The sequence below is a fragment of the Paenibacillus sp. FSL F4-0122 genome, assembly GCF_038002845.1.
GTDB lineage: Bacteria > Bacillota > Bacilli > Paenibacillales > Paenibacillaceae > Paenibacillus_AQ > Paenibacillus_AQ odorifer.
Genome location: NZ_JBBODI010000001.1, coordinates 3,056,104 through 3,113,774, shown reverse-complemented (window position 1 = coordinate 3,113,774; position 57,671 = coordinate 3,056,104). Strand labels below are relative to the sequence as shown.

The following is a 57,671-nucleotide window of genomic DNA, read 5'->3' as shown; positions in this document are numbered from 1 at the left end:
TGATCAAGCTGATCCTAAAGTTCGGCCACAAATCGCCTGAAGCCGCTAAAGTTACAAAAGATTCCGCAATCGTATACGGCGTAGGGAACAGCATCTCCGAGATCATTCCATAATGCCCGAGCGTCTGCCACAGAATCAGCACACTGCCCGGCAGCAAAAGACCAAGTCCTAGTGTTGCCACCTTTCCGGGTCTTCCGGAAGTTCTTATGGCTACAGCCCGATTTGTCATACTTTGAACCCACCTTTTTTCAGCTTTACAATCACTTTAAATAAACAGAAAGAGACCCTCGAATAGTAATGCCTTCGAAAGTCTCCATGGGTATGGTCGACCTATTTTATATTCCGGCTCCGTCTGTAAGCTCTAGCTCATCTACCTTTTCAAAATAATTCAACACCTTCAAACGCAGCTCTTGAAAGGAGGTCGTTGTTTTTTTCCGTGGATACGGTAAATCTATCGGTACAATTTTACGTATTTTCCCGGGACGCGGCTCTAGAATCACTACTCGATTACCCAAGAACACAGCCTCATCAATATCATGCGTCACAAAAATCATGGTTGTTTGGTTAGCCCGCCAAATGTCCAGCAATACCGTCTGCATATGGGCCCGAGTGAATGCATCCAGTGCACCAAACGGTTCGTCCAGCAGCAGTATTTTTGGATTGCGCAGAAGTGCACGAGCTATTGCTACCCGCTGGGCCATCCCTCCCGACAACTCGCGGGGATAAGATTTCTCAAATCCATTTAGCTTCACCAGATCAATCAATTCATCGACCTTCCGCCTGACTTCCTTGTTCCCTAGCGGTAAATCAGAGGCAATATTCTTCTCAACGGTAAGCCAGGGAAAGAGGCGATGCTCCTGAAAAATAAAACCCTTATCGATCCCAGGACCCCCAATCTCCGCCCCTTCCAGGGTGACGCTGCCAGTGTACCCGCTATCCAGACCGGCTACGATGCGTAATAGTGTACTTTTTCCACAGCCGCTGGGGCCGATGACTGTAATAAATTCGCCCTCCTGTACATGGAGATCTACATTATGGAGCGCTTGAACATGACCACCGGCAGACTCAAAACGTTTATTTAGGTTCGAAATAGACAGCAACGCTTCTCCCACCTTGACCCCTCCTTTAATCTGTATGGACAAAAAAACAGAGGCATTGCGTTTTTACATTCGCAATATACCTCTGTAGGAACAGTCGGCAATCATTATTCAAAGTAAATCAATTGGAATTATAATATTTAAAATATCATCGATTTTATAAGCTGTCAACAAAAAACAAGCCCTTTTATGGAACAGAAGTGGAGTTATTTCTAGTTCATAAGTTAGAAAAGCAATGAATTAAATCACTTTTAGTAGGATGAAAGTATTAAAAAACCTAACTTTTGCGTCGATATAATGAAGTAAGCTTATGACAAATTGGTTCTAAGGAAGGGGCTTTTGCTTGAAAAGCATATCATTAAAATGGGGAGCAACACTTGTTGCCCTTAACACCTTGTTCGGTGGTACCCTCTACGCATCTGCAGCTGAAATCACTCCACCGTTCTCTGATTTAACCGAAATACAACAGACGAAAAGTGCCGCAATCCTCGAGGCTGCTCGTCTAGGCTTGCTTAAAGGCGATCCCAACGGACAATTCAGACCCACTGCGACAATGACTCGCCAAGAGCTGGCAGCCATTTTAGCGAAGACCTTAAAGCTAGATTCCTCAGTAAACTCCGCTTCTTCCTTTAGAGACGTATCTGATTCCAGTTGGAGTGTGTCCGCTATTGAGGCTGTTAAAAAGGCAGGATTTATGGAGGGTGATCTTACAGGTAATTTTAATCCATCCAGACCTGTAACTAGAGAAGAGCTTGCAGTTATATTTGTACGTGCCATCCGCGGAACTGGAGCGCAAGGCGGACAAGCCAACAAGGTTAAGGACGAATCCACAATTAGCAATTGGGCAAAAGAGTATACCGATGTCGCATTACGCCTTAAACTTATAGACTCTCCCGAAGATATGTTCAGCCCCAAAGGTACTGTTCAGCGGCAGGATATGGCTTCTTTTCTGCTCAATATTTTTAAAGAAGAACAACAAACTGCAACGATCGACAGTATAGATGGGGATTTCGTAACGATCAATGGCACGCCTTACCTCATTGAAGGTAAACTCAAAGAATTAATGGGTAATAACAACCATGATGCTTTAAGAGGAGCTGTCCTTAAGTTCAATTCTTTGAATCGTCATGTGGACGGTTTGCAGGAGCTTGAAATTGTACAAAAAGGGGTTCAACTAAATACCTCCGGCTTACCCTCCGATTCTTTGCTCAATATTTCTGGAAATGATGTTATTATTAAAGGCAATGTTACCGGTGATTTGAAGATTAAAAATGGCGTTTCGAGTATAACTTTTCAGGGCCAAATTGGGCAGATCATTGTGGATTCTATAACTCCAGTTACTATTCATGGCAGCGGTTCCCTGCAAACCTTAAAAATAGTTGAAGGCGGCGCTAAGATCACCATCGATCCCTCCTTGTCTATTCAAAATCTGCAGTTGCCTGGCAACAGTCTGCCTTCACATTTCATAACAAATTACACAGCCATTCAAGATAATATCCAAACGGTTCAAAATACATCTGGAGCCGTTGCTCCTGCGTATACTTCGTCCACGTCTGCTAACCGCCGCCGTGAGCGATCCGACTCCTGAGCCTACTCCAGTAGCGACTCCTAGTCCTACTCCGGTAGCCACTCTGAGCCCTACTCCGGTGACGACTCCGAGCCCTACTCCGGTAGCCACTCCTAGTCCTACTCCGGCGCCTACTCCGAGCCCTACTCCGGCAGTGACTCCTGAGCCTACTCCAGTCGCGACTCCGAGCCCTACTCCGGTCGCGACTCCTGAGCCTACTCCGATAGCGACTCCTAGTCCTACTCCGGTGGCGACTCCTGAGCCTACTCCGGTCGCGACTCCTAGTCCTACTCCGGTAGTGACTCCTAGTCCTACTCCGGTGCTGACTCCTGAGCCTACTCCGGTACCGACTCCTGAGCCTACTCCGGCGCCGACTCCGAGCCCTACCCCGGTAGCGACTCCTAGTCCTACTCCGAAGCTGACTCCTGAGCCTACTCCCGTAGCGACTCCTAGTCCTACTCCGGTAGCGACTCCGAGCCCTACTCCGGTGACGACTCCTGAGCCTACTCCGATAGCGACTCCTAGTCCTACTCCGGTGGCGACTCCTGAGCCTACTCCCGTCGCGACTCCGAGCCCTACTCCGGTGGCGACTCCTAGTCCTACTCCGGTGCTGACTCCTGAGCCTACTCCGGCGCCTACTCCGGTGAACCATGCACCAGTCGCGCAAAATAATATTGATCCAATATCTGCTCTGATCACAAACGGTGTCCAAAACGTCGACATCAGTAATGTGTTCATTGATCCGGACGGCGACCCGCTTACATTCGCAGCTGCATCCTCTGACGCTAGCGTTGCCACTGTATCTGTAAATGGGAATCATCTCAACCTTGTGCCGGTCAATTCAGGTACGGCCATGATTACAATAACAGCAATGGACGGCCAAGGTGGCGTTAACACTTCTACTTTTGTATTCACTGTAACGTCTAATCAGCCACCAATTGCGATATCTGGAATCACTACTCAACTCTTAACACCAGGTATCACGGCACCACGTATATTTGATCTGGCCCAGCTTTTTCAAGATCCAGACAATGACATGCTTACTTATTCAGCTTCTATAGATAACGTAAATGCTGGTACACTTAGCCTTAATGGCAACACTCTGACGGTAACTCCGGCAGCTAATAGTTCAGCTAGTGGTTTAGTGACCCTCACAGCAATGGATAATAAAGGAGGTTCAACCACCTCAACTTTCACCTTGATTACAGCCAAGCTTGTAAACAACGGCTTTGTGCCAATAACCACCAAGCAAGGTGTGTCCAATATTTCCTTCGATATTTCCAAGCTGATTCCTAATCAGAGTCAATTTAAAGTGTATACAGAAAGCAGCACAGGTTCATTGAGCGGACCTGCAACTCTGAATGGAGCTATATGGAATGGTCCTACAAGTCCAGGAACGGTATGGATAGTAGGTTCTGATGGCAAAGCGGTTGTATTATCTATAAGTGTGGCTTCACAGGGTACCTCCGAGCTATTCTTCTCAGAGTATCTGGACGGCGGTGACGGCAGAATCGCAGTTGAGCTGTACTATAAAGGAAATGGTAATCCCGCAGGAAAAGCAGAAGGTTACACCCTTGAAGTCCACCAATTTATGAAAGCCACTCAAACCAAACAGGTTTATTCCCGGCCATTATTTCCTGTATCTGTAGCAATGCCTTATATGTTTATAGATTCTACTTTTGGGGACGCATTTGATTTAATGAATATCTCCTATTACAATGATGAGCTGAGTCTATATAATCCAAAAACATATAATATTACAGCATTAGTACTGAAGAAAAACGGCCAAATCGTAGATGTTCTCGGTGACCCTACCTCTAATCAGCAATTCCTCTCCACAGGTGGAACTATTGTCCGTAAATCTGGTATATACACTGGATCACAGCAGTATTCACTTGAGGGCGAGTGGAATCAATATCCCAAAGGAAGTTACCAGTATTTTGGAAGTCATACTCCTTAAGCAGCCCTTTCTAATGTAAAAAACAAGCAGGCAGTGAGCCTCCAGATATTGGAGAATCACTGCCTGCTTGATTATCTGCATTGCGTAGCGTTAAGTCGACTTTGGGTACACCTCGGAATAACTCCTCCGGATCCCCCCGTATATTTTATATCGCCGAATCTAGATCAAATCTTTGATTTAGTTGCATTCTGTACACTTATTTCGTATAAAAAAGGGGGTGTCCTGAATATAACTGTATTCTATACAATTAAAATCCAGAAAAATCACCTTTAGCTGAGGAAATCATGAAAATAAGTGTACTGAATACAGCTATTTTTGGGGGACAATTTATTCGATGAGTTATAACTGTACAAAATACACTTATATGCTCCCACCGTCACTTCAACATATGTTCACCGCTTCAACATCTGCATTTTGCCTCCACTTGTTACTTATACTACTTCCTCTACTTCCTCTACTTCCACTACTCCTTCTACTTCCTCCACAACTTCTACCTGCCGTTTCAAAATATCACTTCAAGCATATCGCTCCCCCGGCTCTTAATAACGCTGCTTACATCAGATATCTTAAATATAAATACACGCTGGAGATCACAATGGACAACAGCATCAAAGGAAAACCGACCTTCAAATACTTCATGAACGTAATCGGGTACCCCTCTTTACCTGCCAAACCCGCTACGATCAAATTAGCACTCGCACCAATCAATGTGCCATTGCCACCCAGACAAGCCCCTAAGGCCAAACTCCACCATAACGGCTCCAAATTGCTGATCCCCATATTGCCCATCTCCTGAATCAGAGGGATCATAGTTGCTACAAAAGGAATGTTATCCAGAAATGCTGAGGTAATGGCGCTGACCCATAAAATCATCATTGAGCTCATCAGCACATCACCATTCGTTATTTCAATCGCTTTTGCTGCCAGCTCTGCAATCACACCTGTCTCTACAAGCCCTGACACCAACACGAACAGTCCGATAAAAAAGAAGACCGTAATCCACTCCACGCTGTGAAAAGCTTTTTCCAGCATATGTTCCCCTCCGGTCAGCAGCAGCAGTAAAAATGCACCGGCCAGTGCAACTGTAGCGGACTCCAAATGTAACGCCTGATGTAAAAAGAACCCGGCAATCGTAATTGCCAATACGATCAGACATTTTCGCAGCAGCTTATGATCCGTAATCATAACCTTCTCATCCATATCCATGATGCTCTGCTGCAATTCAGGTGTAGTTTTAATTTGTTTACCGAACATCAATAACAGCAGCGGGATATACGCCAAAACAATGATGATAATCACAGGTGTCAGATTGCTAATAAAAGCCATGAAGGTCAGCTCCTTAACAGCACTGCCAATCATGATATTAGGCGGGTCTCCGATCAAGGTTGCCGTTCCGCCTACATTAGATGCGATAATTTGTGACATTAAAAAAGGCAGCGGATGTATGCGCAGTTGTCTTGTAATACTGAAGGTGACTGGCACCATAAGCAGCACTGTCGTCACATTATCCAAAAAGGCTGAAGCCACTGCGGTAATCACAAACAAAGCAATCAGTATTCTTTTCGGCTTCCCCTTCGCCAACTTAGCGGATTTCACAGCTGCGTATTTAAAGAGCCCCGTCTCTGCGGTAATCCCTACAATCATCATCATCCCTACAAGCAGTCCTATAGTATTAAAATCGATGTGCTGCAGTGCCGTCTCCTGATTCACAATGCCCATCGCTATCATGACGATAGCTCCTAACATCGCCAGAATGGTACGGTGAATCTTTTCGGAAATAATAAGTCCATAAATCAGCAGAAAAATGCCTATCGCCCAAACCGCTTGCTGTTCCATAATATCCCTCGGTCCTTCTATGTAATTTCGTTAACTTACAGTCTACTCATCATATAACCTTATTATCATAAAATAGATTTGTATTTTTCGCACGGGGATTGTGGAATCATTCCACTAAAAAACGACTCTGCCGGATGTTTATCGGAGAGCCGTTGTAGATTCGATTATTTCATTTTTAGAGCCTGAGGCTCCTTGAAAGCAGTTAACGTCCCTTTAATCTGCACAATTATCATACCGTTTAGATCAATAGCAACCAATTTCCCATCGGTCTGGGCTACATACATGTCATGTCCCAGGCACCAAACTCCTCCTCATATAAGTAACTGCCTCATTTGGATAGATTCTTAAAATCAAATATAATAACATCAGACGAGCAGGATATAACCCTTATGGATTATTATTCCATTTTGTCAAAAACAACAGAAGAAATCAAAACATTTACTCACAAACTTACATTTTGTAAGTCATTGTGTTATAATAATCACATTCCTCCATACACGGACAGGCTTTAGCAAATATATGAATAACAAGGGGTTTGTGAGCATGAGTAACGAAGCAACCGCAGCACCAGCATCCGATTTTGAATTTGGTATCTATACCTTAGGAGACATCGTAGCGGATTGTCATACAGGGAAGAAGATCAGTCCAAAACAACGTCTCGACGAAGTTGTAGCTGCAGCTAAGCTGGCAGATGAGGCGGGACTTGATGTATTTGGTGTAGGTGAGCATCATCGTCTTGATTTTGTAATTTCTTCGGTGCCAGTCGTACTGGCTGCCATTTCTCAGGTTACTAACAGAATTAAACTAACGAGCGCAACAACCGTATTAAGCACCATTGATCCTGTGCGGGTGTTCGAGGATTTCGCCACACTTGATTTGCTGTCGAATGGACGTGCAGAGATTATTGCGGGGCGTGGTGCGTTTGTGGAGTCTTTTCCGCTCTTCGGGTATGAGCTTGAAGATTATCACCGTCTATTCTCCGAGAATATCAATTTACTCTTGGAGCTTAACAAACATGAAGTTATGAACTGGGAGGGCTCCTTCCGTTCATCGCTGAAGGATTCGGAGATTGCTCCACGTCCATTACAGGAGAATCTTCCACTCTGGATTGGTGTAGGCGGTTCTCCAGAAAGCGCGGAGAAGGCCGGGATGCTCGGGACCGGAATGGCTATCGCCATCCTAAGCGGCAGTCCAGAGCCTTTTCAAGAGCTTGCCGCAACCTATCGGCGTGCCGGAATTCAAGCAGGACATGCACCTGAGGATCTAAAGATTGCGATCACTAGCCACGGCTACATTGCTGAAACCTCACAGCAGGCGTTGGATGAATATTACCCTTACTACTATAGTTACCGTAACTCTATCAGTCCAAAACCGGGTCAAGAGTACAAGGTGTCTCGTGATGACTTTGGGCAATATGTATCTGCTGATAACACGATGGCTGTGGGCAGCCCGCAGCAAATTATCGAAAAAATTCTCTATCAGCATGAGCTGTTCGGTCATAGCCGCTTTATGACTCAGCTCGATATCGGCGGCCTTCCTTACGCTAAGGTAGCCAAAGCCATTGAGCTTTTGGCAACAGAGGTTGCACCTGTCGTACGGCGTGAGATCGCCAAGAAGAACAACCGTTAGAATGGAATACCAAAAAGGGGCCCTCAAGCCAATGGCTGAGGCCCCCTTTTTATAAAAAAATCACGCAAAGGATGGTTTATTATTATCTACTTTTCCGCTGATAAGCTTCTTATACTCGTCGTCTCCGCCGTCCAAAGAAGGTGCAGTATAAATCTGAGCTGAAGCTGGCTGCTGAGCAGAATGACTCGAGCCTGCTTTTCTTTTGGTGCTTTTGTCATCGCCGCCTGCACTCCTGCTCCCACCACTCGCAGATCGGAGAACAGCATCGGATAAGCTGTTAATACCTTTTATTCTCTTCATGCTGAATCCTCTCCTACTAAATGATTGATGGTACGGAATAAATCCTGATTATTCCCAACTACCGCCTTAAGATCATCTGCAGATAATCCATCACTTCCTGAGAAATGAACGGAAAGAACATACTTCTTACCTAGAGGATAGCATAGGATATATACCTCTGCAACTTCCGTGCGTTGAAAAAAAGTCCATTTACTCGATAAAAATGCATCTACCACACTAGGCTGCTTCTCATTCCCTTTCGTTACAGACAAGGGATAGGAGTGACCCCGTCCGACATTCCCCCCCACCTGAACTAGTTGTTCCTTCGCTTGTGCCTGCCAGATGGCTGCACCGATTACACGACAATGCTTCGGAGGTAAAAAGGAATTGCGTATCGCCTCACTAAGTGCGTGATACTTCTCTCCATTCTCGGAGATGGTCACATTACTATTATATTGCCAAAAAAAATGAAGGATACTTTCCTTGCGCCTTAAATCCATCTTTAGCTGCTCTAAATCTTTAAGCGGGTCACGGAATCTTCCACGCTCTTGAATACTATCAATAATCTTACCACAGCTCACATCCACAGCAGCCGTAGGATTATCGTGATGCACTTCATACTCTAACGATGTAATTCCTGCTAAATCAGATAGCAGATGATATTCTTCTACATTTTCTCCAGGGATCAGATCATCACGCGCAGTTACCTGATCAGGTACTAGACAAAAAACACGGCTGCGCCGCAATCTAGCCCAAAACAAACCCATTTCAAACCCCGTATTATCGCGGGTCACATAATAATATTTACCACGGATTTTGGCGACATCATCTGGCGAGAACACAAATACGGCAAAATCGCTCTCATCCAAATTTCTCTCCAACGCCTCCATGGTGTATTCATTCGCACGAAAAGCGTTGGCATACCAAGGATGCACTTCAGCATCCCTCTTCAGCTGCTCATGAATCGCTCTTGCATAACGTATAGACTCCCTGGAAGATCCAATGAATAGCTTTGGTTTAGTCACGGCAATGCTCCTTCATCCTCTTTCCCGATATGTAATAATTATACAAGTCTTTTGACCACCAGAAAAGAGGCCTTATTCTCAAAAAATATTATTCTAAACCTCGTAAATTGGGTAAGGAATTACGACTACTCTCAAAAAGCGAGGATACTATGAACAAAATGATAGGTGTCACCCTGCTCACAGCTTGCCTTTTGGGTATAGCAGCGCCACAGTCTGCTGAATCAAAGACAGCAGCGGGAAGTTATACCGCACAGGTATATGCGAGTTCTTTAAATGTACGCGATGAACCGGCTAAGAATGCAACTGTTGTAGGATCAATTAAGAATGGGGCTCGGGTTACTGTGACTGATGAGCAGCACGGATGGTTAAAGGTTAAGGCGGGGAGCACCTCTGGCTGGGTAGCGGGTTATTACCTAAAAAAGGTGAACAGCAACTCCCTGCAATCCAGCGCTTCTGGAACGTCTATTGCTACTAAAACCAATACTGCCTCGTCAACATCAGCCAATGCTTCTAGTAGAACTTCAAAGGCTACAGTCACGGCTGATTCTCTACGCATCCGAAGTGGCCCAGGAACACAATATAAGGTGCTCGGTTCTTTAAAAGCCAAGGATACAGTCACTCTCCTTCTTCATCAGAACGGCTGGGCTCGAATTCGCACAGCCAGCGGTGAAACTGGTTGGGTGGCAGAGCAATATATCCGAAGCGGAAGCACACCAAGCAGTACAAGCAGCATAAGCACCGTCCAGCATAAAGGCGGACTACGAGGAAAGCTAATCGTCATCGATCCTGGTCATGGCGGCAGTGATCCGGGCATGCTCGGCACTACATATAACACCATGGAAAAGGATTTGAATCTGCACACTGCACTTTATGTCCGGGATGCTCTTGTTGCTAAAGGAGCACGGGTAGAGATGACTCGCACCCGAGACGATCAAAAGCCCACGTTAGCACGTCGTGTTCAGATGAGCCAAGCCCTACGTGCTGATGCTTTTGTAAGCGTTCATTATAATTCTTCACCTAAAAATGTGTCCGGAACGTTGACCTTCTTTTATTCAGAAGCGGATGATTTGAAGCTCGCGCGGGCGATTGAAACCCGGCTGGGGCAAGGCATCGGTCTGAAGAGCAACGGGTTGTCCTTTGGCGATTATCACATCCTAAGGGAGAATCGGATTCCAGCTACCTTGGTCGAGCTTGGATTCCTTACCAATCCTATAGACGAGTCCATTGTCCGCAAGACCTCCTATCAGAAAAAAGCGGCTAAAGCCATCGCCGAAGGCGTAGCAGATTATTTTAAATAACTGGCTGGAACAACCCTCCAAAAAAAAAGCCCGACCCATGTATCTCTCAGGTATGATCTGAGGAGATTTGTGGGTCGGGCTCTTTTGACTGCTTCCTTATACGAGCATTTGATAGACCAAGAACAAGTTCAACGATACAACCAGACCGGAGATAATCCAGCCCAGAGTGGCTGTCATTTTGCGGTTCACTAACCCGCCCATAATCTGGCGGTTGCTTGTAAACACAACCAGTGGAATCAACGCGAACGCAATCCCAAAGGACAAAATCACTTGACTTATTACGAGTGCCTTCGTTGGATTCACACCAAAACCAATGATCGCTAGTGGGGGAATGATGGTAATCGCACGGCGCAAGTACAGGTTAATTCTTTTGTTGATGAAGCCTTGCATAACCACATCGCCAGCCATAGTCCCTACGGAGGAACTCGACAGTCCCGCAATGAGTAGTCCCAGCCCAAACGAGATCGCCGTTACTGGCCCAGCTAAGTGACCAAATTGCTGAAACGCGACATCCAGATCCTCAACCACGAGACCATTTTTGAAAAACAATGCCGCAGAGACAATAACCATAGCCATATTTACTGCACCTGCGATAATCATCGCAATTATAATATCTATAAATTCCAGTTTGAAAATCTGTTTTTTCTCCGATTCATTTACTCCGACAATACGATTCTGTGTAAGTGATGAATGCAGGTAAATCGCATGTGGCATCACTGTTGCACCTAGTATTCCTGCGGCCAACAGGATGCTGTCCACCCCTTCAAACTTCGGTGTAAACATGCCTACAGCAACAGCTCCCATATCTGGTTTAGCTACAATAACTTGAAAAGCGAAGGCTAATACGACTATAAGAATCATTGCGGCAATCCCTGCCTCAAGGGAGCGGTATCCCCGGCGTTGCAGCTCTAAGATAGCAAATGAACCCACCGCAGTAATCAGTGCTGCTGGCAGCATGGGAATATCAAATAAGAGATATAATCCTAATGCCGCCCCGATAAACTCTGCCAGATCCGTAGCTATAATCACCAGTTCACTTTGAATCCATAAGAAGATAGATACACTCTTCGGAAAACGATCATGAGCGATCTCAGGCAAGTTCTTGCCTGTCGCAATCCCCAGCTTGGCGGATAACGCTTGGATTAATACAGCCATTAGATTCGAGGCTACGATCACCCACAATAAAAGATATCCATATTTGGAGCCTGCCGTAATATTGGTGGCAAAATTACCCGGATCCAGATAAGCAACTGCAGCGATAAAAGCTGGGCCTAGGAAAGGAAGTAATCGTTTAATCCCTTTGATCTCCCCGTTAAGTACGGCTTGTGCTGAAACAGAGTTCTTATGTTGTTTTATATGTGGTTGTTCTACTAAAGTTTGTTCGAGCATTTCAATTCCTCCTCTTGCCCTGAAAAAGTTGTCTATATACACGAAAGTTTCCCCTGTGCAACTTATATTTAAAGTATATGCTTATTTCTGAAAAATGTAAATATGTTTCATATGGAATTTTCATTTGCTTATAATACTTATGACCAATAACAAAAAAAAGCTAGACGATGATCAGAAATTACCCGATCTTCGCCTAGCTTAAGCTGCTTATGAATTTTTCTTCCATGTGTCCTTCAGCGGTACTATCCGATTCAGCACCAGCTTATCTGCCGTGGTGTACTTCGTATCCACACAGAAAAATCCATGCCGGATCAATTGAAATTTATCTTCTGGCGTTGCGTTGCCCATCGATGGCTCCAGCAAACAATCCTTCAGGATCGTCAAGGAATCCGGATTAAGATACGCGTCCCAGCGCTCACCGTCTTCTTTAGGACCGTCGTTATCTTTCAGCAGCCGCTCATATAGATGAACATCAGCTTTGATAGCATGATCTGCCGATACCCAGTGAATGGTTGCCTTAACCTTCCGTTCATTAAACCCGCTTCCGCTCTTCGTTCTCGGATCATAGGTGCAGCGAAGCTCTAGGATTTCTCCGGTAACTTCGTCCTTGATTACTTCGTTGCATTTAATGAAATAAGCACCCTTTAGCCTTACCTCGTTCCCCATAGTCAGCCTGTGATAACCTTTTGGCGGCTCCTCCATGAAATCTTCTTGTTCAATATAAAGGGTCCGTGAAAAAGGAACCTCTCTTTCCCCAAGTGACTTATCTTCACTGTTATTCTCAATCGTCAGCCCTTCATTATGATCCTCAGGATAATTAGTAATGACCACTTTTAAAGGCTTAAGAACAGCCATCACACTTGGAACCTTTGCCTTCAAATCTTGTCTAAGCGCATGCTCTAACATGGCAATATCCACAATGGTGCTATTTCTGACAAATCCAATTTCCTTCACAAAATTCCGGATACTCTCCGGTGTAAAACCTCTTCTGCGTAAACCGCGAAGCGTAGGAAGTCTTGGGTCATCCCAACCGTCCACATAATGGCCTGTAACCAGTTGTCTGATATACCGTTTACTCGTCACAACTCCGGTGATGTTTACCCGTCCAAACTCTCTTTGCTTGGGAGCCTCTGGGGTATCCAGCTCATTCAGTACCCACTCATAGAGCGGCCGATGATCCTTGAATTCAATCGAGCATAAGGAATACGTAATCCCTTCGATAGCATCTTGTATAGGATGGGCAAAATCATACATCGGATAGATACACCATTCGTTACCCGTTCTATAATGCTCCGCATGAATGATTCTGTAAATCACCGGATCACGTAAGTTGATATTAGGTGAGCTCATATCTATTTTAGCCCGCAACACTCTGGCTCCCGTCGGATAAACTCCATCTTTCATCTCCGTAAATAACCGCAAATTCTCTTCAACAGAACGCTCCCGGAATGGGCTGTTTTTTCCCGGCTCCGTAAGCGTCCCTCTATAGGCTGTCACCTCTTCAGGTGATAAATCACAGACATAAGCCTTTCCTTTTCGGATTAACGTAACTGCGCTATTGTATATTTTCTCAGAATAATCTGATCCATAAAAAATATGGTCCGGTGGATAGCCCATCCATTGAATATCATCGATGATGGCATTTACATACTCCAAATCCTCTTTTAAAGGATTGGTGTCATCAAAGCGCAAATGGAACTTCCCGCCATACTTTTTCGCAGTCGTATAGTTCGTGTGAATAGCATACGCACTGCCAATATGCAGATACCCGTTAGGCTCAGGTGGAAATCTCGTGCAAATATCTCTACTGTAAGTCCCTGCTCCCAGCTCTTCTTGAATCAATCTGTCGATGTAGCTCTCTGCTAATACTTCCGGTTCCTCGTTCATTGGTGTTACCTCCTGTTTATAAGTGATATCCGCCTGCTTAATCTGCAAAATAAAAAGAACCTCACCTCCAAGACTTATGGTCTTGGGGACGAAATTCTCGCGGTACCACCCCAGGTTCATTAATATGTCACCATATTAATCTCATCAAGTACGGCAAAACATCTTACGCAGTGCTTATACTCTAGCTCTATAACAGGAGCTCCCGTCATACCATCCCCTTAGTCCGGTTCCGATATGCCGCTCAGAGGCTTGTTTCGATAAAATCCCCCTTACCCTGTTCTCATCATCCAGGGCTCTCTGTGAAGGAATGATTTCATGTACTCTTCTCGTCATCGCGTTTGATTATTTTGTATAGGATACCAAAAAGATAACCCTATGTAAATGTGCTTATTCCTCGCTCAGCGCCGTGAGAAGCTCCAATACTACTTCATTGTCAGGCTCTGCAGCCAAAGCTCTACGCGCGTATTCCAATGCAGCAGCTTCAGCTCCTAGCTCGTAGTTACAAATTGCCATGCTATAAAGCACTGATGCTAATGGTTCTTCCGTATTGGCATGCATAGAGCGTTCTAAGTGAACCAATGCTTCCGCGAATTTATCCATTTCATACAGCAGTAACCCCGCATCTAGCGACAGGTCATAACTCTGTTCCATCGGATAATAGCCAGTCCACATCAACTGTATTCCTCGCTGTAAATCCAGCATTTCTTCATCACTGGCACTGGGCAGTAGCTCCGAAATCTGTTCAGCACTATGGATAAACCATTCAGCATCATACCCACCCAAACGCCAAAAGGCCAAAATTTGCTGCAGCCCCATCGTATCTAATTGCTGATCCATCCATTCCTTCATACTAAAGAAATCATCGGGACCAAAACGTTCTATAAACCGCTTGTAACCCAGCCGAGTATTTGTATAGCTCAACGGAGTTGGAAGCATAAGAATACAGCCGATGTTCAGGTTTTTATAGTGATGACTGGTGAATATTGAATGCGCCCCTTTTTGTTTCAGCACATGTTCTATCGCATGATAATTCGCAGTCAAAGAGAAGCTTCCGTGATGAATCAGCAATGGAGGTTCTGCAAATTCCCAGTTCTCTAAGCGATGGTCGCCCTTATCCGCTGTAAGCAGCACGAATCCCTCTGTAGAGAGCCGCGCAAGCCGCTCCAGACAAGTGAGCCCCACCACCGGAAAGAGTATATGTGAATCCTCCAGCTTCTGCTGATAAAGCGCTATAACGTCATGATAGGGATAAGTCTCCTCTTCATAACTAGCCGCACGCCGATAATGGTACTGCGGGATGATTTTGCCGAGCGCATCGGAGGGGTTATCCGGATCAACTTCCGCCGAATACTGGATCGAAACCTCACATTCATATATTTTTCCTTCATCCACATAAATTAATTCTTGCGGAATGCTGTCAAAAAAATAATTTGCCACAATCACCAATGGCTGCTGTAAATCACCCGGCCGAATGCTGAGCTTAGCGTGTACTAAATGTAGTTCTACATCCTGCACAGCATCAAAACGTGCGAAGTCCAAAATACCCTGCTTCACGTAAGGAAGTAGGCTCGGGTGCTGCTGCCAGCTGGATATATTTTTGGAAGGCAAATCGCTCATCACATAACGAAAAGGAGGTAGAGGAATATCTGCGTAGTCTACGATTTCACACAACTTTTTAAGCACATGGAACGCTAACCGGCCTGCTCCCGCTCCAAGTTCTAGAATCGTAACGGTCTCTGAGAGATGCCCTTGTCCAGCCCGGTCTTGCAGGAATCCAAAAATCATCTCTGCGTATGCTGTCGCAATCATAGGGTTACTCGTGATGTACTGCGGGACCTGATCATTATTCCAAGCCTTTAATCCCTGCTCTTCATAATATGTTCGTTGCAATTCCCAAATCGGTGCTTCGCTGAAGCGATATTGCTGCTCTTTGTTACCTGTCATCTGTTTCTTTACCCGCTCTCTGTCTAGCTTGTTTGAATAATCTATAGTAATTGCCTTATTGCGCTCTCAATGTGCGTGACCTGAAAATGACGTATTCAGCCTCTGTTGGAATGGAAACGGAAAATGATAATAATGCCGCCTTGGAGGTTGAAGAATCAGGTCCTTTCAACGTTTGATAAAAAGAATTCCCTTTACTGTCCACACTCACCAGCTCTAATTCTGCGTTTCCTTTAGGGATGATGAATCCGGAGGTATTTTGCACGCCTAAGGTTAATCTATATTCTTTCCCGGATTGAGCCTGCGTTAGCATAGTAGGATATAAAGGATACGGATGTGCTGTCGTTTCGAGTGGATAAGGAGCAAGGGCAAGATCTGCCTCAGGCTTCACCCATTCCTCCCCTTTTCTGGCTCCAATGCCAAGGGTTAATTTATTCACATTATTAAATTGCACTTCCCAGCGAAAAGACTTAAGCCCTTCTAAAATAGGGGAAGCCGGAACAAACAGAGTGCCATCCTTTACCTCTGGAGCAACGCCTAATGATTCTACGGTCTCCCCATTAAAATCTGCCTCTAGCTGCCCTGCTTTAATATTTCCTACAGATCGGTCCAACAGTGAAACAGTAACACTCTTGCTCAGAGCGTCATAGAGCAAATCTGCGCCAATCGCATTGGAGAAGGCTCGAATCGGCACCATTAATTTACCTGCTTTGAAATAAGGGGCGAGTTTACCTGGAAAAAGCACGTAATATCCCCCGTATGACAGTGGCATTACCTGTGTCCCTAACTGGACAGCTGCTGACACCGATGTAGGTGTAACCGCAGATCCCGCGGCGAACATAATCACTAAAAGACCTATTACATAAGCTTTTATTTTCCCTAATCGTTGTAAGGACTCCTTGATGTGAATCATCACAAACCCCTCTCCAGTTCATCTAGAACCTTAGCCTCTATTAGTAATAATCAATGATGACCCTACACATGTCAACTTGTACCACTTCTGCTATCCATCATAAAAGACAGCATTCCGCATATATTTTCATTGAACTCTTAAGGAACAAGAAAGGAGAACATCTTATGACTTCTGCTGGACAGGATTCGGCAAAAAAAACAAACATCCCCCAGCCCATCCGAAGCGATGGCACAGGGGGATTAGATAAAGGCCCCCGCGATGTTATGCGGGATCTTGAGAATCCGGATATGTTCGTTCCTCCGGTGACTGATGCGGGCCTGGTTCCCAATTTGAAATTTTCTTTCTCCGATGCGCATATGCAGCTTAATCATGGTGGCTGGTCCAGAGAAGTAACCGTCAGAGAACTCCCTATCGCAACTACACTGGCAGGTGTGAATATGAGCCTGACCCCCGGTGGAGTACGAGAGCTTCACTGGCATCAGCAATCGGAATGGTCTTATATGCTGTTAGGCCGCGCTCGGATTACTGCTGTGGACCAGAATGGGCGGAACTTTATAGCAGATGTAGGACCTGGTGATCTATGGTATTTTCCGCCGGGTATTCCTCACTCTATACAAGGTCTTGAAGAAGGCTGTGAATTTCTCCTTGTCTTCGACGACGGAAGCTTCTCTGATCTGAATACCTTGTCTATTTCCGATTGGTTCGCCCATACGCCCAAAGAGGTACTTTCAGCTAACTTTGGAATACCTGCCGAGGCCTTTGACTCCATCCCCACTGAACAAGTCTATATTTATCAGGATCAAGTTCCCGGCTCATTACAAAGCCAAAAGGTGCAATCGCCATACGGAGAAATTCCACAGAGCTTCAAACATTCGCTATTGGCACAGCCTCCATTGAAGACTCCTGGCGGGAGCGTCAGAATCGTTGACTCCAGCAACTTTCCGATCTCCAAGACCGTGGCTGCTGCACTGGTAGAGATTGAACCTGGAGGAATGAGAGAACTCCACTGGCACCCCAACAACGATGAGTGGCAATATTATCTTACCGGAAAAGGACGGATGACTGTGTTTGCCGGAAACGGTGCGGCACGTACCTTTAATTACAGGGCTGGCGATGTTGGGTATGTTCCTTTTGCATTTGGACATTATATTCAGAACACAGGAGAAGAATCGTTGTGGTTCCTCGAAATGTTCAAAAGTGACCGTTTTGCCGACGTCTCTCTGAACCAATGGATGGCTCTCACTCCCCATGAATTGGTTCAAAGTAATTTGAACGTTGGGCCCGAAGTGACCGATGCCTTACGGAAAGTGAAATGGCCAGTGGTGAAATACCCTAAGTTAAAAGAATAGGTTACTTCCTCCCTTTGCTTATTCACCAGTCTCCGCAAAATGTTTGATTCTATCTCCAATCTGGTCACGCACACGCTGGAACACTGCCCACTTCTCTTCATCCGTCCCTTGCGCTTTTGCCGGATCATCGAAGCCCCAGTGTTCCCGTTTGACCTTCGGAGGGGTCATTGGACATTTATCCGCAGCATCTCCACATAAGGTAATGACCAGATCCGCGTTGTTCAGCAGATTAGCATCAATAATATCCGAGGTCTGGCCCGTGATATCTATGCCTACTTCGCTCATGGCTTGTACAGCTTTTGGATTTAGACCGTGAGCTTCAATACCTGCACTGTACACGCTCCATTCTTTTCCTAGATATTGCTTAGCCCAGCCTTCAGCCATCTGACTTCTGCAGGAATTCCCTGTACATAAAAAATAAATTGTTTTCTTGTTCATCTTGATCTTCCCCTATTCAAATTAGTTAATTAACAACCACATATAAAGACCTAAAAGCGTAATAAATAACGTTGGAATGGTTAAAATAATACCTGTCTTAAAATACGTTCCCCAAGAAATCTTCACGCCTTTAGCCGAAAGTACATGCAGCCACAGCAGTGTGGCGAGTGAGCCAATCGGAGTGATCTTCGGTCCTAAGTCCGAACCTATAACATTCGCATATATTAAAGCCTCTCTAATGATTCCAGTGGTATGCGTTGCATCAATGGCAAGCGCGTCAATCAGAACGGTAGGCAGATTATTCATCAGCGATGAGATCAATGCCGCTATGAAGCCCATACCCATCGTTGCGGCAAATAAGCCCTGATCAGCAATAGACCCAATCATCTTAGCAAGTAAATCCGTCAGCCCAACATTTCGAAGTCCATATACTACGACATACATTCCAATGGAAAAGAACACAATCGCCCAAGGCGCTCCTGTAATCACTTCTTTCACCTTGACGTAAGGGCTTCTTCTCGCGAGAAGCAGGAACAAAATAGCTATAATCCCCGCAACCACAGATACCGGAATACCCAAAAATTCGCTGACAAAATACCCTACCAAAAGAACAACCAATACAATCCATGACAGCTGGAACATTTTTTTGTCTTTAATCGCCTCATGCGGATCTTTTAGCTGTGAATCGTTAAAGTGCTTGGGAATACTTTTGCGAAAAAAGAAATAGAGCACCACGATGCTCGCCACAAGTGAAAACAGCGTAGGTATAATCATCTTGCCTGCATACTCCATAAACGTAATCCCGAAAAAATCCGCCGATACGATATTGACCAGATTGCTGACCACGAGCGGCAGTGAGGTGGTATCGGCAATAAAACCGCTGGCGATAATAAACGGAAATACTTTTTTCTCATCAAAATGCAGCGCCCTTACCATCGCAAGCACAATAGGCGTAAGAATCAGAGCCGCTCCATCATTCGCAAAAAATGCAGACACTAACGCGCCAAGAACAATGACATACACAAACATTCGTCTGCCATTCCCGCGGGCAGCCCGTGCCATATGTAAAGCAGCCCATTCAAAAAATCCGATTCGATCCAGAATTAAAGAAATCAGAATAATAGCCACAAACGCTAAAGTAGCATTCCACACGATCTGCGTTACATCCAGAACATCATTAAAGCTGACTACCCCAGCTAGCAAAGCTATGATCGCGCCACCGCAGGCTGACCATCCAATCGATAAATTCCGGGGCTGCCAGATTACAAGGATTAAAGTTACTAAAAATATAAGGATAGCTACAATAGCCAAAGTGCCATCCCCCTTTTACTGCCAATCCACATCTTTTTCAACACTCCTATATAAGCATGTGACTTCAATCCAACATCATTATATAACTATATGGTTATATTTAAATCAAAAAAATCCTTACCTGAAATTTAGTCGCAGCATGGCTCTTTAGCCTCTTTATTCAGTTCAGCCAATATCGATTTGGTACTAGGCATCTGTTGAAGAACAGCCTTAAGATGTGGTTTATCCTCGACATTTAACGAATAATGTACCCACTGTCCCCGCTTGCTTTCCCTAACGATTCCTCTACTTTTCAATTTCCGTAAATGCTGGCTAATCGCCGGCTGGGAAATGTCAAAGATATCAACGAATTCACACACGCACCATTCCCGCTCTTTCAGAAGAGAAAGCATTGCCAATCGGGTCTTATCTCCGAATAGCTTCAAGTCTTCAGCAATTTCCGTTATTGTCTGCATTCCTTCTCTCCTCCTTTCGAAAGTATATAAGCTAATACTTATATTCTAGTGAACTTACCAGTGGGAAGCAAGAGTTAATTTTTAGCGGGCTACCGTCCACTCATGCTCCAACATACTGAACATCAAAGAATCCCGCCACCCATCTTTAATAAGTAAAGCATCCCTTAATCTTCCTTCATAGGTCATACCTATCTTGGTGAGCACCTTGGATGATCCACTATTCCTAGGGTCACAGGTCGCGTATATTCGATGTAGTTGCAGTTCTTCAAAACCGAACTTTAACATCCGTTTGGCCGCTGCTGTAGCGACTCCCTGTCCCCAGGCATCAGGATGGACAATATAGCCGATTTCACCGCTTCTGTCCGTATGGCTTCTAATGTTTAATTCAATCATGCCGATCAAATGTTCAGTTCCTACTGCAACTATGGCTTGCGCGAACCGAGTTCTGGGAACTTTTTGAGAGTCTTCTAGTGCTTGGTTCACAAATGAATGAGTTTGATCAGCAGTATTTGGACCCCAAGCTTGAAAACGACACACCCGCTCCTGTGAACAATACGCATGGACATCATTCCAGTCCGTAAACTTCAATTCGCGTAAATAGATAGGACTTCGCTCTAGCATCATCATCCCCCTCAAAGTTTGCCTTAAGCTTCAGCTCATTAACTATTCATAGGGTTGAGAGATAGGGATCGAGACGATAAACTGGGTTCCTACCCCAACCCTGCTCTCCACTTCTATTTTACAATCATGCATTTTTAGAATTTTTAAAACAATGGATAATCCAAGTCCATTCCCTTTATGAACGCTGCTCCGCGCTTTATCCACCATATAAAAACGATCAAAAATGCGTGGCAATGCTTCCTCTGGTATGCCTTGACCAGAATCTTTAATAGAAACCTTCACAAACGCTATAGAACGCTCGATTTCGACATGAATGATACCCTCTTGGCTTGTATATTTTATAGCATTATTGATTAGGTTTTGCCAGACTTGATCAAATAAATCTTTATCCACCGTAATTTCGCAGGGCAATAAATCTAATTCTATCTGAATGTTTTTCTGTGCCCATTGTGGCTCCGCCAGAACGATCGCTCTTCTTAACTGTTCATCCAGCTGAAAAGTGGTGAGATTAACCGGATGATGTTCTGAATCCAGCGAGGCTAATCTAAGCAGATTGTCACTTAGGCGGGATAAGCGCAGCGTTTCCTGATAAATAATATCCAGATGCTCTTTTTGCTCTTCTACTGGAACGACACCATCTTGCAGCGCTCTAGTAAACCCTCTAATCGACGTAAGTGGAGACTGCATTTCATGAGAGACATTGCTGACAAAATCATCACGAACTGAATCTATCTTTTGCAGCTCACTAGCCATATGATTAAAGCTTTCCATCAGTTCCCCGAACTCATCTTGATTTTTATGCGTCAATCGTACAGATAAATCGCCTGATGCCATTTTCTTAGCAGCTTCCGTCAGACGTTTGATAGGCTTCACAATGAAACCGGACATCAAGAGAATCAGTAAACTTCCAATGACTAAAACCGTTAGAAGTGTAAAAAATACGTTACGTCTGAATGTGATCAAGCTCGACGAAAAATCAATTTTAATGATTAGCGCAGCTTTATCTTTATCTACGATGGGAATGCCAACAATAGCAACACCAGACTTATCACTAAGCATCACCGCGTCTGAGGAATCTGGCTTAAATAGAGCGGAAACCTTCTCCTTATCCACTGTAAAATCAGCATCACTCCACTCATTCACTCTCACTTTCGCAATATCGACACCATATTTATTGAGTAGTTTAGTAAATGCCTGTGCTTTTTCCGGATCATCGATTAGGTTAAGCACTTTTGCTACGTCTCCAGCTACTCTAATGAAGATATGGTTTGGGGGCACATTATTTTCGGAAAACCGTACATTTAGCAAAAAAGAGATCATTAAGCTGACGATCACAATCCCAATGAACGTAATGACAATACGCAGACGCAGACTTTTTTTCAACATTTAGGCCAACTCCAGACGGTATCCAAGTCCTCTTACCGTAGAAATAATTAGCTCGGGAATCGATTCAAGTCTTTCTCTCAGACGTTTGATATGCACATCTACCGTACGCTCGTCGCCTTCATAATCGACACCCCAAATATTTTCTATGAGCTGAGAACGCGTGAATATTTGCCCTGGCGAACCCGCCAGAGCAAATAACAACTCACATTCCTTTTTCTTCAACTCCACCGTTCTCTGAGCCGCAACAACGGTCAAATTCCCCAGATCAATCATTACTGCGCCTAATTGAATCACACTCGAGGAGGTTAAATGATATCTTTTTAATAGTGATTTTACCCGCAGGACCAATTCTATGGGATCAAACGGTTTGACTAAATAATCATCTGATCCGGCATTAAATCCTCTGACTTTGTCCTTAGATTCTCCTCTAGCTGTAACCATCAGAATTGGAATATCGATATAAGATCGGATATCTTCGGTCAATTCAATACCATCTACATTCGGCATCATTACATCTACAATCGCCAAATCGATCTTTGTATGCGCTAGAATGTCTAATGCCTCTTGACCGTCTGCTGCTTCCACTACGGAAAATTGGTTTTTTTCAAGATATAATCGTATTAATCTACGGATATGAGAATCATCATCCGCCACTAGAATCGTGTTCATCTCTCAATTATCCTCTCCGCTAACCTATTTATTCATATCGTAGAGATTCCATTGGATCCAGTTTGGCAGCCTTAGAGGATGGCATCAAACCGGCGATAATACTAATCAGGGTACTCACAACGATCCCAAATAACACATAATAACCGGATAGATTAATAAGTTTCACTCCAAAAGCATTGTCCAAGAAAATATTTAACACATAACTAATGACAATGGCAAAGAGTACTGCAAAGATACCGCTGAATACACCTAATAAAGCTGATTCAGAAAAGAATATACGCTTAATATCTTTTTTCCTTGCGCCAATTGCCCGAAGAATCCCGATTTCCTTAGTCCGTTCCACTACACTGATATATAGCACAACCAATATCATGATCCCTGATACGAGAAGTGAAATCCCGGCAATACCAGAGAGAACTATAGTAGCCATATTCACATAAGTTGTGATTCGCTCCATGATTTTTGCCGATTGAGAACCTGAGAACCCAGCATCAACAGCGGCTGCATTAATATCATTCACATATTTCATATCGGTTGCAAAAGCATTAACTTGAATTGAACCTATTGTAATCCCCTTGTCAGCATACATTTGCTCCAAAGTCTGCGCTGGAAGATAACCCGTGGGTTGCATTTGCGCTCTTGGATCAGTGCTTTCATAAATACCAGAGATAGTGACTTCTTGTTCCAATGTGACCGGTTTATGCTTAGCATCCATTTCATTAATATATAGATGAATCGACTTCCCTACCAAAGACTCTGGACTGTCGTTTCCGCTTAATTTACTTGCCGTTTTCACGGGTAATAATATCTCTTTGTCCTCTGGAAAAGCCCCTGCGGTAATCGTCTCTTTATCAAAAGCATCCGTTAAGGTAGTTAATTGTGTAAGACTAATCGTCTGATCTGCATAAACCATAGTAGATTTGCCCGAAATGGAAGTGATGGTTTCTACATAATCAACATTTGGAATATTTCGAATGGTTTCAATATCGGCAGCCGTAAACGTTTCGCCCGGCAACATCATTGCCTCTGGACCTTGCATGCCTTTAGCTTCTTCACTGGGTTTAGTTATATCCACGAGTAAAGGATCCATACTTGAATTAATTTCGTCATTCATATAGTTCGTAATTCCATTCCCTAAGGAAAGCATCAACAGTACGCTTAAAATACCAATAGACCCACCCAAAGCTACCAATACATTACGTTTGGCGTTGAGCTTCATATTCTGCAGAGCCATTTTAAAAGATGCAAATAAACTGAGATTTCGGGATGACCCCTCTCCTCCATCGTAACTAATCAAGGAGCGGTCCTTTAACTGAATATCATCTTTAATCCGTCCTTCTTCAACCTTTACGATACGGGTACCAGAGTCGGCTACTTTCTGTGAGTGGGTCACGGTAATGACCAATATCCCTCTTTTGGCTATGCTGTCCAATAAGGCTAAAATTTGATCGCCGGTATCCTTGTCCAAGGCCCCTGTAGGTTCATCTGCCAAAATAATATCAGGATTATTCGCTAGCGCGCGGGCAATGGACACTCTTTGCTTCTGTCCACCGGACAGCTGATTGGGACGTTTTTTCAGGTGCTCTTTCAAGCCTACCTCAGTCAAAATATCTATAGCACGTTTATTGCGGTCCTTCTCACTGGTATCCGTCATCTGCATCGCCACTGTAACATTCTCCAAAACTGACAGATGCGGGATCAGATTGAAATTTTGAAAAACGAAGCCAATATTGTTCTTGCGATAATCATCCATTTCCTTTTCGGTCATCGTGCTTAAATTCTTTCCGCGGACAAGGACCTCGCCCTCATAATCGGAGTCCATTCCCCCAATGATGTTCATCAGTGTGGACTTTCCGCAGCCAGACTCACCTAGAATAGAGACGAATTCACCTGTCTCAAAGCTTAGATTCACATCATGGAGTACTGGCACCTTTTCTTTACCGTACAAAGTATATGATTTCTTTACATGTTTAACTTCTAATATTTTCATTTGTTTCTCTTCCTCTCCTGGTCATGCTCTATATCTCTTTTGATGTTTCATATCCTAACAAATTTGTGTGAACTGATAATGAACTGGATAGCCACATGGAAGAGTCAGAGCTACAGCAGATATTTAGGTTAAGCAATATAAAAAGGCGAATTCACACTCAAAATGAGTGGAACTCGCCTTTTCTATTCGGCTTATTTTCAAAAGAAATTAGTGCATGAGGTAATAAGCTAATCCTCCAACTTGTTTTCCGGCGTAATAAACGATGTCTATAATCACCACTGTTAATACAAATTTCGAGAGCAGCGGATATTTCTTAAATAAAGGCTTTATAGTTTTCTCTATGTACTCCATTCGCGCGCCTCCTTTCTTAAGCTAGTGCTCTTTTTCGGATCAGCCTAATCTGGCCTCTATGATTGATTTCATCCTCAAAAACGTGAAACCACATAAAATAGTAGTTCGCAGGTTTGTTATGCCAGAATTCCTCTTCAGTATATAACCAATTATCATCGACGGTTGCGAATAATTCATAAGTCTTTTGTCTAACTTCATTTAGGCGATCTAAATAATAGCTTAGGTCATTCCCCTTAATATTGGCTCGTCCTTCGTCGCCTAAATTTAATGCTGGTCCCCATCTTGTTAGCTCTTCTTCAGACAAATCTCTTTGCTCAAACGTTGCCACTTGATATGCATATTCTACAGCAGCGTAGTGCAATAATAACGCTCCAATAGAGTTACTCTGAGCATCCAATAAATAATCCAGTTGCTCCACAGTTAGACCCTTAACGGCTTCTAATGTTGCATATCTTGCATAGTTCATCATGGATAAAAGTCGGCTGATTTGCGGCGAGTAACCTGGGATATCTGTAATCAAAAATAGTTGGTTCATGTCAATCATATGGATGTTCCTCCTTGATTTTTTCAGAATAATACATCTAAATACCAGAATGGTTCAGAATTATGAATTACAGGTAATGACGATCAAGATGTCAAAGTGAGGTGCTTAACACCATGAATAAAACTAACAAAACTATGTATTGGGTTGTATGGGCCATTGCTCTAATAGGGATTAATTGTTATGCCCTTCCACTAGCGATGTGGTCCACATTTGCTGGAACAGAGGAAGCTAAATGGCTGTGGATAGCGATTGCCGTTGTTATTTATGTTCTATTAAATGTAGGGATCATTCAGATGTATGTTGCGATCAAGCAAGGAAAATACCGATTTTTTCAGATCGGATTGATCGTCGCCGTTATTCAATTTATTGCAATGATGATCTTAGGTGGCCAATTTGAAGGAGACATATTTCTTCTACTGGGAACCCTCGCTGTCTCCATCACTCTTATGATTGTTCAACTTAGAAAGTCTCCATCCTAACAAGACCTAGTCGTTTACCCTCAACAATAGCCTCGGATCTGGAATGTACACTAAGCTTCTCAAAGATTCTCGTCAGGTTATACTCCACAGTCCTTTGTGACATTAAAAGCTTGCTGGCTATGTCTTTATTGCTTTTTCCACTAGCTACTTCTTGGAGTATTTCCTGTTCTCTTTGATTAATGGACACTTCTTCAAGCAGCCGATTATCCCGGTGATTAGAAATCTTGATATCATTTCTTCGTAGCTGTTTAAGTAAAGACACCGGAATGACCGCCTCATTCCTCAGTGCACAACGAATGGTATTTAACAACTGTTCTCGGGAAGCTGTCTTAGAGATAAATCCTGTGACCCCTGACTCCATCAAAAGATTATAATGAGCACTGATCTCATATCCGGTATAAATCACCACTTTAGATTCAGGATCACGTTGAACGGCTCTTTTGGCGAATTCAAGTCCGCTGATCGTAGGCATGTTGAGATCGCATAAGATCACATCAAATTCTTGTTGCTCCAGCCTATCCAAAGCTTCCATCGCTGACAAAACAAAAGTAACCTCCATATCCGCGTCCTGCTCAATCATAGTTTTGGTTCCTTCTCCGACTGAAGGATGATCATCAACCAACAAGATACGTATCATCGTCATCGCCTCCTCTGTGCTTTTCTTCTACAAAAGCCATTGTCGGTAAATAAATAATAACCTCCAGTCCCTTCCCTTTCTCCGAGTTAAAAGTGCATTGCCCCTCTAAGCTCGCAACACGTTCTTTGATGCCGGACAGGCCCATATGCTGAAAAGATTCCCTGATATCAACTATATTCATGCCAATCCCATCATCCTTATATCGGAAATAGAGATGCTCTTGCTGGTCCAGCTCAATTTCAATCTGATTCGCCTTGGCATGTTTCCCGGCATTCCGCAGGAGCTCCTGTACTATTCGATACAACGCAATCACCAGATCATCACTTAGCTCACCAATCGGACTGGATGTAAAGGTGATCATGTAGTTAGACTGCAGCTGGGCATACTCAAACAATAGTTCCAGTGCCTTCACAATTCCGGTCTCTCTTAGCAGCGGCGGACGCAGTTCATTGCAGGTCTCCCTAATCTGATATATCACATCCAGAAGTCCCTCTTTAATCTGAAGCAGCTCTGGCAAAATATCCGCGTCAATATCATGATCGGAGATCAGTGTTTCCAGCCTGCGAAGCCAAATGAGCTGATCCTGAAGAGCAGAATCATGTAAATCCGCCGCCAGCTTTCTGCGTTCTTTCTCTGATAAGTTAAAGATCAGGCGTAGAACCCATGGTGCTGCATGCAGCTCTTTTTTCATCTCTGCTTCAAGGTCTTCAATCAAGCCTTCAATAAGATATAAATTCTCATAGACAATACTCGCATAATTTGCGAGGGTATTTAACCAGTTAAGCTCATCCGAATTAAGCTTTGTATGGTTCTTCTTATGATCAATCCAGAGGAGATGAAATTTTTTTTGGTGACGTCCGATTACGAGTAAGATCCCCTGTTTGAGTTGAACTACTTCTCCTACCTTAAAAACTGGAGATTTCGATACAAATTCTATGTTGATCTCTTGGCCCGAATTGTCGACTATTTGTTCGAGGTTACTCATATCCTCATCTCTCTCAAAAAAAGCAGACCGACTAACCGGTAAAATCTCATTGATTTCCTTGTAAATTGCAGCCTCCAAATCAGACCGCTTCATCACCTTGGAGATTTGCTTCGAGAATCGCTCCAGACTACCTTGATAATGATAAAGCTCACGGAACAGTTTAGGCCGGAAATAATAATCTATTTTCTCCTTAAAGAATAAAAAAATTGTAATAGATAAATATACAACCAAAAACATCTGAATCCATTTGATCCAATCATACTCTTGCCTGCTCTGAATGATCGCAAGTACGGCTACAATCATTAGCGCCGGAAAAAAAGCAATTAATAAATAATATTTAAACCGATTAAAAGCGAAATCAATATCAAATAGTTGCCTAGCCGTCAGCAGATAAAAATAAGTAACTGGCATCAAAAACAAAAAGATCGTAGTAATTTCGTAAGGAATCAAGTTGACCCCAACAGCAATGGGTGCAGCTGAGAAGAGAACAAAAGGTGTAAACGCAAGGATTTGTCCGGTAAGCATAATTTTAAACATCGATTTAAGCGCTGTGCTTCGATAAGTAATGTATAAATGTAGCAGCTTAAATATGCTGTAAAAAATCCCGAAAACAAAGAACCCAATAATAATTAACCTTATAAAGGAATACAAGGATCTATCCCATGAGTAAACCATTAGACTGGAGGTGGAAAATAGGCTTAATAAAATAACCAGGCCGTAGTATATTTTGATTACAGTAGTAGATAAAACTAACACACCAAATCGTTTCAGATATACTTGGAGAAAGTGAATAAAAACCAGTGGAATTAAAGGCAACACGCAACCCATCGCGATTCTACCTATAAGATCAGATCTACTTGAAGCATATCCCGCAAAGTAAGTTATTCCGACTAATAAAAAGAATGAAATCAGCAGCTCTGCTGAGCGCTCCCCGCTTCTCCTGCGGTATAATAGAAGGCTTAACACTGCCAAAAAAACAAATGTCGCTCCAGGGACTACAAGCTGGGTAAACGTATGATATATGGAGGATTTATTCTCAATATCATAATGCAAAGCAAGTGGAGCACCCCCCTTGGAGTTACGAAGAAGGTCAACGGATTGAACCTGAGTTAAGCTTCCATATCTAACAGCTTCGTCCACTTTGTCAATCGGTTTCCCATTAACCCGTAATAAGATATCCCCTTCCCTTAAATTCTGTTTATACCCTTCGCTAAAAACGTCTGCCTCAGCAATATAATATTGCCCTCGTTCATTCTGCTCCAGACCAACGCCAAGCAAGATATTAGAGTGAATGACCCCCACAAAATGAATAATAAGAAAAGCAAAAATGCAAAGTAACCCTGATATGAATAACTGGCGGAGTTTTACTGTCATTTCAAATCCCCCGAACGAACAAAATTATACATATCTCTATTCTTAGTTGGTATTCCCCTACCATTTTATATGAATCACACAGGAAATTATATACTTTTATGCATGATATTCCTTCCCTTCTAAATGTCCGCATTGAATTATAGCTCTATTCTGGCTTTTTGCTGTTTCACTCTGTGGTTTCGATTCAGAATCCATATAGCTGCGCACCCATATAAAATCATTGGAACCCAACCGCTCTCCCCGGCCACATACTCCAACATAGGTGAAGAACTGACAGTAATATTGTGCAAAACACTATCTACAGCATTATTAGTTCCGTGTAAAAGCACTGCCGGCCAAATACTACCGGAGGACAGACGCAGTTCATTTATAATGATGCCCGCAAACATAACAGATAAGGTAAAGAGCACCACCACGAGCCAGCGGCTTCCAGAGGAATGATAAGCACGCGGCCCAAGAATCCCCGGATAATGCCATATAGCCCAGATTAAGCCCATTGTTACACTAGAACTTACTCTTCCCATCCATTGAAAACGCGGGAGCAGCCAGCCCCTCCAACCGATCTCTTCCCCCAAAGCAGATAACGAACCAAGGACAATGTAAACGAGCAAATATATAACAATCTCGATCCATGAATCTGGAGGAATTAAGCTTGAAGTCCATTCCATCCAATAGACAGCATAACCCGCTCCCAGTGAACCTAAGGGAATAACTAAAGCCAATATGTATTCTTTGCCTCCCCTAAATTTGAAGCCCAACCTTCTCCATCCCTCAGCACTGTATCCATCTCTCACAATCAGAAACATCATGATACATACTGCGAAAAAAGGAGTAAACCCATACAGACCCTGTGCCGATTCCGGAAGCAGTAACATCCCTAACGCCATTGCCCATACGATAATAATAAATAGTAGAGATTGTTTCTTGTCTGAGAGCAATATTATCACCTGCCTTTTTTAGATATAAGGAACTACATTTTCCTATTTAATCCAATTGTATATAAACTGGCAGGACGTTTCACCGAAAACAACGTTCGCTAAAACCACAATTCTTTTGCGGTACTGCTTATCTGTATGCCGCAAAGTCTTCAGAAAGGTTGTCCCAAAAATAGGGAAATGGTGTGCGATGTGCAGCGTAAGTGTAAACTAATTAGGGAAATACTCCCTGAAAATAGCCGATATTCGCTCTAAAAGGACAAAATCAGGGAATTCCTCCCTAATAATCAGGGAGATTTCTTTATTAGTTACTGAATCGGCCAAAATTTAGGGAAGTTTTCCCTAATTATATGTCTTATGAACAGAAATCTCTGAATTTCAGGGAGAAATTCCCTAATTGCTGTATAAGTGCTTCGCTTATTGCATCATTTGGAGCATCACTAGGTACGCCCCTTGATTCAATTGGTTATCAAATAAAGGATGCTCCGCCGTACGCCGAATGATGAAACCGCAAAGTGTATTTGGATAACCGAAGAACAAACGAAGATTGCGGGGATCTCGGGGATTCCAGTGATTTCTGCTTTGCGGCACAAAAAAGTGACGTTAGAGATCGGGTGGCTTTCACTTGCCCATAATCTACTGAAGCAAGCTGCAGTTGACCAAAAATGCAGAACAGCGATTCTCCAATATTAGGAGAATCGCTGTTCTGTTTGGCTTTTATGGTTTTGGGCATGAACGTTTTGGGGGCAGCCTTTTTCTACCTAAATATTCTCTTAATAGGTCCACCAGTTGCCAGACATAACGATCATCGAAAACAGCTTGATGCTGTCTTCATAGTAATCTTCTGCAGCACTGCTTGCTGTGTGGCTCCAGAGAGAATTCAACCAGCTTTGGTAAGTTGATGAGGTCATCGCACTGACCCCAAATGGAGCATAGAAGGCACCGCTGTTGTAACTTCCAAATACGGTTCCGTTTAGCTTGTACCCATCTTTTATACTACCAGGTGTACTGCTTACTTTAGTCTTAATCCAGCTATTCATCTTATTAAGCTGCGTAAGCGCCCTGCTGTCTCCAGTAATCAAATAATCTGTTGCGATCCGCCATGGGGTACGACAAGAATTGTAATTGTAATTCCCGTCATTGGCATCTTCAAGGAAATTCGCCGCAGCAGGTTTATACACACCCCCAGAGTAAACTACGAAATCAGGCAAGAGTCCAGTGCTAGAGCTATAACCCGTATAAAGGCTATTTATAATCGTGTACGTTTTATCGATAACATTCGTCCAGCGGGTATCTCCTGTAGCCTGTTGGAATGCTTTTAAATGATTTAGCATGAAATCCGAAGGTCTAGTTGCTGTATTATACGAGCCACTATTCGCCCAGTCACCTAGACGGATCGTCCACTGTGTCTGGTTAATCTCATTGTCCATAATCGCATTGATGATATCTTTTGCAGCTTGTAAATAATTGATCGTACCACTACTTCCCCACTGCTTGTCCGCAAGCAGCAATGAGAAAGCTATATCCATATCTCCATCTGTAGCCGAATCCTCTCCTTCAATGTTTTGAAAGCTGCTATTTTGCTTCCAGGACATCAAATAAGGGTTAATTGTACTTGGATGAGCCTTGTAATAATTATATAAGCCGTCAAAATAAGTCTGAGCATTACTGTCATAACCAGCCATCAAAACTGTGAACAACATCCCGTAACCATGTGCTTCAGATACCGTTTCTCCATCTGAATTATACTTAACGTAATATTTGCCAGTGCCAGCTGGTTTGAGATAGGCCGTTTTCCACGCATCCCATTTGGTCTTCACTGAATTATCCATACTGGTCTGGGTTACATTGTTCGGCTTGATAGATCCACTCGTGTAGGTGGTGTGTTGCGGAAAAGGTTTGTTCACTGCTGCAAACGCGGAACCGGCAGGAAGAATACTAATTATCAAACATACGACAATAAGGCTTCTCCAACTCAACCTAAGCTTTGCATTCTTCTTCATCATTCATTGCCTCCTCTTCAATTGTGGTAATTTGAAAGAAAACAGCAAGCTAATTCGTATTCGTCATCATTGTAATACAGAATATGGAATTAATATATAATAAATCCCATTAATAGATCATTAGTACTATATATCTGAGACTTAGATTTGTTCTCACTCCTCAACTAAAAAAGGATGATCCCACAACCAACTTCATTCATGGCTGTGCAAACATCCTTTAGATAAAAATTCATTCGCTATTCTCGTAATTTATTTAATTTAAGTCGATACGCAATGTATGGAAGACCCGGAAAGACCAACATACAAAGTGTGACCACTACTAACACTAGGCTGATATTCCTCACCATCTCAGGTAACCATCCATTAACGCCCAAGATCGCTAGGAAGATAAAAACAATCAAAGCTATAAGCAATGGCAAGGCTGCTTTGCTCATCGTTTTCTTTTCACGTTCATATTTGTCAATGAGGGTCCCAGTGTCTGAGTAGATAGGCGCCGTACCTGCAGCTGCCCGAAAGATATGAAACCCATTTCCGGCAGAACAGACATAGGTCCATCCGGCATCTTCAAAAATCAAATAATACTCCTCATCCACATTCGTGTGATAATCTACACTGTACTCAAAAGTCTGGGGATCTCCCTTTCTTAACTTATAACCAAATGGTGCAAAGCTTTCCAGGAGCCAGCCCCTTTTGGCATACTTACTCAATTTCTGCATATCACCTTTTTCAGTAAAAGCTAAGCCCCCGCTGGTCACATATTTTGTATTCTTCATGCCTATTCCCCACCTTTTATTTGAGAATTTGTTCTGCATGTCTAATCATTTCTTTTCGGCGCTCTACTTCTTTTCTTAGCAATCCAATCCCTTTTTCTGTTGCAATATACGTTTTTCGTTTGTCATCCTCTTCTTCTTTATACAGCTCAATAAATTCAGCCGCTAACAGCTTCTTAATGGTTGTATACATGGAAGCAGGCCCAATTGAAAATTGATTGTTCGTCATCGTTTCGATCGATTTCATAATTAGATATCCGTGTTTGGCTTCGACTAAAGATAAGAGAATATAAAATGCAGTGTCTGTGAGCTCTCCCATTTCCAATGAGTCCGTTCTTGACACTTAATCACCTCCTCATATGTATCATTAAAAGATATATCATTAAATGAACTATATCTTTTAATGATACACTTGTCAACTGCTGGCATAAAATTCAAACTACCTTCTCATACTAGGTGAAGAATATGGAGGTGAATGTCATGCCCAAAAATAGTGCCAATCCCAAAGAAGCTCCAGGTAAACATCAACCAAGTAAGAAAAACAATGCGGAGAATAACAACAATTTCAATGAAGCCGCTCAGATGGTGAACATCGATAAGGCTGCTGATTATGTGCCCAGCTTAAACGGTGTCTCCAAAACTGATGTCTAAGCTAGACCGCTAATAACTTCTTATATTTCAAACAAAAAAACACTCCTCAGAATTTTCTGAAGGAGTGTTTCAATCCGTGGCAGCTTCATTTCAAGCTCTCTAACTCAGCAGTCACTTTTTCAATTAAGTTCACGAAGGAAGCCAGCTCTTGAGAGCTTTTGACTTGATCCTTGGAATACATTGAGTTATGTTCCGATTCTTTTTTCACCTTGGAAAGGGTGGCATTGATATTGTCTAGTTTCTGGTCAATGGTTACCAATGAATCCTTTGAGCGGCGGGCTAGCTTACGAACCTCATTAGCCACAACTTCAAACCCTCTTCCAAACTCCCCAGCTCTGGCGGCTTCGATAGCCGCATTTAAGCCTAAAAGATGCGTATGATCAGCCACTTCTCTAATCATCGTACCCACTTGATGAATAGACTCCACCTCTTTGTCTAAATATAATACCGTTTGATGCGTTTTCTCTTGATAATCAGCATTTTTACTAGCTAAACTTTCTATCGATTCACTGCTATCCTTTAATTGAACCATCAAAGATACCAGCTCCTGAACGGCTGAACTCACTCCTGTAAGCAGGTGATTTTGCTTCTCCAGCAAGTTTTCAATTTTTGCTTTTTCATCCACTTCATAGGCTTCAAGAACGAGCTGTGAATCGAGATTAAACATCTTGGTTAAGGCATGAATAACAGGCTTCCACTCGTTTGGTAATATCCGTTCAAAATAAGCAGTAGCCAGATCCAGATATAATATGTACGTCCCCAAATACCAATTCGTTGTTAATCCAATACGAGAATGGATTTTCCCGATAAGCAAACGTCTTTCAATAAATGCTTCATCGATCACACCAGAGGCCATGGATAAAAAATACCACTGCTGTGTTTCTTTTAATCGATCCAGTGTACTGTGCTGCTCAATGATGTGGAGCAATTCTGGCTCCATCGTCATCTGTTTATACAGTTCCTCAACCAATGAGCTAACGATTAATTTGAATTCTTTCTCCTTGCTTTTTAATAATTCTAAATCAGCTTCAGTAATCCCTATGTAGCTAACTTGCTGGAGTCGTTCTGGACTAAGATTGATCATAACGTTGTTAACATCCCCCTCATTCTGTTTATTTTTCTCAGCCATCCCCTATGGCATCTATATCTCTTGATTATAAAGGTATTATTTCAATAAATTTTAACACTATATTTACCTATATTGCTTAATAATTTTACAAAACCTCACTAGTTGCCCTTAGATTTGGCTTCCTATTCATGAATAAAGGACTGCCGCGGCAGCCCTTTCAGTTTCAAGCTTTAATTTATGCCGCCATTTCACGGCAAACTCTTGCACAAGCAAAACAAGCTTCTGCACATTGCTGGCAATGTTCATGATCATGCTTTTGGCATTCGTTGCCGCAGGCTTCACAAGCTTCTGCACAAGCCAGACAAATTTCTTTTGCATATTTACTGTTCATCGACATCGCATGAGCTGCGAACTCGCATATATCAGCACATTCACGATCCAGGCGAATGCACTCCTTCATCATCCCCACATGATCCTCATCCAAACAAGCTGAGTAACAGTGATTACAAGCTACCATACATTTCAAACACTCTTCAATACACACTTTGTAGTTTTGATGTGCCATAACACATACTCCTCTCGAAATCATAAATTAGGATAGTCCCCTACTCTATATATACCCAATTTGAGCAAATAAAAAAGGATTCCAAGGAATCCTTCCGATTGATCAATTATCTAATTAATTTATTGATGGTAACTAATAGCTCATCCAGTACCTCGTTCTCACCATCCTGGATACGTTCCACTACACAACTTTTCATATGCTGCTCCAGCAAAAGCTTGCCCACGCCGTTCAATGCAGATTGGACCGAGGAGATTTGATGCAGCACATCATCACAATAGGTGTCTTTTTCAATTAACCCTTTTAGCCCTCTAACTTGACCTTCAATTCTATTGAGCCGGCTAATCAAATTCTTTTTAGTTTTATCTGAGTGATGACTTTTCCGCTCATCCGTACTGCATGATTCATGCTCGTGAGTCAGATTATCCATGCACCGATCACCCCTTTCCTCGTATTTTTATTATACTATAGCCCCCCTATTCTATTCAAAAAATAAATCATTGATTAGATTTTCAATTCTTCATGAACTATAGCTGAAGTTTCAACCTGAATGGTTGTATGTTGAATTTTGAAATGATCGGCAATTAACCGAATCGCTTGCTGCAAAATGCGTTGGTCATCTGCTTCCTCTTCAATTAAGATATGACAGCTGAGTGAATCTAATCCCGAAGTTATGGTCCAGATATGCAGGTCATGGACATTTTTAACCCCCTCAATGCTTTCGAGGATTTCCTTTACTTCAGCTGGATTAATTGTAATCGGGGTGCCTTCCATAAGGACGTGAACGGTATGTTTGATAATTCCCCATGCCCCTCTAAGAATCAATAGAGCAACCAGTACGCTTATGATTGGATCAGCAACATACCAGCCAAAAATCATCATGATTAAACCGGCAATAATTGCCCCTACTGAACCTAAAGCATCACCAAGCACATGGAGATAAGCACTACGGAGATTAATGTTATTTTTCACATCCCCTTTTCTCATAAGCGACCATGCACTAGCCACATTGGCTAAAAGACCAATACTTGCGATCAGCATCATAGATCCGCTGGCAACTGTCGGCGGCTCAAAAAACCGCCCATAAGCTTCTACAATGATAAATCCAGCAACTACAAATAAAGTAACTCCGTTTAAGAGTGCCGCCAAAATTTCAAATCGATGAAAACCATACGTTTTGTTCGGAGAAGCAGGTTTAGTTGCAAACCAGACCGCTACTAGGCTTAATGCTAGAGAGCTTGCATCGTTTAGCATATGCCCACTGTCCGATAACAGGGCTAAGCTGTTAGTAATCAACCCACCAAAAAACTCCAAAAACATAATTCCAACCGTAATGATCAACGCAATCAAAAGCCCTTTTTTATTTCCACTAGGATCAAAATGTTGATGCCCATGAGAGCCATGGGAGTGACTGTGTCCTTCATGAGCGTGGTCGTGGTTACTGTGATCGTGATTGGACTGTTGCCCGTGTACATTCTCGACCTGATGATTGCGTTTGTTCTTCTTGTTCATCATGCTTAACCTCCTATTACCTTCAGCTAGATAGTATTCGTAGCCCTGCGCAGTTACATTCAAAAGCTCCAGTTAATAATAACATATGAGCATGTGTTCATATGTTATTATTAACTGGATTTTTCTTCTTGTCAATAAAAAAGCAACAAATGATTGTCTCTGACCTAATAAAATAAAGAGGACCCTCCGCAGCTCTTCCTGCATGAAGGATCCTCTCGAATCAGAACCGTGTATTAAATCAAATCTGATTGTTGCAGCAATCTTTGGATGATAGCCGCAACTTCTGCTCTCGTAATGAAGGCTTGTGGGGCAAGTACATTTCCGCTTCTGCCCGTGATGATTCCTGCTTGCAGGCTGTCTGCGATGCCACTCTTCGCCCAGTCTGATGCTTCATTCGCATCCGTGTAAATGCTCAGCAGCTCGCTTGCTTCTTTGGCCGGAAGATTTGTCTTCAAATCGGTAATCACCATAGCTTTAGCAATAATACTCATCGCCTGTTCCCGAGTAATCTTGTCTGTTGGATGGAACGTTCCATCTTCAAAACCGTTGATTAGCTTATAGGAGTAAGCTGTCTGCACAGCATCATTATACCAATCTGAGACCTTTACATCCGTAAAGGATGTTGTCCCGCTTTCCAACTTCAATCCCAATCCACGTACGATAATCGCCGCAAATTCTGCACGTGTAATCTCCAGATTAGGGTTAAACAAATCGTCGCCGACTCCATTAATAACCTTACGGGAAGCCATCTCATTGACAATGTCCTTAGCCCAGTGGGTGGCGACATCCTTGAAGTTCTGTGGATTTTGAACTACAAAATACGTACTGTTCGTTAAACTGTGTATTTTCGCAAAGTGTTTGCCATCAATGGCAACAATCTGTGTGGGTACATGGCGGAACGTCCCCCCCGCTTCAAGCACTAGCCCAGTCGTGATCTTCTTAAGGTCTACACCATCCGCTAGAGGAATAGTTCTTTCCACATAGGTATTAAACTTAGTGAGTTCAACAGTTTTCCCAGCGTAAGTAACCTTCACCGTGAAATCTAATGGCTGAGCTACCAACGTTAGCTTTTCATTGGCTGCCAACATTTCTATTCTTTTCAGTGCATCCGCAGTCGGAACAGAAATTGAAATTTGCACCTTCACATCTTGTAGAGCAATGTCTGTGCCAAACTGTTTTGAAATTGCACTGATATCAATCTGTGCTGCTGATATTGTATAAGTACCTTTTGGAGTACGAATGATTAACAGCGCCTGCTTCTGCTCCATATCTTTGATGATTTGGCCATTAAGCTCGCCAATAATCACATCTGAAGTCGCAGTCACAGGGATAGTTATAATTGCATTCTGGTCTTCCTTTTCGATACGTTGCTCTATTTTTGCCTGATCTACAACAATCGTGGTAACCGTCTGCCCGTTATGCTCAGATATCGTTGCTGTTCCGGCATTTTCAACCTTACCGTTCACCAATACCTCAACCATGCTGCTAGATGGTGTAGCTGCAGCTGTAGCAGTGGATCCTACTGTTGCAGTTGGTGCAGTTGTTGAAGGTGGTGCAGTCGGTGTTGATGTCGGTGTTGATGTCGGTGATTCTGTTGGCGTTGGCGTTGGCGTTGGCGTTGGCGGTGTAGGTGTAACCTCAACCTCCGTTGATGACTTCGGTGTCACGGAGTTCGAAACTTCAGAAGCTACACTACTACCAGCGCTATTAATCGCTTTAACTGTAAACGAATAAGTGGTTCCATTCGCTAGACCTGTTACCGTTATTGGACTTGTTGCCCCAACTGTTACGATATTACCCGGAGAAGCAGTAACCTCATAATTCGTAATTGGAGTTCCCCCGTTCGAATCAGGAACTGCAAATGTCACAGTCGCCTCGCCATCTCCCGCCACCGCTATTAAGTCCGTAGGTGCAGATGGTGATGTTCTTGGTTTCGTGCTGACTTCGTTAGAAGCTGCACTCTCCCCGCCCGGATTAGATGCCTTAACTACGAAATAATAAGATTGGCCATTAGTTAACCCTGTCACATCATAGTTGTAGACAGATTCGCTTACTGTAGCCACTTGTGTCTCATAGATTCCGGAAGTGATACCTTGATATATAGTGTATCCAATCGCACCCTTCACCGGATCCCATGTTAAGCCGATGAGGCCATTACTTGCCACAGGTGAATGAAGTATTGGCGCGCCCGGCGCTGGAACCTGCGGCGTTCTAGTTACTTCATTGGAAGCCGCACTGATACCATCAGGATTAACAGCTTTAACAATAAAATAATAAGCAGTTCCATTAATTAATCCTACAGCATCGTAACTGTTCTCAGAGCCACTTATAGTAGCTACCTCAGCTCCATAAACACCTGAAGCTGTAGACTGATATACAGCGTAACTATCGGTACCATATACGGGACTCCAAGTAATACGAATATGTCCGTTTCCTGCTGTTACAGACTCAATACTTGGCGCAGCAAGTTCAGGCCAGGTAAGGTCAATAACTGCACTAGTGATCTCTGTAAGTCCTGTCGCATCAAATGCCAGTTGCGCTCCTGTGATTCCAGCTGCATTCGTAGCTCCCAGATCCGTAAAAGAAATGAAGCCCGCTACTGCCGTCAACGTCGTATTCCCCGTCAACGTCCAGCTTCCAGTGTCCTTCTTCGACACAGTAACTACCGTACTGTTGTCGCCAATATTCACATTCCCAAACTGATCCAGCAGCGTTATCACTGGCTGCTGCGCGAAGCTACCGCCATTGGCTTGCGGGGCACTTACGCCCGTGGTCAGCTTCATTATCGCTGTGCTACCTGCGACAGGTGTAACGTTCAGCGCTGTTGCTGCTGGCGTGGCTACGCCTGCTTGGCTGAACACAACCGCTTGCGCGCCAGCTTTGTTCAGCTTCAGGTTCACCTGTGCTACACCCTCAACGAAATCAACGTTGATCTTGCTCGGTGAAGCTGCCAAAGCGGTGCTTCCTAAGCTTCCGTACGTTCCGTCCGGCGCAACACCATAACCCGTTACCGTCACTTCTTTCGTTCCGGTGAACGTTGTATCTGTATTACCCAGCGAATTTTTCACGGTCAGCGTAATGCCATTATCTACACCTACGACAGGCGTCAAGGTCGCTGCTGAGGCGGTGATGCTTTGTGCTCCCTGTGGCTGTGGAAGATTCAACGCTACACTAGTGACCTGTGGAAGTCCTGTCGCGTCAAATGCCAGTTGCGCTCCGGTGATTCCAGCTGCATTCGTAGCTCCCAGATCCGTAAAGGAAATGAGGCCCGCTACTGCTGTCAACGTCGTATTCCCCGTCAACGTCCAGCTTCCAGTGTCCTTCTTCGACACAGTAACTACCGTACTGTTGTCGCCAATATTCACATTCCCAAACTGATCCAGCAGCGTTATCACTGGCTGCTGCGCGAAGCTGCCGCCGTTAGCCTGCGGCGCACTTACGCCCGTAGTGAGCTTCATTGTCGCTGTGCTACCTGCGACAGGTGTAATGTTCAGCCCTGTTGCTGCTGGCGTGGCTACGCCTACTTGGCTGAACACAACCGCTTGCGCGCCAGCTTTGTTCAGCTTCAGGTTCACCTGTGCTACACCCACAACGAAATCAACGTTGATCTTGCTCGGTGAAGCTGCCAAAGCGGTGCTTCCTAAGCTTCCGTACGTTCCGTCCGGCGCAACATCATAACCCGTTACCGTCACTTCTTTTGTTCCGGTAAACAGAGTGTCCGTGTCGCCCAGCGAGTTCTTCACGGTCAGCGTAATGCCATTATCTACACCTACAACTGGTGTCAAAGTCGCCGCTGAGGCAGTGATGCTTTGTGCTCCCTGTGGCTGTGGAAGATTCAACGCTACACTAGTGACCTGTGGAAGTCCTGTCGCATCAAATGCCAGTTGCGCTCCGGTGATTCCAGCTGCATTCGTAGCTCCCAGATCCGTAAAGGAAATGACACCCGCTACTGCCGTCAACGTCACATTCCCCGTCAACATCCAGGTTCCAGTGTCCTTCTTGGACACAGTAACAACCGTACTGTTGTCGCCAATATTCACATTCCCAAACTGATCCAGCAGCGTTATCACTGGCTGCTGCGCGAAGCTGCCGCCATTGACCTGCGGGGCACTTACGCCCGTAGTCAGCTTCATTGTCGCTGTGCTACCTGCGACAGGTGCAATGTTCAGCACTGTTGCTGCTGGCGTGGCTACGCCTGCTTGGCTGAACACAACAGCCTGCGCTCCCGCTTTATTCAGCTTCAGGTTCACCTGTGCTACACCCTCAACGAAATCAACGTTGATCTTGCTCGGTGAAGCTGCCAAAGCGGTGCTTCCTAAGCTTCCGTACGTTCCGTCCGGCGCAACATCATAACCCGTTACCGTCACTTCTTTTGTTCCGGTAAACAGAGTGTCCGTGTCGCCCAGCGAGTTCTTCACGGTCAGCGTAATGCCATTATCTACACCTACAACTGGTGTCAAAGTCGCCGCTGAGGCAGTGATGCTTTGTGCTCCCTGTGGCTGTGGAAGATTCAACGCTACACTAGTGACCTGTGGAAGTCCTGTCGCATCAAATGCCAGTTGCGCTCCGGTAACTCCAGCTGCATTCGTAGCTCCCAGATCCGTAAAGGAAATGAGACCCGCTACTGCTGTCAACGTCGTATTCCCCGTCAACGTCCAGGTTCCAGTGTCCTTCTTCGACACAGTAACAACCGTACTGTTGTCGCCAATGTTTACATTCCCAAACTGATCCAGCAAAGTAATTACTGGCTGCTGAGCGAAGCTGCCGCCATTGGCTTGCGGAGCACTTACGCCTGTGGTCAGCTTCATTGTCGCCGTGCTACCTGCGACAGGTGTAATGTTCAGCGCTGTTGCCGCTGGCGTGGCTACGCCTGCTTGGCTGAACACAACCGCTTGCGCGCCAGCTTTGTTCAGCTTCAGGTTCACCTGTGCTACACCCTCAACGAAATCAACGTTGATCTTGCTCGGTGAAGCTGCCAAAGCGGTGCTTCCTAAGCTTCCGTACGTTCCGTCCGGCGCAACATCATAACCCGCTACCGTCACTTCTTTTGTTCCGGTAAACGTTGTATCCATATTGCCCAGCGAGTTCTTCACAGTCAGCGTAATGCCATTATCTACACCTACGACAGGTGTCAACGTCGCCGCTGAAGCGGTGATGCTATATGCAAGAGTAGGTCCTAGGTTCAGGGTCATTTTAGTGAAATAATCCCCCACGACCTTAAAATTAGTACCATCGTAAATAATACCATTAAGATTAGAGGTAAGATCAGATATTTCCTGAGTCCACGTGGATCCGTCTGCCGAGGAGAATAACTCCCCCTTCAATCCAACAGCCAGAAAACTTCCATTACCAAAGCTGATATTATTTAGTGCGCTAGCTGATATTGTAACCTTCGTAAAAGTTACCAAATCTTCTGTGGTTAGAATTACTGCCTGCTGGCTAAGTGTATCTTCTCCAACCAGAATATAAGCTCTGCCATCATAGGCAATTCCCTTTAAAGAAGTATTGGGGAACCCAATCTCTAGGGGCACATTCCACTGTATTCCATCCGATGATTTTGCGATAACAACGCTCTCTTGCTCATAAGTAGTACTATTGTATTTCATCCCAAGAGCTACAAATTGATTATTCAAGTAAGCTACTGTATTAAATGCAAAATCCCCATTTTTAAATCTCTCTGTCCATGAGGTTCCGTTAACTGAAGAATAAATTCCGCCATAATCGGAAACTGCAATATACTGATTTGTGCCAAAAGCAATACCTGTCAGATTGTCCTGCACTCCGGTATCTGTCGTAGTCCAAGTGTCACCGTTGGTCGAGGTCACCACTTTGGCGTTAAGATTGTAGTTTTCTTTATCTGTAACTGCAATAAACTTCCCTGCTCCATAAGTGACCGCATTCATTCCCGGCAGCTTAGAGGGTGTGACATCGTTCCATACTGCGGAGCTAGTAGATTTGTAAATAGAGCCATATTCCCCGGATGAGACGGCAACATAATTGCCATTACCATCCTTAGCAATACTTTTCAGATTACCGCTGACATTACTCCACGCCGAGAGGTCAGAAGAAACCAGCAAGCCGCTGCCCCCTGAGGCAACATATTTGCCATTTCCGTAAACCATATTGTTCACCATCATTGTTGTATGGGTATCCGAAGATGTCCACTGGCTGCTGTCCAGCGGAGCCGCAGGAGATTTATAAATTACGCCCTGCCCAAACAACAAATAGCTCCCATTTAAAGAACCTCCCCCATAAAATTGCTTATTATCCCATGAGGCATCAACGGTCCAGTTAACACCGTCTGTAGAGGTGAATACTTTTTTAGCATAAGGAGTCACGATATAACTAAAGAAACGATTATTTAAATAGATTACATTCGTAACATAAGGCCAGCTAGAATTATAGTGGTTGATCACAAGATCGGTTAAGGTAACCGTTGTCCAATTGATCAGATTCGTTGAGGTATAATAGACAGCATTGTTAGCAGAGACCACATATTTGTTGTCGCCATAAGCAATATCCGTTAAGCTTTGCATTCCGAATATTGCATTGGTAGAAGTGATTCCTGTGTCTGTCCAGTTAATGCCATCCGAGGATTGTAGAAGAGTTACATTATAAGAAGGTGGATTGGTGCCAGGTATATATACTGACTGCCATACAAAAAACTTTCCATTGACCGCTTTCAACCTTTCCGGAGTGATAGCTAACGTTTTTTTTGTCCAATTTTCACCATCGAGTGAATTGTATACTGCCTTTTCGCTACCATCAATAGCTAAGAACAGCCCATTAGCGAACACAATAGAAGTTAGTTTGGGGTTCCCCGCCTTATTGGAGATAGACCAATCTACGCCATTTGATGATGTAGATATCCCTCCTTGGCCCACCGCTACAAAAACATTGTTACCAAATGCAACACTGCTCAAATTTCCAGCTGATGTGGAGCTTTGATCTATGATATTGCTATTGCTGGGTGCTGCATAAATTACTGCAGGCATAAACAGAGAACTGACGATAGAGAATACTAAACTTATTGCTAATAAAAGATTGCCACTCCGCTTAATCACAATTTTCCCCCTTTGGCATTACACCAAAATATAAATACTTCCACCATATGGAGATTAGATGTCTTTTCTAAGATTTGTAGCCATTTGGTTTGATTTTTATATCGGTATAATCCGAGAGAAATATTACGAATTTAACATTAAATTTTGATTAAAAACAACAATAATTTACACGCTTCACCTATCCATTTCCACAACCTTACAAATGAGAAAAAAACCTATTAAATATCAGGACTTAATCCTGAATTTAATAGGCTCTCAAGCTTTTGCTCGTAGAACTTTTTAAGCTACTTAATCTTTTTTATTAAATAGAAATCGCTGCTTCTAAAGCTACTTCCATCATGCCGTTGAAAGAATTTTGTCTTTCTTCTGCCGTGGTTACAGCATGAGTAACTAACGAATCAGAAATGGTAAGAATACATGCAGCTTGTTTACCTAACACTTTCGCATTATGGAACAACGCATAACTCTCCATTTCTACACAAACACAGCCATGTTCATTGTAAAATTCATTAACTCCAGGCACATTGTCTTCATGATAGAATACATCGCTGGAATGAATTCTCGCCGTCAGAACTGGCTTGTTAATACGTGTAGCCGCTGCTTCAATGACTTCGTTCAATTCTTTACTTGGCAGCTGGATATCTCCTTCTACACCGCTTTGCACATAGGCATATGTAGATTCACTCCACGCGCTATCCGCCAACACCACGTCAAATAAATTCAATTTATCTGTGTATGCTCCAGCACTACCGATACGAATGATGTTTTCCACACCATAGTTTTTGTATAGTTCATAAGAATAAATACCGATACTTGGCATTCCCATTCCCGAACCCATTACAGAAACCTCTTTGCCTTTATAAGTTCCTGTATATCCAAACATATTACGTACCGTATTAAATTGGGTTGGGTTCTCCAAATAGGTTTCTGCAATATACTTCGCTCTCAAAGGATCTCCTGGCATTAATACTGTTTTGGCGATTTCACCATTTTGTGCTGCATTGTGCGGCGTTGACATAATTTATTCCTCCTATGTTGATTACTCATTACTATCTTACTATACCATTCATCATTTTAAATATACGTTTAAAATTTTCTTTTATTGCGACAAAAATACTGCTACTGAATCTCTTTTTATAATTTATTAGCAAACTCGTTAAGTTTTTGGGACATTATCTTTATTTCCTCAATAAATGTAGAAGTATGCTGAACAGACGCCGCCTGTTCTTGGCCGATAGCTGCTATCTTCTCTATCGAATTAGCCATTTGATTCGTAATTCCCTTGATCTGTAACATGGTTTTATTTATGTTTTGCGTTGAGGCAACGGTTTCCCTTGAAAATTTCCGGATTTCCTTGGCTACGACTTCAAAACTTCTACCTTTCTCACCTGCATGCGCTGCTTCTATTGCAGCATTCAGCCCAAGTAAATTCGTTTGATCAGCAACCCTGTTAATAATGGATAGGACTTCTGTTGTATTCTCTACATCTTTTCCAGCCTGCTGAGATTGAATGAGTAGTTCCTGAGAGTGATCCGAAAGTGAACTTACGCCATAGGAAATATTATTAATTTGCTCATTGGCTTGGGATAATGATTCCGAGATTTGTTCTACAATGGCTTTTAATTCACTTTGTCTTCGAATCTGAACTGCAATCCCGCCAATGACTTGTCCCGTTTGATCGTGAAGAGGTGTTGCTGTACCTGTAAACTCAAATCCATAAAAGTGGGCTGGAACATCGGACTTCAAGGTACGATTCTCTTGTATCGCTAAGTAAAGCGGTTCTTCTTTGTTTAAAGATTGTCCTTCGTTAATGTTTAAATTTATGGTGTCGCCAGGAAAATAAGCAACGAACCGTTCCAAATCACATATCGCTATTGATAAATCAGCCGGGATCGATAATTTTATAATAGGTATAAGTGAGATAAATTTGTCTAAAGATTCAATGTTGTTAATCACAGAAATATAGTCTCCATTCCAGCAAAACGTTATTTATAGCGCACCAAGTCTAAGCAGATCATGCCTTACATACATGCATTTAATCTAAATATTTAATTTTGCTTAATTCATATTTTAGATATGTATTCGCGAAAATCTTCATAAAATCCTCCAAAAAAGTTTACAAACACCCATTTCTCTCTCACAAAAGACGGATAACATAAAAAAAAGCCCCCACTTTGTGAAAAGTGAGGGCTTTCGTTCTCTTGCTGTTACTAATAATATCGATTAGTTACGGATCAGATAATCAAATGCTCCTAGCGCTGCAGTTGCACCGGATCCCATCGAGATAATGATTTGTTTATAAGCACTATTAGTGCAGTCACCAGCAGCAAATACTCCTGGTAAGCTAGTAGCACCATGGCTATCTACAACAATCTCACCTACGCGAGTACGTTCAACTGTGTCACCTAGCCATTCTGTATTTGGAACCAGACCGATCTGTACAAATACACCCTGCAATTCAACATGGTGAGTCTCTTCTGTCGCACGATCAACATAAGAAATACCATTTACCTTATCAGTTCCGGTAATTTCTTTAGTTTGCACGTTTTTAAGAACAGTAACGTTAGGAAGGCTGTAAAGACGATCTTGCAGTACAGCATCAGCTTTGAGCTCTGGAGCAAATTCCAGAACCGTTACATGCTTCACTATACCTGCAAGGTCAATAGCTGCCTCAATACCTGAGTTACCGCCGCCAACAACTGCAACATCTTTGCCTGCAAACAAAGGACCATCACAGTGTGGGCAGTAGGCTACACCTTTGTTCTTGAATTCAGCTTCACCAGGCACGCCCATATTCCGCCAGCGAGCACCTGTAGACAGAATGACCGTCTTACTCTTTAGAACAGCGCCGTTCTCGAGTTCAACTTCAATTAAGTCATTTTTGTCTAGACGTCTGACACGCTGCAATTTCATCACATCAATGCCATACTCTTTTACCTGCTCTTCAAGTTTAGCTACGAGTTGAGGACCTTCAGTGTACTTCACACTAATAAAGTTCTCGATACCAAGCGTGTCGTTAACCTGTCCGCCAAAGCGTTCAGCAACAATACCTGTACGAATACCTTTACGTGCCGCGTAAATGGCTGCACTTGCACCAGCTGGGCCGCTGCCGACAACAAGCACATCATATGGAGCTTTATTGTCAAACTCTGATGCGTCCACACTGCTGCCCATTTTAGCTAAAATTTCTTCAACCGTCATACGACCACTTTCGAAAAATTCACCATTAAGGTAGACGCTTGGAACAGACATAATTTCTTTGCTTTCTACCTCTTCTTTGAATACTCCACCGTCAATCATCGTATGGGTAATGCCCGGATTAAAGATACTCATAAGATTCAGTGCTTGTACAACATCAGGACAATTATGACAGCTCAGGCTAACATAAGTTTCAAACTTATATTCACCACTAATGCCTTTGATCTGATCAATTACACTTTGCTCAACCTTAGGAGCTCTTCCGCTAACTTGCAACAGAGCCAATACTAATGAAGTAAATTCGTGTCCAAGCGGAGTTCCGGCAAAGGTTACACCCGTATCTTCACCCACACGATTTACACTAAAGCTTGGGGTTCTAGATAGTTCGGTTCTTTCCACCGTAATCCTAGCTGACATTTTGGCAATTTCATCAACTAGTTCAGTCATCTCTTGTGATGCCTCGTCAGCGCCTGCACTGAGTTTCAGTACTACATCGCCTTCCAAGAGTTCTAGGTATTGCGCTAGTTGAGCTTTTATTTCTTGATCTAGTTTCATTTAGCTTTCGCTCCTTAAATCTTACCTACAAGATCGAGACTTGGTTTAAGAGTTTCTGCACCTTCCGACCATTTCGCTGGGCAAACTTCACCTGGATGATTGCGTACATATTGCGCTGCTTTAATTTTGTTAACAAGAGCGCTAGCATCACGGCCGATACCACCAGCATTAATCTCAACAGTTTGAATAACACCGTCTGGATCAATGATGAATGTACCACGATCAGCAAGACCGTCAGCTTCGATCAATACATCAAAGTTGCGGGAAACCACATGGGAAGGATCGCCGATCATAATGTACTTCACCTTGCCAATTGCTGCGGAGCTTTCATGCCATGCTTTATGTGTAAAGTGTGTGTCAGTAGAAACGGAATATACTTCAACACCTAGTTGTTTGAGGGTTTCATATTGGTTCTGCAAATCTTCTAGTTCAGTTGGGCATACGAATGTGAAGTCAGCTGGGTAAAAGCAAACTACACTCCATTTACCTTTGAAGTTTTCTTCTGTAACATCGATAAATTTCCCATCTTGAAATGCGCTTGCTTTGAATGGTAGTACTTCTGTTCCGATTAATGACATATTGTTTAATCTCCTTTGGGTTTAATTTATGAATAGAGTGGATACTATTTATAATTATTATAATTAACCAAATTAAGGCCTGTCAAGTTATTTATAATAATTCTAATATGATAATCGTTGTCAGTCGCTAAATGTTCATACAAATTCCTTTCTTTCGGATTTAAATACAACACTTTATCATCTGACTGATGCTCATTCGTACTTATTGACTATTATGGTTTAGTTTACATGTTTTATGTAGTTCAATTTCTACAATTCGATGTCTTCTACTATTAAATTGATAATATTCAAGGATTCTTCCGCTACTGTTGGGTTAGAATATCGATTTCCATTATAGGTGATCAGTGCTTTCCATAAAGCCCACCCTCTTGCTCTATTCCACGTTTGTGCATCCATGTTTAATACCTTTTTAAAGATTCTTCTACTAGCCTCATCAAAAAAAGTCCACGCCATTGCAGCATCACAAGCAGGATCACCCACCCCTAATATGCCAAAATCAATGACTGCACAAAGCTGTCCGTCTTTGACTAATATATTTCCAGGTGCGATATCACCATGAACCCAAACTGGTTCTGACTCCCATTCAGAGTCTAATGCCAGTTCCCAGATCTTTTTCAATAGACCTTCATTAAAAATATCTTTATTATGCTCAATCGCATTTCTAGATTCCTCATCATATACAGCTAAGGACCCACCTCTATAAAAATTATGCTCTCCGGCTAAAGGTCCCCCACTAGCATCAATAGACTGTAATTCAATTAAAAAGCTTCCCAAGTCTCTCGCAAATTGATTGAGATCATTAATGTTCTCATGGGATAAAGTCTCTCCCTCTAGCCAATTATTAATAGACCAAGGCCAAGGATATTCTTTGGTAGGTGTCCCTTTTGCTAATGGTGTTGAAATAGGTAACGTCAGTCCTTTCTTTAAAAAAGGTAACCATAGTTGTTCTTTCTCCACTTGAGGAACATAAGCGGCTGCACTTGGTAATCTCACACTCATCTGTTCACCTAAATGAAAAGTCCGATTATCATGCCCACTGAATTTTACAGACCTGATCTCTAAATCGGACCATTCAGGAAATTGTTCATTTATTAATCTTGCTACTAAATCGACGTCTATAGTATGCATAATATCTCTCCACATATATGAAATTGAAGCAACACCAGTTGCGGAATCCGGGCTGATGTTGCTTCTTTTTAACTATGAAATGGATACAAGGGTCTACTTCAGATAGGTTCCTGACTCTCCGATTCCACCACTACCGTTCAATACATATACACGCGCATTTCCTTTACCGGAGCAGTTGATTGTGATCACACCGTTGGTAACGGTTTTCGTATCACCAGTGACCGCATCCACATAAGTTCCGTTAGGAATTCCGGTGAATGTTGCATTTCCTGAGATCGTAACCAAAGCAAAGCTATCGATTCCTTTGCTACTATCAGTGTATCTTCTTTTAAATGCCAAATCACCTGATACATTTTCTGTAGAATATTGGCCTTTTTGCAAAGCAGGAACAGCTCTTCTGATTAAATTAAGTTGTCTGATATGTTTCGCCAGAGGATAATTTAACGAGTCTGCAAGTGTGCCAGTAGCATTGGTATATTTACCGTAATCTTGAACAGTAACACTACCCTCAATATGATCGCCAAAGTAAGCACGGCCTGTTGTACTTAACGGTGCATTTGGACCTACATCTATGACTGATCCTTTTTTAAACTCAATTTCAGAACCATAATAGATCGCAGGTATTCCTCGGAAGGTGAACATCAGAGCGAGATTCTCAGCCCAAGTGTCCTGTGTGCCGGCAAATCTTTGATTTTCTGGTGCCTGGTCAGGTGCATAGTCATGAGAGTCAATATAAGTTACATTCCAGGTAGCATCATTATAGAATTGATCACCGCTTCTCATACTGAATGCTTCCTGAGCAGTCTTGAAGGCCCAGTGCATTGGAAAATCAATAACATCCATACCCGATTTCATCGAATAGTCAGGCGTATGATAAGTATTTCCTGTTAAAAAAGCATTGTTCGAGGTAGGCTGTCCTGCTGTAGTAGAGTTATCTGCCCACTCTTGCTCCACCGATAGCTTGTTGGAAGCGTAATCATTTTGACCATCACCTGGATAGGATTTTGAGCTTTTCCAAGTATAAAATGGTGTTGATATCGCCGGAATTCCACTGTTCCAGACATCTCTGTACCGAGTAGCCACTTCCCCAAAGACAAAGAAGTCTGAGCCTCCTCTTGTTTTCCATGCCGGCACAAAATATTTGTTAAAAATATACCGGCTTACATGCTTTACAGTATCGACCCGAAAAGCATCCACACCCATATCAATATATTGATTATAGCTGTCGATTAGATACTGATTCACTAGAGGATTTTCTGTGTTTAAGTCCACACAGTCTCCCGCAATCTGTCCTGTCTGGACGGTGTAAGACTCCCAAGAAAGACTTTTTTCCGTATGGTAAATGTTATTGTTAGTCTCCGCAGTCTTCATTAAGGCAAGTCTTGCCTGATATTGCTGATCAGGGGTCATGGAATCATAGTTAGCTGGCAGCTTATCCGTAATTTTGAGCATGTTACTCACGGTGTCCGCCGCCGTCGGATCTTTTTTGAACATCGGGAACAGATTTTCTTCTCCAAAATTACCGGTATGATTGACGACAATATCTTGAATAACCTTTATCCCTCTAGCGTGCGCCGCATTGATCAAATCCTGATAAGAAGCCCCTGCGGATTCATATCTTGGATCTATTTTTGCAAAATTAATTGCATGGTACCCATGATAATCATAACCGCTGGCATTCTGCACCACAGGTGTAATCCAGATGGCACTGAATCCTAAGGCTTTAATGTAATCGAGCTTTTGAATCAGTCCTTTAAAATCCCCTCTCCAAGCTGGATCTGAGTCCGGATTTCCTGCCTTGGCATCCTCCCATGCATGCTCGTTGTTACTCTGATCGCCATCATAGAACCGGGAAGTAATTACAAAATAAATCGTATCTTCACGAAAATCGCCCTTATTACCAATGTTATAAACAAAGCTCTGTTTAGTTTCATTTCCGGCACCATCGATCACAAGGAATTTTAATGTTGTCGTCTTGTTAATCAAGATAGACGGTCCCGCAAGAGAAGTCAGTGCATTGCCTGAAATATAGACTTTTGAACTCGTTGTTGGTTCCGTACCATTATCTGTGTAATAGGCTGTGGTCATTGCCGCTTTGTTGTCTTTTATATTAAAAGATACGGAAACCGCTGAGCTCGAATTCCCAACAGGCAGATTCGCAGTGATAATCGGAGCTTGCAAATCGGCATTCAGATCAATCACATAAGCAAAAGAGCCTACATTACCCGCTTGCCCTATAGAGTTAACGCCGAATGCTTTGATAGTCAAAGATGAAGGTACTTGGATTGGAGTCGTATACAACGTTGAGGTTGTCGTAGGTGTCGAGCCATTGGTCGTATAATAAATTTTATCGCCGCTATTTGTACTGGATAGTGTCACCGTTTGCGCAGAATCATAGGTTTTGGGCACAGGAGAGACGGTTATCACCGGAACCTTAGGAACGTCTGGATTGGCGTCATACCATACATTATCTGAGTTATACCAGCCCTCTTTTATGCTGCGAGATAAGTCAGCCGTCTGTTTGCCATTGCCGTCATTAAAGATCAGGCTTGCACCTGTAGCATTTGGAACAGTATAGCTATACCAATCGTTTCCGTCTGATTTCATCAGAATTCCTGGCCACGCTCCACTAGTCGGAACGGTTGCCGGATTCAGATTCCAGTAATGGATGCGGATCGCTGCATTCCAGCTTGCTGGTTTCTTAAAGTGAACGGTTAGCCCCGCTGAAGTTGGTGTAGGTGTTGGTGTCACAGTTGGGGTAGGAGTTACCGTAGGTGTTGGCGTCACTGTTGAGGTAGGAGTTATCGTTGGTGTTGGTGTGACAGTTGGTGTTGGCGTTATAGTAGGTGTTGGGGTAGCTCCAGCCGAAAGGGTCACATAGTCGATATTAATATTCCCGCTATCATCCGAGTCATATTTATAAGCGAGCGTGTTATTTCCTGCCTGTAAGGAGAGCGTTTCTGTTTGGCCTGCCCATGTATCCCAGTTGGCCAGGTTCGCTAATGTTGTCTGTTTAACCTTTATTCCATTGACATAAATGGACACCTTTTTGGCACTGCCGGATGCATTAGCATAGTGAAGCGTGGCATTATAGGACCCTTCTGCGGAAGCCTGGACGTTAAAAGTGGCAGTTGCTCCTGTAGTTGTGTATCCATCAACAAAACCGGTGCCCGAATATCCGGTGTGATTCGTATTTACTTTTGCACCACCAGACAGGGATGCACTCTCTGCTTCGTATTTCCCGGCAACCGGAATAACAACCGTCCAGTTCTTCCCGCCGTTATTGTCCCAACTATCCGTTGGAGCCGTGATGTGATAACAATAAATTAGGGTGGCGCCTTCCTGAACATTGAGGTTGGCGGTGAACGTAGTTCCATTTTTGGTCATCACCGTGTCCGTAGTATTAGCCCAGTTATTCGTAGTCCAATGTAAGGTCACAGCTGACGCTGTGGGATTGGTGTAGGTGACTGTATGATCCGTATTGCTGGCCGATGCTCCACCCGATAAACCAAATAAACTAAAAATGAGCGAAAAAATAATTAACCACGAAATATAACGCCTGGATTGTTTGGATACCAAGTAAATAACCTCCTCATAATTTTTAGTGCAGCTACGATTTTTATGCTTATCGTGTGGTGCAAACGTTTGCAAAAATGAGAAAAAAAGAAATACTTGATAGTTTTGATCTCCTCCTTCCATGATAAATAAGGAAAAAGCTCATTGAATGCGTTTACAAATAGCTCTATATGTGGTGGATTTTCCTTGTTAAGATTATAGGCGCCAAACTTTGACTGGTCAATGCATCTTTTAGGCTATAATTCAATCGTTTTCACTATAAGTTGCCTAAGATAGCATGCAAGTTATTCAGGTTCTTAGCAAGCCAATTCATTTCTTTTGCAAAACGTTTTGGAGGTACACTATGTTTGTCCATCTCGGCATTAATCCACCATGGGCTTTCCATATACCACAACAACTGCAATGATTTTGTTAAATCCCCCTGCTCCACCGTTCGTTCCTCACGATATCCGTCAATAAATGCTGAGGCTAGTGCTCCATCTAAATCTTCATCTAGAGCACATGACATCACTGCTCGCGCTACATCTAGCTGCGGATAATCATATTTGAACCGATCAAAATCTAGAATTGCAGACAATTGGCTATCTTGAAATAAAAGATTATCAACCCATAAATCACGATGTGCCCATCCAGCTTCAAGTCCTTCGAATATTTCCGGATCTATTTCTTCAGTCGCTCTTAGTTGTATCTCTAGGTCAGTGATAAGTGAGGTTTTACCCATTTCCTTTGATTGTTGTAGGAGTACATTCCAATGTTCTAAACGTTCCTCAGGGCTTTGTGGAATAAATTGTGGGGTTCTTTTCAAACTAAGGGTCCCATCATTTAATAAACGATGCATTTTACCTGTGGCACGACCCAAATCAAACATTTGATGGATATTAATCTTACCCGGCTCTATGACACGGCCTTCACAATATTCCATTGCCATAAACGTTTCTCCCTGATCTGATTCCAGTAAAACATTATTGTTATAAGCCAACAATCCGGGACATGGGAGCCCCTGTAGATACAATCTTTTCTGTTGAGAAAAGGCAAAGTTCAGCTCTTCTGGGTTATACAATTTATATCTTTTTTTGTTGTATTGTTTAAGTAGAAATTGCCCTGAATCCGTTGTGATTTTCCATTTAAGATTTAACCAGCCACGTTTTATTGGGGTAGCATGAAGGACTTTCAATCCAAAAAAATGATAGAAACTATTACTTAAATCCTCTAAAATGGCTTCCTCTGAACGAATCGCTTCCATTTCATCAACTCCTATCTATTCAAAGTATAAAAGAAGAAGCCGCCAATGACGACTTCTTTTAGATATTTCTTTTTATCAGAAAAAGTTATCTATAAATGAGGCTCCCGCCTTGGAGAAACTCTTCTGCCTTCTCTTGCATTCCTGATTCAATTCTCGTCGAATTACGGATATTATGAGAGATCTTCATACTGCAAAATTTCGGCCCGCACATGGAACAAAAATGAGCTGTTTTAGCGCCTTCCGCAGGCAATGTCTCATCATGATATTCGAGCGCTCGCTCAGGATCTAACGATAAATGAAATTGATCACGCCAACGAAATTCAAAACGGGCTTTCGAAAGAGCGTTATCCCGGTCTTGTGCTCCTTTATGCCCTTTCGCCAAATCTGCGGCATGTGCCGCTATTTTATAAGTAATGACCCCTACACGTACATCTTCCTTATTAGGCAGGCCAAGATGCTCCTTCGGAGTTACGTAACATAACATTGCTGTACCGAACCAACCAATCATCGCTGCACCTATAGCAGAGGTAATATGATCATACCCCGGCGCAATATCTGTAGTCAGTGGACCTAACGTATAAAAAGGGGCTTCGTTGCAAGTTTCAAGTTGCTTATCCATATTCTCTTTAATCAAGTGCATCGGCACATGTCCTGGACCCTCTACCATCACCTGTACATCATGACTCCAAGCCATAGCTGTTAATTCACCTAACGTCTCTAACTCGGCAAATTGTGCTTCATCATTCGCATCAGCAATCGAACCCGGACGTAATCCATCGCCTAGGGAAAAAGAAACATCGTACAGCTTCATGATTTCACATATCTCTTCAAAATGTGTATATAAAAAGTTCTCTTGATGATGCGCAAGACACCATGCCGCCATAATGGAACCACCTCTTGAAACAATGCCAGTCATACGTTGTGCCGTCAACGGGATATAACGAAGCAGAACCCCCGCATGAATGGTAAAATAATCAACCCCTTGCTCCGCTTGCTCAATGAGCGTATCACGGTACACTTCCCACGTTAAATCTTCCGCTTTCCCATTCACTTTTTCCAACGCTTGATAGATAGGCACCGTTCCAATAGGAACAGGAGAATTACGGATGATCCACTCGCGTGTAGTGTGGATGTTTTTACCTGTGGAGAGATCCATTATATTATCTGCCCCCCAGCGGATGGCCCATCTCATCTTCTCTACCTCTTCCTCTATGGAGGAGGATACTGCGGAATTTCCTATATTGGCATTGATCTTCACTAAAAAATTGCGTCCAATAATCATCGGTTCACTCTCTGGATGATTGATATTCGCTGGAATGATGGCGCGGCCGCGGGCTACTTCATCTCTAACAAATTCCGGTGCCACATTCTCACGAATCGCAACGTATTCCATTTCCGAAGTAATAATCCCTTTGCGTGCATAATGCATTTGAGAGACATTACGCCCCTTTTTCGCTCGCAAAGGTTTTCTATGGAGCGCTGGAAACACTTCCGCCACAGCTTTTCCTGTTGCATTCCCGTTATCTTCAGGCTTCACGGTTCTTCCTTCGTACGCTTCCGCATCCCCTCGTTCCTCAATCCAGCTTTGACGATTGGGCTCTAACCCCTGACGAATATCAGTATGAATATTAGCATCCGTGTAAGCCCCGCTTGTGTCATAGACATGAATTGGGGAATTCTCCTCTTCGCCGTCTATGCCCGCAGTTGGACTAAGTGAGATCTCCCGCATAGGCACCTGAATATCAGGCCGTGAACCCTTTACATACACTTTTTGACTTGCTGGAAAAGCTGATAAATTGATTGGATCGTTGTTCAATTCGCTTGTCATCTCAATTCCTCCTATAAGGTGATTTGATCAAGCGGAGACGGTCTACTCCCCACACATAGAAAAGGCCACATCTGTATAAGATGAGGCCTTAGAGTAGACAAATAGAAATAGAGCTCCATTTCCTCCGCTGGCATTATCCAGATCAGGTTTGACGGTCGATAGTTATAACTATCCTCTCAGCCTGGTCCCACCAAGCTCCCGTAACTATATAATTGCTACTTCAAAGTATAACCGAAAAGAGAGAATTATCCAAATCTACTCAAATGTGAGATCAACGTGTACGTTAGTATAACACCAGTACCCCAAATCCTTCCAGAAGCACCTCGCCCGAGAATGTTGTGCCGCTCAGTAAATCTGTTTTGGTCTCATGAAGATGGATCGTGACAGGAGTCTCACTATAATTAAGCAAAAAAGCATAACTGGAAGAAGCTCCGGTACGGACTTGCAGCTCTACCTCTTCTGGGAGCTCCAGCCAATTTGCTGGCGATTGTAGATCAATTAATTTTATGAAATCAGCCGCTGCCTGTTCGTTAAATACGGCTCCGTAATACCAAACCTCACCCTTGCCGCGACGATTTCTAGTTACCGCCGGTTTTCCCGCATAATAATCAGAGGCGTAAACCGCCATCACTTCAACCGAAGCTTCCTCTATTTTAAGAATATCATTAAAGTCATCTGCTCCTGTAACGACTTCGGTCGCGCCCGACCAGCTAATTGTTGTTGGCTGACGACTGCCCTTAACCATTGTGAATTCTTCAACTGTGATCCCGCATAGATCCTTAGCAGCACCTGGGAAAGGACGCATATAACATTGACCGCGCTCATCCTTATAGCCAGTTCTACAGCCGAAGATCAGTTTGCCGCCTTGTTGAACATATTCATCCAGCAGAGACGCTGTCTCATCTGTCATAATCGCTGGGTGAGGATAGATAAGCACGTCGTACCTTGCAAGCTCCTCCAGCGTTGTTTTTTTGCGCAGATAGAGCACGTCATTCGGGATATGCTTCCGCTGAAGAGCCTTGTACCACTCCTTATTGCTCTTCCACATAAACGGGCCATGCCAAACATCGTATTCTCCATCCCACTCATTGTCATAATCACGAACAATAGCAACGTTAGCCTGATTATGAGTACCGATAAACGCTTGACCTGCTGCTGCCAGCTCCTGACCGATCTGCCCCGCTTCCCGCACTCTCCGGTTAGGCTGATTATGATAGTCATTGATTCCATGCCAATAAATTTCATTGCCCATCGTAGCTGTCCGCCAGCGGAAATATAACACCATATCTGCCCCATGAGCGATCGACTGATAAGTCCATAACCGCATCTGCCCGGGCTTTGGAGAAGGCATATCCATCCGGTTCACCCAGCCACCCGGGCCTGACTGCTGCTCCATAATGCAGAAATTCGGGGATATCGAACGAACAACAGATAATGACAGTCCCCAGCCTCTATCATTCAGCGGATTCCGCTCATTCGGGTCATAAAAAATAGTAGAGAACTGAGGATAAGAATCATAGCTGAAGAAATCCAGCAGTTCATCCGTCATTTCATGGCTATCGAGATGCCCGAACAGACCGTTCGTGGTT

General features: G+C 43.3%; 45 protein-coding genes, 1 pseudogene, 1 riboswitch and 1 other annotated feature (2 of these 48 only partly in view). Of the genes and pseudogenes, 8 read left to right on the top strand and 38 right to left on the bottom strand.

Annotated features, from left to right (window positions below; genetic code table 11):
* Together MHH49_RS13445 and MHH49_RS13440 are read right to left on the bottom strand one after the other, a co-directional pair.
* Nucleotides 1-229 carry the beginning of an ABC transporter permease gene (locus MHH49_RS13445; protein ID WP_036680294.1) on the bottom strand. The gene continues 575 nt to the left of window position 1, outside the view, so the window shows 229 of its 804 coding nt (coding positions 1-229); its start codon is at nucleotides 227-229; the stop codon falls past the left edge of the window.
* 106 nt (nucleotides 230-335) lie between these two features.
* Nucleotides 336-1,112 carry an ABC transporter ATP-binding protein gene (locus MHH49_RS13440; protein WP_036680296.1) on the bottom strand — a complete coding sequence of 259 codons (777 nt, stop codon included), beginning with the start codon at nucleotides 1,110-1,112 and terminating at the stop codon, nucleotides 336-338.
* A 328-nt stretch (nucleotides 1,113-1,440) separates the two neighbouring features.
* Here MHH49_RS13440 and MHH49_RS13435 point away from each other — a divergent pair, with 328 nt between their 5' ends.
* A complete protein-coding gene (locus MHH49_RS13435) occupies nucleotides 1,441-2,685 on the top strand; it encodes an S-layer homology domain-containing protein (protein ID WP_341138199.1) in 1,245 nt (414 codons plus the stop codon).
* The gene (locus MHH49_RS13430; protein ID WP_341138198.1) at nucleotides 2,624-4,624 is read left to right on the top strand and encodes an Ig-like domain-containing protein; all 2,001 of its coding nucleotides are present in this window, start codon (nucleotides 2,624-2,626) and stop codon (nucleotides 4,622-4,624) included. The genes MHH49_RS13435 and MHH49_RS13430 overlap by 62 nt, the downstream gene beginning before the upstream one ends.
* A gap of 552 nt (nucleotides 4,625-5,176) precedes the next feature.
* Here the strand turns inward: MHH49_RS13430 and MHH49_RS13425 are convergent.
* Nucleotides 5,177-6,460, bottom strand: coding sequence for an ArsB/NhaD family transporter (locus tag MHH49_RS13425; RefSeq protein ID WP_076099947.1), 1,284 nt, complete (start codon nucleotides 6,458-6,460; stop codon nucleotides 5,177-5,179).
* A gap of 543 nt (nucleotides 6,461-7,003) precedes the next feature.
* Here MHH49_RS13425 and MHH49_RS13420 point away from each other — a divergent pair.
* Nucleotides 7,004-8,089, top strand: coding sequence for an LLM class flavin-dependent oxidoreductase (locus MHH49_RS13420; RefSeq protein WP_076099950.1), 1,086 nt, complete (start codon nucleotides 7,004-7,006; stop codon nucleotides 8,087-8,089).
* Nucleotides 8,090-8,149: 60 nt separating this feature from the next.
* On the opposite strand, the gene MHH49_RS13415 is transcribed toward MHH49_RS13420, so the two are convergent.
* Both MHH49_RS13415 and MHH49_RS13410 read right to left on the bottom strand, forming a co-directional pair.
* Complete coding sequence (locus tag MHH49_RS13415; RefSeq protein WP_036680302.1) at nucleotides 8,150-8,389, bottom strand: hypothetical protein; 240 nt, start codon at nucleotides 8,387-8,389, stop codon at nucleotides 8,150-8,152.
* Nucleotides 8,386-9,393: a TIR domain-containing protein gene (locus tag MHH49_RS13410; RefSeq protein ID WP_170914300.1), complete on the bottom strand. Its 1,008-nt coding sequence runs from the start codon at nucleotides 9,391-9,393 to the stop codon at nucleotides 8,386-8,388. The genes MHH49_RS13415 and MHH49_RS13410 overlap by 4 nt, the downstream gene beginning before the upstream one ends.
* A gap of 149 nt (nucleotides 9,394-9,542) precedes the next feature.
* On the opposite strand from MHH49_RS13410, the gene MHH49_RS13405 reads away from it, so the two are divergent.
* The gene (locus MHH49_RS13405) at nucleotides 9,543-10,691 is read left to right on the top strand and encodes an N-acetylmuramoyl-L-alanine amidase (RefSeq protein ID WP_076099953.1); all 1,149 of its coding nucleotides are present in this window, start codon (nucleotides 9,543-9,545) and stop codon (nucleotides 10,689-10,691) included.
* Between the two features lie 96 nt (nucleotides 10,692-10,787).
* Here MHH49_RS13405 and MHH49_RS13400 read toward each other — a convergent pair whose 3' ends face one another.
* The 4 genes from MHH49_RS13400 to MHH49_RS13385 form a co-directional block, all read right to left on the bottom strand.
* Nucleotides 10,788-12,080 carry an Nramp family divalent metal transporter gene (locus MHH49_RS13400; RefSeq protein ID WP_051491117.1) on the bottom strand — a complete coding sequence of 431 codons (1,293 nt, stop codon included), beginning with the start codon at nucleotides 12,078-12,080 and terminating at the stop codon, nucleotides 10,788-10,790.
* Between the two features lie 207 nt (nucleotides 12,081-12,287).
* Nucleotides 12,288-13,967 carry a glutamine--tRNA ligase/YqeY domain fusion protein gene (locus MHH49_RS13395; RefSeq protein WP_076099975.1) on the bottom strand — a complete coding sequence of 560 codons (1,680 nt, stop codon included), beginning with the start codon at nucleotides 13,965-13,967 and terminating at the stop codon, nucleotides 12,288-12,290.
* An 81-nt stretch (nucleotides 13,968-14,048) separates the two neighbouring features.
* Nucleotides 14,049-14,309 (bottom strand) — a binding site (T-box leader).
* A gap of 45 nt (nucleotides 14,310-14,354) precedes the next feature.
* Complete coding sequence (locus tag MHH49_RS13390; protein ID WP_076099956.1) at nucleotides 14,355-15,911, bottom strand: SAM-dependent methyltransferase; 1,557 nt, start codon at nucleotides 15,909-15,911, stop codon at nucleotides 14,355-14,357.
* Nucleotides 15,912-15,966: 55 nt separating this feature from the next.
* On the bottom strand, nucleotides 15,967-16,821 hold the full coding sequence (locus MHH49_RS13385; RefSeq protein ID WP_076099958.1) for a copper amine oxidase N-terminal domain-containing protein: 855 nt from the start codon (nucleotides 16,819-16,821) through the stop codon (nucleotides 15,967-15,969).
* Between the two features lie 164 nt (nucleotides 16,822-16,985).
* Between MHH49_RS13385 and MHH49_RS13380 the strand changes: the two genes are divergently transcribed.
* Nucleotides 16,986-18,170, top strand: a complete 1,185-nt coding sequence (locus MHH49_RS13380; protein WP_076099960.1) for an oxalate decarboxylase family bicupin — start codon at nucleotides 16,986-16,988, stop codon at nucleotides 18,168-18,170.
* 18 nt (nucleotides 18,171-18,188) lie between these two features.
* Here the strand turns inward: MHH49_RS13380 and arsC are convergent, their stop codons facing one another.
* The 9 genes from arsC to MHH49_RS13335 all read right to left on the bottom strand — a co-directional run bounded on the left by arsC (nucleotide 18,189) and on the right by MHH49_RS13335 (nucleotide 25,926).
* On the bottom strand, nucleotides 18,189-18,608 hold the full coding sequence (gene arsC, locus MHH49_RS13375) for an arsenate reductase (thioredoxin) (RefSeq protein WP_036680313.1): 420 nt from the start codon (nucleotides 18,606-18,608) through the stop codon (nucleotides 18,189-18,191).
* Between the two features lie 21 nt (nucleotides 18,609-18,629).
* Nucleotides 18,630-19,919, bottom strand: coding sequence for an arsenic transporter (locus MHH49_RS13370; protein WP_036680316.1), 1,290 nt, complete (start codon nucleotides 19,917-19,919; stop codon nucleotides 18,630-18,632).
* A 128-nt stretch (nucleotides 19,920-20,047) separates the two neighbouring features.
* Nucleotides 20,048-20,374, bottom strand: coding sequence for an ArsR/SmtB family transcription factor (locus MHH49_RS13365; protein WP_076099962.1), 327 nt, complete (start codon nucleotides 20,372-20,374; stop codon nucleotides 20,048-20,050).
* 81 nt (nucleotides 20,375-20,455) lie between these two features.
* Entirely contained in the window at nucleotides 20,456-21,001 is a 546-nt protein-coding gene (locus MHH49_RS13360) for a GNAT family N-acetyltransferase (RefSeq protein ID WP_305953525.1), read from the bottom strand.
* A gap of 36 nt (nucleotides 21,002-21,037) precedes the next feature.
* A complete protein-coding gene (locus MHH49_RS13355) occupies nucleotides 21,038-22,381 on the bottom strand; it encodes a sensor histidine kinase (protein WP_081382531.1) in 1,344 nt (447 codons plus the stop codon).
* A complete protein-coding gene (locus MHH49_RS13350) occupies nucleotides 22,382-23,050 on the bottom strand; it encodes a response regulator transcription factor (RefSeq protein ID WP_038573388.1) in 669 nt (222 codons plus the stop codon).
* A gap of 28 nt (nucleotides 23,051-23,078) precedes the next feature.
* Complete coding sequence (locus MHH49_RS13345) at nucleotides 23,079-25,040, bottom strand: ABC transporter ATP-binding protein/permease (RefSeq protein WP_076099963.1); 1,962 nt, start codon at nucleotides 25,038-25,040, stop codon at nucleotides 23,079-23,081.
* A gap of 207 nt (nucleotides 25,041-25,247) precedes the next feature.
* Nucleotides 25,248-25,391: a hypothetical protein gene (locus tag MHH49_RS13340; RefSeq protein WP_178420318.1), complete on the bottom strand. Its 144-nt coding sequence runs from the start codon at nucleotides 25,389-25,391 to the stop codon at nucleotides 25,248-25,250.
* A gap of 16 nt (nucleotides 25,392-25,407) precedes the next feature.
* The gene (locus MHH49_RS13335; RefSeq protein WP_076099979.1) at nucleotides 25,408-25,926 is read right to left on the bottom strand and encodes a DinB family protein; all 519 of its coding nucleotides are present in this window, start codon (nucleotides 25,924-25,926) and stop codon (nucleotides 25,408-25,410) included.
* A gap of 122 nt (nucleotides 25,927-26,048) precedes the next feature.
* Here MHH49_RS13335 and MHH49_RS13330 point away from each other — a divergent pair, with 122 nt between their 5' ends.
* Nucleotides 26,049-26,414 carry a hypothetical protein gene (locus MHH49_RS13330; RefSeq protein ID WP_076099965.1) on the top strand — a complete coding sequence of 122 codons (366 nt, stop codon included), beginning with the start codon at nucleotides 26,049-26,051 and terminating at the stop codon, nucleotides 26,412-26,414.
* Here the strand turns inward: MHH49_RS13330 and MHH49_RS13325 are convergent.
* The 3 genes from MHH49_RS13325 to MHH49_RS13315 all read right to left on the bottom strand — a co-directional run bounded on the left by MHH49_RS13325 (nucleotide 26,395) and on the right by MHH49_RS13315 (nucleotide 30,348).
* Nucleotides 26,395-27,051 (bottom strand): response regulator transcription factor, encoded by a 657-nt coding sequence (locus MHH49_RS13325; RefSeq protein ID WP_038573390.1) that lies wholly within the window; start codon nucleotides 27,049-27,051, stop codon nucleotides 26,395-26,397. The genes MHH49_RS13330 and MHH49_RS13325 overlap by 20 nt on opposite strands.
* Entirely contained in the window at nucleotides 27,029-29,410 is a 2,382-nt protein-coding gene (locus MHH49_RS13320; protein WP_076099967.1) for an ATP-binding protein, read from the bottom strand. Before MHH49_RS13320 ends, MHH49_RS13325 begins: the two co-directional genes overlap by 23 nt.
* 137 nt (nucleotides 29,411-29,547) lie before the next feature.
* Nucleotides 29,548-30,348 carry a CPBP family intramembrane glutamic endopeptidase gene (locus MHH49_RS13315; protein WP_051491120.1) on the bottom strand — a complete coding sequence of 267 codons (801 nt, stop codon included), beginning with the start codon at nucleotides 30,346-30,348 and terminating at the stop codon, nucleotides 29,548-29,550.
* A gap of 484 nt (nucleotides 30,349-30,832) precedes the next feature.
* Between MHH49_RS13315 and MHH49_RS31175 the strand changes: the two are divergent.
* Nucleotides 30,833-31,038: pseudogene (locus MHH49_RS31175) on the top strand (hypothetical protein); the annotation flags it as partial.
* An 80-nt stretch (nucleotides 31,039-31,118) separates the two neighbouring features.
* Here MHH49_RS31175 and MHH49_RS13310 read toward each other — a convergent pair.
* The 3 genes from MHH49_RS13310 to MHH49_RS13300 all read right to left on the bottom strand — a co-directional run bounded on the left by MHH49_RS13310 (nucleotide 31,119) and on the right by MHH49_RS13300 (nucleotide 33,461).
* A complete protein-coding gene (locus MHH49_RS13310) occupies nucleotides 31,119-32,351 on the bottom strand; it encodes a glycosyl hydrolase family 8 (protein ID WP_256715445.1) in 1,233 nt (410 codons plus the stop codon).
* A gap of 233 nt (nucleotides 32,352-32,584) precedes the next feature.
* Nucleotides 32,585-33,121 carry a DUF2812 domain-containing protein gene (locus tag MHH49_RS13305; protein ID WP_036681393.1) on the bottom strand — a complete coding sequence of 179 codons (537 nt, stop codon included), beginning with the start codon at nucleotides 33,119-33,121 and terminating at the stop codon, nucleotides 32,585-32,587.
* 16 nt (nucleotides 33,122-33,137) lie between these two features.
* The gene (locus MHH49_RS13300; protein WP_036681391.1) at nucleotides 33,138-33,461 is read right to left on the bottom strand and encodes a PadR family transcriptional regulator; all 324 of its coding nucleotides are present in this window, start codon (nucleotides 33,459-33,461) and stop codon (nucleotides 33,138-33,140) included.
* Nucleotides 33,462-33,598: 137 nt separating this feature from the next.
* Between MHH49_RS13300 and MHH49_RS13295 the strand changes: the two genes are divergently transcribed.
* Complete coding sequence (locus MHH49_RS13295; protein ID WP_155288200.1) at nucleotides 33,599-33,769, top strand: hypothetical protein; 171 nt, start codon at nucleotides 33,599-33,601, stop codon at nucleotides 33,767-33,769.
* A gap of 85 nt (nucleotides 33,770-33,854) precedes the next feature.
* Here the strand turns inward: MHH49_RS13295 and MHH49_RS13290 are convergent, their stop codons facing one another.
* The 14 genes from MHH49_RS13290 to MHH49_RS13225 all read right to left on the bottom strand — a co-directional run.
* Nucleotides 33,855-34,898, bottom strand: a complete 1,044-nt coding sequence (locus MHH49_RS13290; RefSeq protein ID WP_305953526.1) for a globin-coupled sensor protein — start codon at nucleotides 34,896-34,898, stop codon at nucleotides 33,855-33,857.
* A gap of 175 nt (nucleotides 34,899-35,073) precedes the next feature.
* Nucleotides 35,074-35,403: a four-helix bundle copper-binding protein gene (locus tag MHH49_RS13285; protein WP_076099969.1), complete on the bottom strand. Its 330-nt coding sequence runs from the start codon at nucleotides 35,401-35,403 to the stop codon at nucleotides 35,074-35,076.
* A 106-nt stretch (nucleotides 35,404-35,509) separates the two neighbouring features.
* Nucleotides 35,510-35,830: a metal-sensitive transcriptional regulator gene (locus MHH49_RS13280; RefSeq protein ID WP_076099971.1), complete on the bottom strand. Its 321-nt coding sequence runs from the start codon at nucleotides 35,828-35,830 to the stop codon at nucleotides 35,510-35,512.
* A gap of 74 nt (nucleotides 35,831-35,904) precedes the next feature.
* Nucleotides 35,905-36,912, bottom strand: a complete 1,008-nt coding sequence (locus MHH49_RS13275) for a cation diffusion facilitator family transporter (protein WP_076280278.1) — start codon at nucleotides 36,910-36,912, stop codon at nucleotides 35,905-35,907.
* A 233-nt stretch (nucleotides 36,913-37,145) separates the two neighbouring features.
* Entirely contained in the window at nucleotides 37,146-43,976 is a 6,831-nt protein-coding gene (locus MHH49_RS13270; RefSeq protein WP_341138197.1) for an S-layer homology domain-containing protein, read from the bottom strand.
* A 301-nt stretch (nucleotides 43,977-44,277) separates the two neighbouring features.
* Entirely contained in the window at nucleotides 44,278-44,994 is a 717-nt protein-coding gene (deoD, locus tag MHH49_RS13265; protein ID WP_036681380.1) for a purine-nucleoside phosphorylase, read from the bottom strand.
* A 116-nt stretch (nucleotides 44,995-45,110) separates the two neighbouring features.
* A complete protein-coding gene (locus MHH49_RS13260) occupies nucleotides 45,111-45,932 on the bottom strand; it encodes a methyl-accepting chemotaxis protein (protein ID WP_076099899.1) in 822 nt (273 codons plus the stop codon).
* A gap of 267 nt (nucleotides 45,933-46,199) precedes the next feature.
* On the bottom strand, nucleotides 46,200-47,729 hold the full coding sequence (ahpF, locus tag MHH49_RS13255) for an alkyl hydroperoxide reductase subunit F (protein ID WP_036681374.1): 1,530 nt from the start codon (nucleotides 47,727-47,729) through the stop codon (nucleotides 46,200-46,202).
* Between the two features lie 14 nt (nucleotides 47,730-47,743).
* The gene (gene ahpC / locus MHH49_RS13250) at nucleotides 47,744-48,307 is read right to left on the bottom strand and encodes an alkyl hydroperoxide reductase subunit C (protein WP_036681373.1); all 564 of its coding nucleotides are present in this window, start codon (nucleotides 48,305-48,307) and stop codon (nucleotides 47,744-47,746) included.
* A 249-nt stretch (nucleotides 48,308-48,556) separates the two neighbouring features.
* Nucleotides 48,557-49,435, bottom strand: coding sequence for an aminoglycoside phosphotransferase family protein (locus MHH49_RS13245; RefSeq protein WP_076099897.1), 879 nt, complete (start codon nucleotides 49,433-49,435; stop codon nucleotides 48,557-48,559).
* Nucleotides 49,436-49,528: 93 nt separating this feature from the next.
* The gene (locus MHH49_RS13240; RefSeq protein WP_341138196.1) at nucleotides 49,529-53,014 is read right to left on the bottom strand and encodes an alpha-amylase family glycosyl hydrolase; all 3,486 of its coding nucleotides are present in this window, start codon (nucleotides 53,012-53,014) and stop codon (nucleotides 49,529-49,531) included.
* Nucleotides 53,015-53,267: 253 nt separating this feature from the next.
* A complete protein-coding gene (locus MHH49_RS13235) occupies nucleotides 53,268-54,254 on the bottom strand; it encodes a phosphotransferase (protein ID WP_341138195.1) in 987 nt (328 codons plus the stop codon).
* Nucleotides 54,255-54,339: 85 nt separating this feature from the next.
* Entirely contained in the window at nucleotides 54,340-56,082 is a 1,743-nt protein-coding gene (gene thiC, locus MHH49_RS13230) for a phosphomethylpyrimidine synthase ThiC (RefSeq protein WP_341138194.1), read from the bottom strand.
* A gap of 102 nt (nucleotides 56,083-56,184) precedes the next feature.
* A riboswitch (TPP riboswitch) is annotated at nucleotides 56,185-56,294 on the bottom strand.
* Nucleotides 56,295-56,365: 71 nt separating this feature from the next.
* A protein-coding gene (locus MHH49_RS13225) for a beta-galactosidase (protein ID WP_341138783.1) crosses the window boundary here: on the bottom strand, nucleotides 56,366-57,671 show its 3' portion. It continues 746 nt past the right edge of the window; only the last 1,306 of its 2,052 coding nucleotides appear in the window; its start codon lies off the right edge, out of view — the gene reads right to left on this strand; its stop codon occupies nucleotides 56,366-56,368.

Excerpts from the sequence above, each read along its gene's own strand:
- MHH49_RS13385 (WP_076099958.1), bottom strand. The coding sequence starts at position 16,821 with ATGATTCACATCAAGGAGTCCTTACAACGATTAGGGAAAATAAAAGCT.
- arsC (WP_036680313.1), bottom strand. The coding sequence starts at position 18,608 with ATGAACAAGAAAACAATTTATTTTTTATGTACAGGGAATTCCTGCAGA.
- MHH49_RS13350 (WP_038573388.1), bottom strand. The coding sequence starts at position 23,050 with ATGAACACGATTCTAGTGGCGGATGATGATTCTCATATCCGTAGATTA.
- MHH49_RS13425 (WP_076099947.1), bottom strand. The coding sequence starts at position 6,460 with ATGGAACAGCAAGCGGTTTGGGCGATAGGCATTTTTCTGCTGATTTAT.
- MHH49_RS13275 (WP_076280278.1), bottom strand. The coding sequence starts at position 36,912 with ATGAACAAGAAGAACAAACGCAATCATCAGGTCGAGAATGTACACGGG.
- MHH49_RS13365 (WP_076099962.1), bottom strand. The coding sequence starts at position 20,374 with ATGCAGACAATAACGGAAATTGCTGAAGACTTGAAGCTATTCGGAGAT.
- MHH49_RS13285 (WP_076099969.1), bottom strand. The coding sequence starts at position 35,403 with ATGGCACATCAAAACTACAAAGTGTGTATTGAAGAGTGTTTGAAATGT.
- MHH49_RS13325 (WP_038573390.1), bottom strand. The coding sequence starts at position 27,051 with ATGATACGTATCTTGTTGGTTGATGATCATCCTTCAGTCGGAGAAGGA.
- MHH49_RS13380 (WP_076099960.1), top strand. The coding sequence starts at position 16,986 with ATGACTTCTGCTGGACAGGATTCGGCAAAAAAAACAAACATCCCCCAG.
- MHH49_RS13295 (WP_155288200.1), top strand. The coding sequence starts at position 33,599 with ATGCCCAAAAATAGTGCCAATCCCAAAGAAGCTCCAGGTAAACATCAA.
- thiC (WP_341138194.1), bottom strand. The coding sequence starts at position 56,082 with ATGACAAGCGAATTGAACAACGATCCAATCAATTTATCAGCTTTTCCA.
- MHH49_RS13245 (WP_076099897.1), bottom strand. The coding sequence starts at position 49,435 with ATGCATACTATAGACGTCGATTTAGTAGCAAGATTAATAAATGAACAA.
- MHH49_RS13420 (WP_076099950.1), top strand. The coding sequence starts at position 7,004 with ATGAGTAACGAAGCAACCGCAGCACCAGCATCCGATTTTGAATTTGGT.
- MHH49_RS13305 (WP_036681393.1), bottom strand. The coding sequence starts at position 33,121 with ATGAAGAATACAAAATATGTGACCAGCGGGGGCTTAGCTTTTACTGAA.
- MHH49_RS13335 (WP_076099979.1), bottom strand. The coding sequence starts at position 25,926 with ATGAACCAACTATTTTTGATTACAGATATCCCAGGTTACTCGCCGCAA.
- deoD (WP_036681380.1), bottom strand. The coding sequence starts at position 44,994 with ATGTCAACGCCGCACAATGCAGCACAAAATGGTGAAATCGCCAAAACA.
- ahpF (WP_036681374.1), bottom strand. The coding sequence starts at position 47,729 with ATGAAACTAGATCAAGAAATAAAAGCTCAACTAGCGCAATACCTAGAA.
- MHH49_RS13400 (WP_051491117.1), bottom strand. The coding sequence starts at position 12,080 with ATGCTCGAACAAACTTTAGTAGAACAACCACATATAAAACAACATAAG.
- MHH49_RS13390 (WP_076099956.1), bottom strand. The coding sequence starts at position 15,911 with ATGACAGGTAACAAAGAGCAGCAATATCGCTTCAGCGAAGCACCGATT.
- MHH49_RS13340 (WP_178420318.1), bottom strand. The coding sequence starts at position 25,391 with ATGGAGTACATAGAGAAAACTATAAAGCCTTTATTTAAGAAATATCCG.
- MHH49_RS13320 (WP_076099967.1), bottom strand. The coding sequence starts at position 29,410 with ATGACAGTAAAACTCCGCCAGTTATTCATATCAGGGTTACTTTGCATT.
- MHH49_RS13345 (WP_076099963.1), bottom strand. The coding sequence starts at position 25,040 with ATGAAAATATTAGAAGTTAAACATGTAAAGAAATCATATACTTTGTAC.
- MHH49_RS13405 (WP_076099953.1), top strand. The coding sequence starts at position 9,543 with ATGAACAAAATGATAGGTGTCACCCTGCTCACAGCTTGCCTTTTGGGT.
- MHH49_RS13280 (WP_076099971.1), bottom strand. The coding sequence starts at position 35,830 with ATGGATAATCTGACTCACGAGCATGAATCATGCAGTACGGATGAGCGG.
- MHH49_RS13310 (WP_256715445.1), bottom strand. The coding sequence starts at position 32,351 with ATGATGAAGAAGAATGCAAAGCTTAGGTTGAGTTGGAGAAGCCTTATT.
- MHH49_RS13415 (WP_036680302.1), bottom strand. The coding sequence starts at position 8,389 with ATGAAGAGAATAAAAGGTATTAACAGCTTATCCGATGCTGTTCTCCGA.
- MHH49_RS13360 (WP_305953525.1), bottom strand. The coding sequence starts at position 21,001 with ATGATGATGCTAGAGCGAAGTCCTATCTATTTACGCGAATTGAAGTTT.
- MHH49_RS13290 (WP_305953526.1), bottom strand. The coding sequence starts at position 34,898 with ATGGCTGAGAAAAATAAACAGAATGAGGGGGATGTTAACAACGTTATG.
- ahpC (WP_036681373.1), bottom strand. The coding sequence starts at position 48,307 with ATGTCATTAATCGGAACAGAAGTACTACCATTCAAAGCAAGCGCATTT.
- MHH49_RS13395 (WP_076099975.1), bottom strand. The coding sequence starts at position 13,967 with ATGAACGAGGAACCGGAAGTATTAGCAGAGAGCTACATCGACAGATTG.
- MHH49_RS13355 (WP_081382531.1), bottom strand. The coding sequence starts at position 22,381 with ATGTTGAAAAAAAGTCTGCGTCTGCGTATTGTCATTACGTTCATTGGG.
- MHH49_RS13330 (WP_076099965.1), top strand. The coding sequence starts at position 26,049 with ATGAATAAAACTAACAAAACTATGTATTGGGTTGTATGGGCCATTGCT.
- MHH49_RS13235 (WP_341138195.1), bottom strand. The coding sequence starts at position 54,254 with ATGGAAGCGATTCGTTCAGAGGAAGCCATTTTAGAGGATTTAAGTAAT.